The sequence below is a fragment of the Vibrio sp. 11986-1-5 genome (assembly GCF_963878025.1).
GTDB lineage: Bacteria > Pseudomonadota > Gammaproteobacteria > Enterobacterales > Vibrionaceae > Vibrio > Vibrio injensis.
This window is the reverse complement of the sequence record NZ_CAWNVW010000003.1, coordinates 1-57671: the sequence shown is the minus strand read 5'-3', so window position 1 is coordinate 57671 and position 57671 is coordinate 1. Positions and strand designations below refer to the sequence as shown.

Annotated in this window: 52 protein-coding genes and 1 pseudogene; 33 read left to right on the top strand and 20 right to left on the bottom strand. The window is 41.4% G+C overall.

The genetic code is table 11. The annotated features are described in order from the left end of the window. Positions 1 to 21 precede the first annotated feature (21 nt). Both AACS00_RS01405 and mutM read left to right on the top strand, forming a co-directional pair. On the top strand, positions 22 to 513 hold the full coding sequence (locus tag AACS00_RS01405; RefSeq protein WP_110168253.1) for a hypothetical protein: 492 nt from the start codon (positions 22 to 24) through the stop codon (positions 511 to 513). 32 nt (positions 514 to 545) lie between these two features. Next, complete coding sequence (gene mutM, locus AACS00_RS01400; protein WP_110168252.1) at positions 546 to 1355, top strand: bifunctional DNA-formamidopyrimidine glycosylase/DNA-(apurinic or apyrimidinic site) lyase; 810 nt, start codon at positions 546 to 548, stop codon at positions 1353 to 1355. Here mutM and coaD read toward each other — a convergent pair. Then, positions 1352 to 1846: a pantetheine-phosphate adenylyltransferase gene (coaD, locus tag AACS00_RS01395; protein WP_110168251.1), complete on the bottom strand. Its 495-nt coding sequence runs from the start codon at positions 1844 to 1846 to the stop codon at positions 1352 to 1354. The genes mutM and coaD overlap by 4 nt on opposite strands. 110 nt (positions 1847 to 1956) lie before the next feature. Here coaD and AACS00_RS01390 point away from each other — a divergent pair, with 110 nt between their 5' ends. Next, the gene (locus AACS00_RS01390; protein WP_110168250.1) at positions 1957 to 2991 is read left to right on the top strand and encodes a glycosyltransferase family 9 protein; all 1035 of its coding nucleotides are present in this window, start codon (positions 1957 to 1959) and stop codon (positions 2989 to 2991) included. Here AACS00_RS01390 and AACS00_RS01385 read toward each other — a convergent pair. From AACS00_RS01385 to AACS00_RS01375, 3 genes are all read right to left on the bottom strand, one after another. Continuing rightward, the gene (locus tag AACS00_RS01385; protein ID WP_110168249.1) at positions 2960 to 3745 is read right to left on the bottom strand and encodes a glycosyltransferase family 2 protein; all 786 of its coding nucleotides are present in this window, start codon (positions 3743 to 3745) and stop codon (positions 2960 to 2962) included. The two genes, AACS00_RS01390 and AACS00_RS01385, sit on opposite strands and share 32 nt — an antisense overlap. A gap of 103 nt (positions 3746 to 3848) precedes the next feature. Beyond that, on the bottom strand, positions 3849 to 4955 hold the full coding sequence (locus AACS00_RS01380; protein WP_072670289.1) for a glycosyltransferase family 4 protein: 1107 nt from the start codon (positions 4953 to 4955) through the stop codon (positions 3849 to 3851). Positions 4956 to 4990: 35 nt separating this feature from the next. Beyond that, positions 4991 to 6058 carry a glycosyltransferase family 9 protein gene (locus AACS00_RS01375; RefSeq protein ID WP_072670288.1) on the bottom strand — a complete coding sequence of 356 codons (1068 nt, stop codon included), beginning with the start codon at positions 6056 to 6058 and terminating at the stop codon, positions 4991 to 4993. Positions 6059 to 6158: 100 nt separating this feature from the next. Between AACS00_RS01375 and AACS00_RS01370 the strand changes: the two genes are divergently transcribed. Both AACS00_RS01370 and AACS00_RS01365 read left to right on the top strand, forming a co-directional pair. Next, positions 6159 to 6545 (top strand): diacylglycerol kinase, encoded by a 387-nt coding sequence (locus AACS00_RS01370; RefSeq protein WP_110168272.1) that lies wholly within the window; start codon positions 6159 to 6161, stop codon positions 6543 to 6545. 21 nt (positions 6546 to 6566) lie between these two features. Further along, positions 6567 to 7271: a 3-deoxy-D-manno-octulosonic acid kinase gene (locus tag AACS00_RS01365; RefSeq protein WP_110168248.1), complete on the top strand. Its 705-nt coding sequence runs from the start codon at positions 6567 to 6569 to the stop codon at positions 7269 to 7271. Here AACS00_RS01365 and waaA read toward each other — a convergent pair. Genes waaA through AACS00_RS01340 form a run of 5 tightly spaced genes read right to left on the bottom strand, consistent with a single transcriptional unit; the run spans position 7268 to position 12286 of the window. Then, a complete protein-coding gene (waaA, locus tag AACS00_RS01360; protein WP_110168247.1) occupies positions 7268 to 8533 on the bottom strand; it encodes a lipid IV(A) 3-deoxy-D-manno-octulosonic acid transferase in 1266 nt (421 codons plus the stop codon). The genes AACS00_RS01365 and waaA overlap by 4 nt on opposite strands. A 1-nt stretch (position 8534) precedes the next feature. Then, the gene (gene waaF, locus AACS00_RS01355) at positions 8535 to 9584 is read right to left on the bottom strand and encodes a lipopolysaccharide heptosyltransferase II (protein WP_072670285.1); all 1050 of its coding nucleotides are present in this window, start codon (positions 9582 to 9584) and stop codon (positions 8535 to 8537) included. A gap of 10 nt (positions 9585 to 9594) precedes the next feature. Beyond that, positions 9595 to 10338, bottom strand: coding sequence for a glycosyltransferase family 2 protein (locus AACS00_RS01350; RefSeq protein ID WP_110168246.1), 744 nt, complete (start codon positions 10336 to 10338; stop codon positions 9595 to 9597). Next, entirely contained in the window at positions 10338 to 11912 is a 1575-nt protein-coding gene (locus AACS00_RS01345) for a phosphotransferase (RefSeq protein ID WP_110168245.1), read from the bottom strand. Before AACS00_RS01345 ends, AACS00_RS01350 begins: the two co-directional genes overlap by 1 nt. Continuing rightward, positions 11903 to 12286, bottom strand: coding sequence for an HAD hydrolase family protein (locus AACS00_RS01340; RefSeq protein WP_072670364.1), 384 nt, complete (start codon positions 12284 to 12286; stop codon positions 11903 to 11905). The genes AACS00_RS01345 and AACS00_RS01340 overlap by 10 nt, the downstream gene beginning before the upstream one ends. Before the next feature lie 77 nt (positions 12287 to 12363). Between AACS00_RS01340 and AACS00_RS01335 the strand changes: the two genes are divergently transcribed. Together AACS00_RS01335 and AACS00_RS01330 are read left to right on the top strand one after the other, a co-directional pair. Continuing rightward, positions 12364 to 13503 carry a glycosyltransferase gene (locus AACS00_RS01335; RefSeq protein ID WP_258306888.1) on the top strand — a complete coding sequence of 380 codons (1140 nt, stop codon included), beginning with the start codon at positions 12364 to 12366 and terminating at the stop codon, positions 13501 to 13503. After that, positions 13490 to 14488 carry a WavE lipopolysaccharide synthesis family protein gene (locus AACS00_RS01330; RefSeq protein ID WP_110168244.1) on the top strand — a complete coding sequence of 333 codons (999 nt, stop codon included), beginning with the start codon at positions 13490 to 13492 and terminating at the stop codon, positions 14486 to 14488. Before AACS00_RS01335 ends, AACS00_RS01330 begins: the two co-directional genes overlap by 14 nt. 96 nt (positions 14489 to 14584) lie before the next feature. On the opposite strand, the gene AACS00_RS01325 is transcribed toward AACS00_RS01330, so the two are convergent. The 11 genes from AACS00_RS01325 to AACS00_RS01275 form a co-directional block, all read right to left on the bottom strand. After that, on the bottom strand, positions 14585 to 15757 hold the full coding sequence (locus tag AACS00_RS01325; RefSeq protein ID WP_110168243.1) for an O-antigen ligase family protein: 1173 nt from the start codon (positions 15755 to 15757) through the stop codon (positions 14585 to 14587). 9 nt (positions 15758 to 15766) lie between these two features. Next, positions 15767 to 16726 (bottom strand): lauroyl-Kdo(2)-lipid IV(A) myristoyltransferase, encoded by a 960-nt coding sequence (lpxM, locus tag AACS00_RS01320; RefSeq protein WP_110168242.1) that lies wholly within the window; start codon positions 16724 to 16726, stop codon positions 15767 to 15769. A 205-nt stretch (positions 16727 to 16931) separates the two neighbouring features. After that, positions 16932 to 18098, bottom strand: coding sequence for a nucleotide sugar dehydrogenase (locus tag AACS00_RS01315; protein WP_072670121.1), 1167 nt, complete (start codon positions 18096 to 18098; stop codon positions 16932 to 16934). Positions 18099 to 18181: 83 nt separating this feature from the next. Further along, complete coding sequence (locus AACS00_RS01310; protein WP_110168241.1) at positions 18182 to 19951, bottom strand: polysaccharide deacetylase family protein; 1770 nt, start codon at positions 19949 to 19951, stop codon at positions 18182 to 18184. Between the two features lie 24 nt (positions 19952 to 19975). Next, positions 19976 to 21847 carry an LTA synthase family protein gene (locus AACS00_RS01305; protein ID WP_110168240.1) on the bottom strand — a complete coding sequence of 624 codons (1872 nt, stop codon included), beginning with the start codon at positions 21845 to 21847 and terminating at the stop codon, positions 19976 to 19978. Positions 21848 to 21967: 120 nt separating this feature from the next. Further along, entirely contained in the window at positions 21968 to 22909 is a 942-nt protein-coding gene (gene rfaD, locus AACS00_RS01300) for an ADP-glyceromanno-heptose 6-epimerase (RefSeq protein ID WP_110168239.1), read from the bottom strand. A 142-nt stretch (positions 22910 to 23051) separates the two neighbouring features. Beyond that, positions 23052 to 24554, bottom strand: a complete 1503-nt coding sequence (locus AACS00_RS01295) for a hypothetical protein (RefSeq protein WP_110168238.1) — start codon at positions 24552 to 24554, stop codon at positions 23052 to 23054. Between the two features lie 174 nt (positions 24555 to 24728). Then, positions 24729 to 26888, bottom strand: a complete 2160-nt coding sequence (locus tag AACS00_RS01290) for a YjbH domain-containing protein (RefSeq protein ID WP_258306887.1) — start codon at positions 26886 to 26888, stop codon at positions 24729 to 24731. A gap of 5 nt (positions 26889 to 26893) precedes the next feature. Beyond that, complete coding sequence (locus AACS00_RS01285) at positions 26894 to 27718, bottom strand: capsule biosynthesis GfcC D2 domain-containing protein (protein ID WP_110168236.1); 825 nt, start codon at positions 27716 to 27718, stop codon at positions 26894 to 26896. A gap of 3 nt (positions 27719 to 27721) precedes the next feature. After that, on the bottom strand, positions 27722 to 28396 hold the full coding sequence (locus tag AACS00_RS01280; RefSeq protein WP_110168235.1) for a YjbF family lipoprotein: 675 nt from the start codon (positions 28394 to 28396) through the stop codon (positions 27722 to 27724). A gap of 171 nt (positions 28397 to 28567) precedes the next feature. Beyond that, complete coding sequence (locus AACS00_RS01275; RefSeq protein WP_158137635.1) at positions 28568 to 28837, bottom strand: hypothetical protein; 270 nt, start codon at positions 28835 to 28837, stop codon at positions 28568 to 28570. 626 nt (positions 28838 to 29463) lie between these two features. Here AACS00_RS01275 and AACS00_RS01270 point away from each other — a divergent pair. The 26 genes and pseudogenes from AACS00_RS01270 (at position 29464) to AACS00_RS01145 (ending at position 57419) form a co-directional block, all read left to right on the top strand. Further along, positions 29464 to 30597: an ISAs1 family transposase gene (locus AACS00_RS01270; RefSeq protein WP_110168233.1), complete on the top strand. Its 1134-nt coding sequence runs from the start codon at positions 29464 to 29466 to the stop codon at positions 30595 to 30597. A gap of 65 nt (positions 30598 to 30662) precedes the next feature. Further along, positions 30663 to 31184 carry an outer membrane beta-barrel protein gene (locus AACS00_RS01265; protein ID WP_181397641.1) on the top strand — a complete coding sequence of 174 codons (522 nt, stop codon included), beginning with the start codon at positions 30663 to 30665 and terminating at the stop codon, positions 31182 to 31184. Between the two features lie 65 nt (positions 31185 to 31249). Further along, positions 31250 to 33928: an SLBB domain-containing protein gene (locus tag AACS00_RS01260; RefSeq protein ID WP_110168231.1), complete on the top strand. Its 2679-nt coding sequence runs from the start codon at positions 31250 to 31252 to the stop codon at positions 33926 to 33928. 445 nt (positions 33929 to 34373) lie between these two features. Beyond that, the gene (locus AACS00_RS01255; protein ID WP_072670112.1) at positions 34374 to 34721 is read left to right on the top strand and encodes a four helix bundle protein; all 348 of its coding nucleotides are present in this window, start codon (positions 34374 to 34376) and stop codon (positions 34719 to 34721) included. A gap of 158 nt (positions 34722 to 34879) precedes the next feature. Next, positions 34880 to 35890, top strand: coding sequence for a Wzz/FepE/Etk N-terminal domain-containing protein (locus AACS00_RS01250; RefSeq protein ID WP_110168230.1), 1011 nt, complete (start codon positions 34880 to 34882; stop codon positions 35888 to 35890). Positions 35891 to 36046: 156 nt separating this feature from the next. Continuing rightward, a complete protein-coding gene (locus AACS00_RS01245; protein ID WP_110168229.1) occupies positions 36047 to 37666 on the top strand; it encodes an aldolase catalytic domain-containing protein in 1620 nt (539 codons plus the stop codon). Further along, on the top strand, positions 37650 to 38309 hold the full coding sequence (locus AACS00_RS01240) for an HAD family hydrolase (protein WP_110168228.1): 660 nt from the start codon (positions 37650 to 37652) through the stop codon (positions 38307 to 38309). The genes AACS00_RS01245 and AACS00_RS01240 overlap by 17 nt, the downstream gene beginning before the upstream one ends. Before the next feature lie 2 nt (positions 38310 to 38311). Next, on the top strand, positions 38312 to 39058 hold the full coding sequence (locus AACS00_RS01235) for a 3-deoxy-manno-octulosonate cytidylyltransferase (protein WP_110168227.1): 747 nt from the start codon (positions 38312 to 38314) through the stop codon (positions 39056 to 39058). Positions 39059 to 39078: 20 nt separating this feature from the next. After that, positions 39079 to 40275: a hypothetical protein gene (locus AACS00_RS01230; RefSeq protein WP_110168226.1), complete on the top strand. Its 1197-nt coding sequence runs from the start codon at positions 39079 to 39081 to the stop codon at positions 40273 to 40275. Then, complete coding sequence (locus AACS00_RS01225) at positions 40265 to 41557, top strand: hypothetical protein (protein WP_110168225.1); 1293 nt, start codon at positions 40265 to 40267, stop codon at positions 41555 to 41557. The genes AACS00_RS01230 and AACS00_RS01225 overlap by 11 nt, the downstream gene beginning before the upstream one ends. After that, positions 41554 to 42819, top strand: coding sequence for a lipopolysaccharide biosynthesis protein (locus AACS00_RS01220; protein WP_110168224.1), 1266 nt, complete (start codon positions 41554 to 41556; stop codon positions 42817 to 42819). Before AACS00_RS01225 ends, AACS00_RS01220 begins: the two co-directional genes overlap by 4 nt. 31 nt (positions 42820 to 42850) lie before the next feature. Further along, positions 42851 to 43429 carry an acyltransferase gene (locus AACS00_RS01215; protein ID WP_258306886.1) on the top strand — a complete coding sequence of 193 codons (579 nt, stop codon included), beginning with the start codon at positions 42851 to 42853 and terminating at the stop codon, positions 43427 to 43429. Beyond that, complete coding sequence (locus AACS00_RS01210; protein WP_110168222.1) at positions 43419 to 44393, top strand: hypothetical protein; 975 nt, start codon at positions 43419 to 43421, stop codon at positions 44391 to 44393. The genes AACS00_RS01215 and AACS00_RS01210 overlap by 11 nt, the downstream gene beginning before the upstream one ends. Then, the gene (locus tag AACS00_RS01205; RefSeq protein WP_110168221.1) at positions 44380 to 45246 is read left to right on the top strand and encodes a glycosyltransferase family 2 protein; all 867 of its coding nucleotides are present in this window, start codon (positions 44380 to 44382) and stop codon (positions 45244 to 45246) included. The genes AACS00_RS01210 and AACS00_RS01205 overlap by 14 nt, the downstream gene beginning before the upstream one ends. Continuing rightward, on the top strand, positions 45243 to 46304 hold the full coding sequence (gene rfbB / locus AACS00_RS01200; RefSeq protein WP_110168220.1) for a dTDP-glucose 4,6-dehydratase: 1062 nt from the start codon (positions 45243 to 45245) through the stop codon (positions 46302 to 46304). Before AACS00_RS01205 ends, rfbB begins: the two co-directional genes overlap by 4 nt. Before the next feature lie 32 nt (positions 46305 to 46336). Beyond that, positions 46337 to 47224 carry a glucose-1-phosphate thymidylyltransferase RfbA gene (gene rfbA, locus AACS00_RS01195; protein WP_219968439.1) on the top strand — a complete coding sequence of 296 codons (888 nt, stop codon included), beginning with the start codon at positions 46337 to 46339 and terminating at the stop codon, positions 47222 to 47224. Positions 47225 to 47237: 13 nt separating this feature from the next. Beyond that, positions 47238 to 47780 (top strand): dTDP-4-dehydrorhamnose 3,5-epimerase, encoded by a 543-nt coding sequence (gene rfbC / locus AACS00_RS01190; protein ID WP_110168218.1) that lies wholly within the window; start codon positions 47238 to 47240, stop codon positions 47778 to 47780. Between the two features lie 7 nt (positions 47781 to 47787). Continuing rightward, positions 47788 to 48534, top strand: coding sequence for an NAD-dependent epimerase/dehydratase family protein (locus AACS00_RS01185; protein ID WP_110168217.1), 747 nt, complete (start codon positions 47788 to 47790; stop codon positions 48532 to 48534). 1 nt (position 48535) lies between these two features. Next, a complete protein-coding gene (rfbD, locus tag AACS00_RS01180; RefSeq protein ID WP_110168216.1) occupies positions 48536 to 49420 on the top strand; it encodes a dTDP-4-dehydrorhamnose reductase in 885 nt (294 codons plus the stop codon). 79 nt (positions 49421 to 49499) lie between these two features. Then, the gene (locus AACS00_RS01175) at positions 49500 to 50135 is read left to right on the top strand and encodes a hypothetical protein (RefSeq protein WP_110168215.1); all 636 of its coding nucleotides are present in this window, start codon (positions 49500 to 49502) and stop codon (positions 50133 to 50135) included. Then, positions 50122 to 50898: a hypothetical protein gene (locus AACS00_RS01170; protein ID WP_110168214.1), complete on the top strand. Its 777-nt coding sequence runs from the start codon at positions 50122 to 50124 to the stop codon at positions 50896 to 50898. Before AACS00_RS01175 ends, AACS00_RS01170 begins: the two co-directional genes overlap by 14 nt. Before the next feature lie 515 nt (positions 50899 to 51413). Further along, positions 51414 to 52553 (top strand): annotated as a pseudogene (locus AACS00_RS01165) (ISAs1 family transposase). Positions 52554 to 52646: 93 nt separating this feature from the next. Beyond that, complete coding sequence (locus AACS00_RS01160) at positions 52647 to 53456, top strand: glycosyltransferase (protein WP_110168213.1); 810 nt, start codon at positions 52647 to 52649, stop codon at positions 53454 to 53456. Positions 53457 to 53496: 40 nt separating this feature from the next. After that, entirely contained in the window at positions 53497 to 54627 is a 1131-nt protein-coding gene (locus tag AACS00_RS01155; RefSeq protein ID WP_375152963.1) for a sugar transferase, read from the top strand. A 262-nt stretch (positions 54628 to 54889) separates the two neighbouring features. Continuing rightward, positions 54890 to 55894 carry an NAD-dependent epimerase gene (locus AACS00_RS01150; protein ID WP_072670097.1) on the top strand — a complete coding sequence of 335 codons (1005 nt, stop codon included), beginning with the start codon at positions 54890 to 54892 and terminating at the stop codon, positions 55892 to 55894. A 196-nt stretch (positions 55895 to 56090) separates the two neighbouring features. Beyond that, positions 56091 to 57419, top strand: a complete 1329-nt coding sequence (locus AACS00_RS01145) for an MBL fold metallo-hydrolase RNA specificity domain-containing protein (protein ID WP_110168211.1) — start codon at positions 56091 to 56093, stop codon at positions 57417 to 57419. Positions 57420 to 57671 lie beyond the last annotated feature (252 nt).

The window sequence follows — 57671 nt, the reverse complement described above, 5'->3', positions numbered from 1 at the left end:
TCATCAGCTAAGGAATGCTGCATGCGTATTGCCCCTCATCGTCGTCGGCGATGGAACAATATCCTGATTATCTTGGTACTGCTGTTTATTGGGGTGTTAAACTTACCGCCATTACTTAAATCTTATCTGATGTCTAACAACAGTGAAGAGCAAATTTACCCAAGTTTATTTATTCCGAATGCACCATTACAGGCCGTTTATACACGAGCGTTTGAGCTGACGCTAGATCAAGGTGAGTGGCAAGTAACTTCTTCGATTGATGCAACACCTGAACAGCTAGTGCAGCGCTGGCAAGCTTTAGTCGGTACTGAGGTTGATGAACAAACCGTACGTTCATTGCAACCGAGCTTGATAGGACCACAAACCATCGAAGTCTGGTATCAAGATCTGGAAGAGCCACAACGGATCACTTATTATCAAGCACCGCAGTTTTGGCTATTTAAAAACTGGCAAGATAAGTGGATTGCTATCTCAGTGGAAGCCGATTATCTTTTCCCTTCATCCAGTCATTAAGATCTTAATTCGTAAACCATCTTGGAGCTATGATGCCTGAATTACCCGAGGTTGAAGTTAGTCGTTTAGGCATTTCGCCGCATTTAGTGGGTCAAACCATCGCTGCAGTGACTTGGCGCTGTGAAAAGTTGCGTTGGCCTATTCCCCATCAGTTAATTCAGCTCGAAGGTCAGAAGATTGTTGCCATTTCACGCCGCGCCAAATATCTATTTATCGAAACCAAGGCAGGCAGTGCGATTATTCATCTCGGTATGTCGGGAGCCCTGAGAGTATTAGACGCAGATTTCCCAGCAGGTAAGCACGATCACGTTGATCTTGTTCTTGCGAATGGCAAGTTACTGCGCTATCACGATCCTCGCCGCTTTGGCGCTTGGCTCTATATTGCTTCCGGAGAGCGTCACCCCTTACTTGAACATATGGGGCCTGAACCATTGACCGACGCGTTTAATGCCGAGACGATTGCTAAACGCGCGCATAATAAACGCTTAGCGATAAAAGCGTTTATTATGGATAATAAAAACGTGGTTGGGGTGGGCAATATCTACGCTAATGAATCGCTGTTTAAAGCCAAAATCCACCCTTTAAGACCAGCGCACAGCTTATCGAACCTTGAATGGCAATGCTTGGTTAGCGAGATTAAAGCCGTACTCGCGACGGCCATTGAGCAAGGTGGCACAACCTTGAAAGATTTCTCGCAAGCCGATGGCAAGTCCGGCTATTTTGCCCAAGAGCTGCAAGTGTATGGCAAAGGCGGTAAACCTTGTCCCATTTGTGCAGAATCGATCACTGAGCAAAAGATCGCTCAGCGCAACACCTTTTTTTGCGATGCTTGTCAGCGCTAAATTTGTTTTTTATTGTGCAAAGCGTGCGCGACAACGGCAGGAACAAAGCCATCAACATTGCCACCATGAATTGCCACTTCACGGACAATGGTCGATGAAATAAACGCGTATTCTTCTGCTGGGGTTAAAAACACACTTTCTAACCCCGGCATTAAGCGGCGATACATATTGGTTAGGCCAAATTCATATTCAAAATCTACTGTGGTTCTAAGGCCACGGATCAACACGTTAGCTTGTTCGGCGCGGGCAAAATCGACCATTAAACCGCTAAAGCCTTTACTGGTGACATTGGGTAAATGCTGAGTCACCGCTTGGGTAAATGCGACCCGTTCATCCAGAGTAAACATGGTGTTTTTACTGGGACTTGCTGCTACCGCAATAATCACTTCATCGAACATACTGGCGGCACGTTCAACAATATCTAAGTGTCCATTGGTGATCGGATCAAAAGTACCGGGATAAATAACCCTAGAAATGCGTTTTTGGCTCACGACAGTGACTCACAACTGATTAACTTAGTGTGATAGTAGCAAAAATACTCTCAATAACCTATTCAACTCGGTATGATAGAGCGGCTAACGAGCTGGTGAGAAAAAGAATCATGAAAAAAATATTGGTAATTCGTAACGATAAAATTGGCGACTTTATGCTGGCTTGGCCAAGCTTTGCAATGTTAAAAAACGCCATGCCCGATTGTCAGATTACGGCATTGGTCCCGCACTATACAGAGGCACTGGCTAAACTGTGTCCATGGATTGATGAGGTATTGATTGATCCAACGAAAAATGGCTCCCCTGAGCAAAAAAAACAGTGTTTACGAGCGATAAAAGCGCACAATTTTGATGCTTCGATCAATCTATTCTCAACCACTTATAACGCTCTTTTAGTCTGGAAAGCGGGCATACCCTATCGTCTTGCTCCAGCGACCAAATTGGCGCAGATTTTTTATAATAAACGGATTAAGCAGCAGCGTTCTCAATCTGCAAAACCAGAATATCAATATAATCTCGATCTGATCCGAGCTTTTTTGCAGGACATTGGCCAGCCGATCATTGAACCTCAAGCTCCTTATTTGCAATTTGAACCAGCATTGATAGCGAACCAGAAACAGAAACTTGCGGAGCAGTTGAACTTGAACATTAATCAGCCGTGGCTATTTGTTCATGCTGGCAGCGGTGGTTCAGCGAATAACCTCTCTCTCTCGCAATACGCCCAGTTATTACTAGGTATTCAAGGCGAGAAAGAGATAGTTCTGACGGCTGGACCGGGAGAGGAAGCGAAAGCGGCGGAGTTAAAAGCTTTATTAGAGCGACAAGGCGCCACTTCCGCGTTGTATGATAAAAATGACGGGCTGGTGGATTTTACTCGCTCAATCGCCTGCGCGGATCTGTTTATTGCTGGCTCAACCGGACCACTGCATATCGCTGCTACTTTGGATGTACCAACAGTAGGTTTTTTTCCCGCCAAACGTTCATCAACCCCATTACGTTGGCTGCCTTTAAATTCATCAGGCCGCCATATTGCGTTTACTCCACCACCAGCAGAATCAAAACAGGATCAAGCCGATATGAGCCGAATCGAGATCGATCAGGTGCTCGTCGAGCTTAATCCTTGGGCGGCTCAGTTTGGGTTCTAACCCATAAATCGGCGTATTTAACAAAGGTTGAATGTGCCGATAATAACGACAGCAAGAAACCTTGCTTACCGTCTAAAAAGCCAGCTTTAATAACGTACATTTTAAGAAAGCAGCCCAGTGCATGTAAAATACCTTGGCTGATGCTGCTTTTTTTACCGCGCTTTTGCCGTTGTTCCGCCCATGCTCTCGCATAACCAGCAGATTTTACTAAGTAATGGTGAATATCATTATAGGTGTAATGAATCGCATCGCCTTGCAGGGATTTTACTTGCATGTCCGGTTGAATTATGACCTTTTCATGTACTAGTGATTCATCGTAGTGCGTCAATGCGGTTGGGTACAAGCGTACAACCCTATCGGGATACCAGCCGCAGTGACGAATATATCGCCCAAAAACCCAGCTTAGACGACAAATACTGTAGAGTGTTTGGTTTTCATTGGCTTGCACTGCCTGTTGAATCGAGCGTTTTAACTCTGGGGTAATGCGCTCATCGGCATCTAGCCACAGTACATAATCGGCCGTTACATATTGTTGAGCTAAGCGGCGTTGAGGGCCAAAACCTTGCCAATCACGATTAACAAAAAATTTATCGGTGAAACGGCGAGCAATCTGTTCAGTGTCATCGGTACTGCCTGAATCAAGGATCACAATTTCATCGACCCAATCAGCAACGGTTTCTAGGCACGCTTGCAAATGCTTAGCTTCATTTTTTACAATCAGTGCTACTGCGAGTGTTGGCATTGAATCTGCCATAGTAGTTATCCCCAAAAATAAGTGGATGAGTTTATGTCATTCACAAGCTCAAAGTTTTTAATTACGAATATAGGATCTGTTGCCTTTTCGCGATTCAATATTATCAGCTCGAAAGGTCAACAGACCCTAATAACCGCTGAAAAAAGTCTAGGTGTTGTTTAGCGCTTTCTTGGCAAGAAAAGTCATTAATCATCCGCTGTTGAGCACGTTGTCCCATCAATTGACGTAGCTCAGGTGATTGGTAGAGTAAACGAATTTTTTCGGCAATCGCTGTGGGGTCTTGTACTGGGACAATAAAGCCACTTTCACCATCAACCAATAATTCTTTCCCTCCCCCCGTCGTGGTTGCCACAGAAGGGATACCCATCGCCATGGCTTCAATGATCGTTTTAGGTAGTCCTTCTCCGCTGATTGAGGGTTGGATTTGTACAGCGCTCGCGGCGAGTAATTCTGGGACATCTTTACGGTAACCAAGAAAATGAATACGTTCTTGCATACCACTGTATTTGGCTAATAATAAGTTTTGCTCGGTCTGCATATCTCGGCCAACCAAGAGAAGGTGTAAATTACCCAAATCAGCCAGTTGTTTGGTGCTATCGAGTAAAATATGCACGCCTTTACTTAATCTAGCATTGGCAATGCAAATGACACAAAACGCATCATCAGGGAGGCCTAAGCTGCTTAAGTTTATAGGTTGCGCTTGATACCAAGCAATATCATGACCTTTATAAATCGTCACCACATTTTGCTTGTTTTTCCACACTCGCGATTTGACATCATTAGCCACCGCCTCAGCAACGCAGACCACTCCGTTGACGCGTGGATGTAGGTGAGTGAGATAAGCGGTGGGGTCATGGCGATATAATCCACCGACGGTACCTCGATAAGTAACCAATTTCGTGTGTTTAAAACCGATACAAGCAAACGCAGCATTAGGAATGGTTCTTGAATTCATTGCGTAGACAATATCATAGTGATATTTAGCTAATTCAGTGCGTAAGGTTTGAATTGCTTTCCAGCAAATTTTCTTACTTGGGTAACAATCGATAACTTTGATACCGTTTTCTTTAAAACGAGGAAGATATTCTGAATCTCCTTGAGTCATAACCGTCACATCGTGACCAAGTTTGGCGATCTCGATAAACATTTCCGCTTCAGGACGGACACTATTCCACGCATCATGATAAGAGCTAAAAATTAGAATTCGCATTAAAAAGCACCTTAAGGGTTATGGTTGAATTGCCGTTAGTGGCGCTTATCTTTTTGAGTGCGCTGGGATGACATCATGCGCTCAAAAGCTTTGATCACTTCTGCTAGCGAGATCTGTTGCATCAAATCTGCGCCTTTGGCTCGCGTGCTCCAAGCCAACTCATGAAGTGGTTTTCCTTGTTGCTCAGTGACGTTTTTTTCATATACGCTCACCACATCGTCAATATTAAAATAAGGCCCGGTACGTTTAGGGTTACTATGCGCATACAAACCAAGTACTGGTGTGCCTTGCGTTGTGGCGATATGGGCTGGCCCTGAGTCTGGAGCAAGTACTAACTTAGCCTCACCCAGTATAGCGGTTAATTGTTTTAAGCTGGTTTCGCCTACCAGATTGATGACAGGTTGAGTCATTAATCCTGAAATTGTTGTTGCTAACTGAACTTCTCGTGGGGCAGGTGACCCACACAACACCACTTGATAACCTTGAGTGGTAACATAATCGGCAAATTGTGCATAACGCTCGGCTAACCAATTTCGCTCATCTTTACTGGCTGCAGGACAAATCACCACGCTTGGCTTATCGTGTAATTGTTGACGAGCAAAGGCTCGTTCTGGCTCACCAATCGGCATTGACCATGTTGGTGCTGTGCGAGGTACACCGAGATACTCAATAAAGGCCAAAAAGCTGTCTAAGACGTGAGTAGATTGATGATCGGCAATTTTTCGATTTGTGAATAACCACTGGCCTTCTTTGGCACGTCGGCGATGAAAGCCCACTTTGTATTGAGCATGAATCCCTAACGTCAGTAAGCTGGCTCGCAGCGCAAGCTGCATATGGATGAGGGCATCAAATCGCCGGCCTTTTAATTGTTGCCAAACCGCTTTCATACCAGCGAAACCCGCTTTTTTATCGAAGATGATCAGTTCGACATGGTCTAAGCCTTGTAATAACTGTGCTTCAACTTTGCCAATGATCCAAGTTACTTTGGTGTCTGGCCAGTGTTTTTGCAAAGCTTGAACAGCGGCGACGGCATGGCAGACATCACCTATCGCTGAAAGGCGTAAAAAACAGACAGACTGAGGCGGCGAAGAAAACAGAGGCATAGAAAAAGCTCACTTATTAATGAGCCTAAATTATGCAGAGTCCACCGATAAATGTAAAATAAGCCTTTTCAAATCCACCATAAAATAAGAGAGATTCATGATGCAACCTCCCTTTATCGGAAAATCTAGCGCGACAGGATTACGCCGAATCATCAATGCGGCCGGTTATTCATGGCAAGGGTTAAAAGCCGCTTTTCAACATGAAGCGGCTATTCGCCAAGAGTTGCTATTGCTAGTGATTGCTGGCGTTACTTTATGCCTGCTGGATTTGCCTGCATTGGAACGATTATTGATGTTCTCTAGCGTAGTATTAGTGCTGATCGTGGAATTGCTTAACTCAGCGATTGAGGCGGTGGTGGATAGAGTCGGTTCTGAGCGTCATGAACTGAGTGGGCGTGCGAAAGATATCGGCTCTGCGGCGGTAATGGTGACATTATTACTAGCCGGACTAATATGGACGGTGCTGATCTATACTCATTATTTATAAGTCTATGAAGGATAACTCATAATGATTAAGCAATGCTCGCTTAAGCAGCAAATGATTTGGTATGACGATCAATGGGTTAGTGAACCACTCCACGATCTCTTTGATGTGGCTTATTGGCACGCTGAACAAAAAATCATTGGTAGTGCTAAGGGGCGAGGAACGACGTGGTTTGTTGCTATGCAGCATATAGAGGCGGCGTTGCGTCATTACCATCGTGGTGGATTATTTGGCAAGGTAGTTAGCGATCAATATTGGTTTCAAGGATGGCATAAAACGCGCAGCTATGCTGAGTTCCATCTGTTGGCACATTTACGTCAACAAGGTGTGAATGTCCCCCGCCCAATAGCCGCGCGAGCGGTTAAACGCGGACTGGTTTATCAAGCCGATTTATTGAGTGAAAAAATCACCAATGCCCGTGATCTAGTGGCGGTTTTGCAGGAAACCCCCCTCGATGAGCAACACTATTTTTTGATAGGTCAAGAGATTGCTAAGGTGCATCGCGCGCAAGTTAATCATACCGACCTTAACATCCATAATATTTTAATTGATGATCAAGACAAGGTATGGATTATCGATTTTGATAAATGCCATCAGCAATCTGGTGAAAAGTGGAAAGAAGCGAATTTACAGCGTTTGCTGCGCTCTTTTCATAAAGAGCAGCAGCGATTTGGTATTCACTGGCAAAAGCAGCAATGGCAGTCACTATTAGCGGGCTATGTCTCTTAATTTGTAGAGAAAATAACCGCTACGGTTTTTGCTAGCGCGCCACGATTGGCTGCGACTACTTGCGCGGCTTTTTGCCCCTGCTCACGAGCAGCATCAGGATGACTGAATAGCTCAATCAGGGTGTCAGCAATTTCTTCAGTTGAAGCGCAAAGGCGTACCGCATTCGCTGTTAATAAAGCCTCTGTCACTTCACTGAAATTATAATAACTGGGGCCGTTAAGTATCGGCTTTGCTAACGCTGCTGGCTCTAGTGGATTGTGCCCTCCGACTTTATTGCCCAATAAGCTCCCAGCCATAAAGCAAATATCTGCACTACCAATCAAGGTCAGCATCTCACCCATGGTATCTCCAAGATAAATCTGAGTCTTTACAGTCATTGGCTCTGTTCGTCGACTTAAAGTAAAACCTTCAGCTCTACAAAGTTGTGCGACCGTATCAAAACGTTCTGGATGACGAGGCACAAGGATCAGCAAAGCTTCTGGGTAAATAGTCAATACTTGCCGATGAGCGGCCAAGCAAAGTTCATCTTCACCTTTGTGGGTACTTGCGGCGATCCATATTGGGCGATGTGGACCCAATTGCTGGCGAAGCTGCTGACCGGCTTGGATTACCTCATGATTGATATTGAGATCAAACTTTATTGAGCCCGTGACCATGACTTTTTCTTTTGCAACACCTAACCGTAAAAAGCGTTCTGCGTCACTTGGATACTGGCATAACAGCTTAGTAATATGTGAGGCTAGTTGATCAAAAACCACTTGAAACCGTTGATATCGCCGACAAGATCGTTCAGAAAGACGAGCATTAATTACTGTGATCGGAATTGAGCGCTGAGCAACACAGCGCAGCGTATTCGGCCATAATTCCGTTTCGATGATCAGCAGTTGGCTTGGTTGTACCACGTTTAAAAATCGACGTACACAATAGGAAAAATCCAACGGCATATAGCGATGTTCAACCAGATTGCCTAATTTAGCAATTTGTTGCGCACCGGTACTGGTGGTGGTGGTAACAATGATCGATTGCTGTGGATTATGTTGTTTAATCGCATGGATAATAGGTGTGGCGGCTATTGATTCACCGACGGATACAGCATGAATCCAAATTGGGCTTTTTGAGCCATTGAGTTTTGGGGTTCGACCAAAATGTTCTGGCCATCGAGAGCCAAAAGGCGGTTTACCCGGTTTGCGTTTATACAACGAGCGAAGCATAAAAGGCGCTGCGAGTAATAGCAGTGTACTGTATAGCCAGCGAATCAGCACGTTATAGCTCCACGCTTGACGACTCAAAAGTCTGCAAGGCCATGATCACTTGTTGTGGGGCTAACTCAGTTAGGCACTTTAAATGACCGTAAGGGCATTCACGTTTAAAGCAAGGACGACACTCTATGTCTGTATGGACAATAGCACTTTTCTCAGCCAAAGGAGGCGTGTAATGCGGGGAGGTTGAGCCATAAACACCGATAACCTGACAGCCGGCAGCGCCAGCCACGTGCATTAATCCTGAGTCGTTACTGATTACGGTTTGGCAGCAAGAGAGTAAATCAACGGCTTCGATTAAGCTGGTTTTTCCAGCCAAATCAGCCAAGTGAGTTCTAAGCGTTTCAGGCACCTGATCAATAATGGCTTGAGTCGTCACGCGGTCTTTTGCTGAACCAAATAACCATACCTGCTTACCTTGCTGTAGCAAATAGGTGGCAACTTGGGCGTAATGAGTGGTTGGCCATTGTTTGGCGGGGCCAAATTCGGCGCCAGGGCAAAGGCCAACGGTATCACCTTGGGATAAAGAAAACTTTCTAGCGGTAGTTTGCTGTTGCTCTGGTGTAATGGTCAATTTAGGCTTTGGTAGCTTATCTAAGCCCCCTAAAGCATCAGAGCCAGTCATGGTTGATTTGTCGTAAGCCAGTGCCACATAGCGCTCAGTCATATATTGGAACTGTTTTTTGTTACTCCGAATATCGTTTAAAAGACCATAGCGCATCTCTCCCTTCCAGCCTGTACGTACAGGGATACGCGCAAACCAAGCGATCAGAGCTGATTTAGCAGAATTAGGTAGAACGTAGGCGTGATCATATTGACCACGTAGGGATAGGCCAAGTGCTCGACGAGCAAAAAAATTAAATTCGCCATGCCCAAAAGGCAATTCTAATGCGCGATGGACTTCCGGCATTCTCTCCAATATGGGTTTACACCAAGCGGGAGCCATGACATCAATCAAAGCATCAGGATACTGCTTTTTAAGGGTGATATATAAACATTGCGACATCACCATATCGCCCACCCAAGATGGGCCAATGATAAGAATACGATTCATAAGTAGCGTGTTAACCTTTGAAAGCAGAAGGCTCTTGCTTTAAGAAAGCATAATATTCATCAGGAACACCACAAAAAATAACTTCATCGCGTTCGATTAAGTGATAATGGATCTGTTTACCTTGCTGAATTAAGTAATTGTACAACGGAGCCACATAAAGCTCGCCTTTTTCCCACAACTCTGGTGGTAAAGCGAGGTAATGCTGATAAGCATCGCGATAGTCTTGCAGTGACGCGAAGTAATAGAGCCCTGTGCAACAAAGTTGTGATATGGGTCTTTTTTCTGCAGTCTCGATCACTCGTGTTGTGTTTGCTGATTGTGGCCGGACAAATGACCAATTGTCACCTTGGCCATCAAAGACTTCAAGATAGCCATCCCAGTGAGCGAGTTCGCTAGGGAAAACAAACCCAGGTCTAAAGGTATCGATATTAAAAATGGTGAGTGATTGTTCTTGATCACCCTCATCCTCAATACCGATAAAGACTGTTTCTGCTTGGCCCCGAGTTTCTTGGGTCAACAACTTGGCACTAAAGGAGCGGATGCCCAATGTTTGTGCCTGTTGATTGACAAATTCGACGGTATTATCGACATCTCGGACAATAAATAAAAAATGTTCACTTTGAAAGTAGTGCTGGAAACTGCTCACGGCGTGCTCAAAAAGGCTCTTGCCATGAGCATCTAGCATATATTTGGGTTTATCAAATCCGGCTTTAAAAAAGCGAGAGCTGAGTCCGGCCATCGGGATCACAATCATTACTTTGCCTCTAACATGCAGTTATAAAGTCGAAACGCATTGGCTAATAAAGCGTTTTGTCGAGAAAGATCATCACTATGTAGGGGGAGCATAGATAAAAACAGTTGAATTTGCATCGCGTAGAGTGCCTTAGCCGTCAACTGGTAGTCGGCACAGAGTGTGTCCAAAAAGAGTTGCTGTACGTCAGAGAGGTGATCAGTATCGGCCAGTGAAAACTCAATCGTGTATTTATTGATATCAACGCGATAATACCCAGCAATGATCCAATCGTACAAACCAATCACTGAATGACAAACCTTAGCAATATCATACTCGATATGCCCATAAATAGTGGGTTGATTATCTGCCGTCATGCCTCGAGGGTCGATGACTTTAATACGATTTTTACGAAAGTCATACAAAATATTACTAAAGCAAAAATCACCATGCATGACGGTCGCCACTTGACTCGTTGGTAAATGCTGCAAAGACGCCTCATGTAACGCCTTAAGACTTAAGTGTGGGTGTTGATTATAAGTCCAAGGATGTGTCCAATCGAATTGTCGTTCTTGACAGAACTGCATCAATCTTTGCTCGGTTTTGCTAGCAAACAGCGTTTCTAACGAATCGGTAACGGCATGTTCAGGTGCGGTCATTGAGTAACAAGCAGAAAGAAAAGTACGCATTTGCAGCAAAATTTGTCGCCATGTCATTTCTGGTAGGCGGGCAAAAACAAACAATTCATTTAACGCATTGTGATATAGATATTCTAAACGATATGCCACTTTGCCGTTCTTGGTATATTCACCGAGAAACTGCGGAGAAAAATGTTTTAATTCATTTGGGATGTGTTGAAACCAAAGCGATTCCGCCACAATTTTATGCTCTTTAACGCTGCTTTTCTCTATCCAGTCAGGGGTGATTGTCAGTTCATTGAACGCCCTTTGCGTTGTATATTCAGCTTTGGAGCGATAGTAAGTATTTACATGGCCGAAATCGAGCCAATCATTAGATTGACTGACTTGAATGCCGAGAGTTTTGTGGTAAACGTTTAATGCTTGTAAGAAGTTCCAATGGGTTTGACTTAAACAACGCATTAATGTGCGTGGTGATGAAAAATTGAAAAAACCACTAACCACTTGGCTTTGACTCGTCAAATTGCTGTCTTCTGTTGCCAACCATTGAGAATTGTTTTCATCAATGGTTGCCCAGTTATAACCACTATCCACCTGAGCAATCGTAATCACATCCTTTTGTGTTGGAGGTGTGAGTAGTGTATCACCGTAGAGGATGCTCAGATCCGTATCAAAAGATTGAGAGGTTAAGGCTAAAGCTGCCATTAACGATTCACCCAAAGAGAGATCGTCCGGTAATGCTAATAGTTCAACGTTATGTTCGGTTAACCATTGTTTATCGAATGCTTCTACCTGATAGGACTGAGGAATAGAAAGATAAATTGGTTTTCCTTTAGGAACCAAAGCGATTTGGTGCTGGAAAAGTCGTCGATTTCCTAAAGGTAAGAAGGCGGGAGGAATCATCCCAAATTCAGCACGAAGATCTTGCCCTACATAAGCGCCAGACATAATTAGGAACATGAGTGACGTTCCTTTTCGAGTAAGTCATTAATGGCATCTAAACTTAAAGTAGCAAACTCAGAAGGACGAATAGCGCGATCATCAATATAAAAACCCGCTTGTCCACACCACGGCTTACCGACCAGAATTTCATCATACGGAACTTGGTGCTTGTCGAGCCATTCGGTAATAATTGGCAAGGTATGGATATTGATTTTGCCGACATTACCCTCATAAGTGCGCATATTTCGTGCGGTGGAAATGGTGATACTAAACCCGAGAGCTTGGTATTCGCGTAAGCGTTCAATCACTGCTAAATTAGGAGAAACATGACGATAATCAGAGGTATCTGCGGTAGTGATAGTGCCATCGAGATCAACAATCAGCCTTTTCATATCAAACGTCGTGGTGGTTATAAAGGCATTTATGGTAGCATTCGTGATGAGTTTTTTGTAGTCATAGAGATCGAGCAATGACAAAAATGAAAATTGCTTTTGTGATAGCGGGCAATTATAACACCAGCCTTTACAGCGTCACTCAAGCCACCGTCCAGTATTTGAGAGGCAGAGGACATCAAGTCGATCTGATTTTTCTTGAATGGTTTGCTGACGATCTCAGAGATAATGATCAATACATAGATATCAAAGGAATGAGTAGCAATAGCTTACGCTCGTTCAAAGGAATACCTTTTCGTCTACTGAAAAATCTGCTCAGCAGGCATATTTATCACTACTTTTTAAGTCGCTATTTTTGCCGGCAAGTTGAACCGCTATTTGCTGGTTACGATAGTATTTTCGTTCATAGTGTCCTCTGTATTCCTTTGCATGCGTTATGCTTACCATTTTATGGTGTATTACACAGTTGTAAGGCCGATAATTTTCTTGGACGGCGTTCTCGTTTAACCCGAAAGCTGTATCAAAAAATCTATCAAAAAGTGTACAGCGGTAAACGGTTACTCTGCGTATCTGAGTCAGCTAAACAAGATATGCTGAATAATATGCAAGCAACCCCGAAAAGTATCGAGACGATCTTTAATGGTTTTAACTTTGATGAGCTGATTGATAAAGCCAATCAAGGTCAGACCGAAAAGGTTCCCGAGCATTTTATTATGGCAGCAGGGCGACCAGATAGAACTAAGCGGTTTGATATTTTACTGCGCGCTTATGCCAAAACCCAACAAACCTTGCCGCTGGTCATTTTTGGCGAAGGGCGAAAACTCAAAGACTTACAACAATTAGCGATCCAATTAGGCATTAAAGATAAGGTCATTTTCTGGGGCTTTTGTGATAATTTGTTGCCCTATTTTAAACAGGCAAGCCTGTATGTATTAAGTTCAGATGTTGAAGCTTTACCAACGGTCGTCATTGAGAGCCTGATGCTAGGAACGCCTGTGGTAGCAACCGATGCCGGTGGTGTTAGAGAGCTTCTCGGTGAACGTCTACAGGAATGGATTGTACCGCGCCAAGATATTGATCAATTAGCTGAAAAAATTGATGCGATTTTAGCCAATCCGCCAACTGTTGGTATTGAAGACATTCATTTTCTTGATTATCGAGAAGTGGGTAAAAAGTATGAACAACTGAGTGAGAAAATGCGTGATGGATTTTCGTGATATTACCGTCGTTGTACAAGGTCCAGTACAAACTTTTCAAGACCGTCCCCAAGAACCAAACATAACGCATAAGTGCTTACAATCGGTAAGAGAGTATCTCCCAGGGGCAACAATTATATTGTCTACTTGGCCAAATCAAGATCTTACCGGTTTGGATTATGACCAACTAGTCATTTCTGAAGACCCAGGAGCTAACGTTCGTCATTACACCATCGAAGGAAAACCGCAACCTTATAACAACAATAGGCAAATTGTGTCATCAAAAGCGGGCCTACAACAAGTCGTGACCCCTTATGCGGTGAAATTAAGAAGCGATAATTATTTAACGGGTAATCATTTTGTTGAGCTACAACAGCAATATCGAAAGCGCTCTCAAGAGTACGCTTTTTTTAAAGAGCATGTGGTAGTGAGTGATGTTTTTACTCGGCGTTATGCCAAAGGGTTTCCGGTTGCTTTTCATATTAGTGATTTTTTCTATTATGGACGAACGGAAGATGTGCTGGCTTTATGGGATATTGCCCTATTTGAAGACTTTCAACCCACCGAATCGGTGCCGATTAATAACGGCTTTCCTGATTTTGTGATTGATTGTACTCAGGCTTTATTTTTAGCAGCGATTCAAAAATTTGATTCAAGTCTTGCTCTAAATAGCTTGCTCGATAACAATCAAGAGACATTATTAAAATCAGAAAAAGTGGTTGCTAATAATTTAATCGTTGCCTCACCACGTCGGATTGGATTGGGACTGTGTCAAAAGTTTTTAGGCACAGCAAGGGTATCAAGACGTAGTGGGAAGGTTGCCCATGTGCAGTTCTTTGAGTGGCAAAAATGGTATCAACGTCATTGTGATCCTAGTATGGTAATAGAGAATTACACGATGAAAGCCATAAAATTATTTTTGATGCGTTGTTTTTATATTTTTCCTAATCGATCTCAAACAAAAATTAAAATGTTGAAAAGAAAATTGGGGAATATTTTTAGGTAAGATTTTATATGTGACTAACTATAGGTTTTGAGTGAGAAATATATTTACAATCCAAAAATTCCTCTCATTTTTTTATGAGAGGAATTTTTTAATTGTTTATATTTGACTGGTTTTTCTTATGCTTGATAAGGCTGCCATTAAAAGTATATAAATATAAATGGTTTGGCTGTGATTTAATGGAACATCTGTTAAGCCTGCAATAAAATATAAAGATGAGATACCAATTATTAACGCAGTGTAGTTACTTTTATAATAGATGCTAGTGATAATCGGTGATATATATAATAAGATAATAAAGAAAACACCAATCAATCCGTATTTAACCATAAAGTCAATTAACTGATTGTGATAATGCTGAGGTTGGAATACCACCAGATCATTCTCTATTTTTCCCGTTTCATGTAGTTTACTCAAAATAAATTGATGTTGTCCACCTACACCAAACAACAAGTTTTCCTGTGCAATAAAATAGGATACCTTCCACATTTGCAGTCTCAAACCAATCGATGTGTTTAGATTGCCTCTTTGTATTTCATGGATTTCACTAATCGTCTCTTGTGCCCTGTCTAAGACTGGCTCTTTAAATAGGTATAAGATACTAATACAACTAATAAAAATAATTGAAATATACTGCCATAATTTTTTTGATCTTGAAAATTGATATATAATCATAGTGAACGTCGCTACTGCTAATGCAAGCCAAACACCTCTAGATAAACTTAAAATGATAGATGTAATTGATAATATTATAATGATTGTGGCTATAAATGTTTGCTTTTTGTTGTAATTACTGATGACGAAATAAATACCAATTAGGAATAGTACAGAGCAAAAAGTTGCATAGGGTATAACATTAACTAACCCTGCTGAACGTGAGTGATCTAGATAAAAAGATTGATACACACTATTAAAAAATAGACATCCAGCTCCAAGTGTTGCTAAAAAAAGTAAGTTTTTATTTGATAGTGGTGGCATGAAAAACATAACTAAAACCGCAGAGATAAAAGTCCGCACTAAACTTGGACTTCCATCTTGTATTGAATACGAAATAGAAAGATAAATAGCTAATAGAGCGGATATCCATAATACGGGATTTTCAATGTTCTCTTTTAGGTTTTTAATATTATAGAAAACAATCGATGTTATAATAGATAGGAGACAGAAAATAACCATTTTCTTATCACCACTAGGAATGAAATTGATACCCGCCATTAAAAATATATAGGGTGAAAAGATTATACATTGAATAAATTTTTCTTTTATTCTCATAATTTAAACCTATGGGTTATAAGGATTAATCTCTGAATCAGGACGAGTCTTTAATAGACGCAAAATCCACATATATTGCTCAGGACACTCAGTGACATACGCTTCAATACACTCATTCATCATTCGCGCATCTTGTTGTTCATCACCTGTTGGAAAAGGCAAGGGGGGATAAAAATCCAGTTCATAACCCCCTGTGTCGGTGTTAAACATCGCGAACAGAGGTACAACTTTTGCTTTACTCAACGTGGTTAAACGTCCTAATCCTGCCATAGTCGCTTTTTGGGTGGCAAAAAAATCGACAAACACACTATGCTCGCGACCTAAATCTTCATCGGGTAAGTAATAGCCTAAATAACCATCTTTACGAATAGCATGGATAAAACGCTTTATACCTGCCTCTCGTTGATTTATACGCCCACCATACTGTACACGTTGTCTATGCATCAACCAGTCAGAAAGCAGATTTTGTTGTTGTTTGATAATAGCCGTTATCGGTAAACCCTGGGAGGCTAAAAAAATTGCAGGAACATCAATAGACCAAGTATGTGGTAATAAAAGAATAACGTTATCTCCACTCTTGAGTACATGATCGAGATGTTCAAACCCTCTGACAGTCGTCTGCTTTTCGAGCCATTGTTTACTTCTTAATGTAATTGAAGGAAAACTCATCAAAAACATCGTAGAAGTGACGTACATTTTGCTCAGAATAGCTTCTCGTTCAGACTCAGTTTTATCTGGAAAGCACATCGCCAAATTCACTCTGGCGCGGTTATTGGCTTTACTTTTCACGTTAACGGCTAAACGAGCAAGTCCACGTGCTATCGCACGTTTCAAGCCAGTAGGTAGAAAACTAATCAGGCAAGCGATAATAATCGCGAGCCACGTACCCCAGTAACGAGGGTGAAAAAAACGCCATTGAAACTTGGGGTTATAGGCGTATTGATCAAAGTCATTGCGTGGTAAAGACATAAACTACCCAGTATAAAAGCGAGAATATTGTTTGAATTATCAGCGAAGTATAGCAGCTTCCTACAGAGCGTAATAGAAACAATCTGACAAAGTTATAGGTAATACCCTCTATAACGTTACAATAGAAAAGGTACCGTGATGGCCGTGACGCGAGCATGCGCCACGACTATGCAAGAGTAGGAGTAAGGTTAAATTCTATTCAAGATTAATCACTGCCGAACAGATCACGGGTATACACTTTGCTAGCGCAATCTTTGAGATCATCCGTCATCCGGTTCGAGACAATCACATCAGCCTCTTGTTTAAAGGCGTTTAATTGGTTGATGACTCGTGAGTGGAAGAAATGACTCTCTTTGAGCACTGGTTCATAGACAATCACTTCAATTCCTTTGGCTTTTAAGCGTTTCATGATCCCTTGAATACTTGAAGCGCGGAAATTATCCGATCCCGTTTTCATGATCAGCCGATAGATACCAACCACCTTTGGATTACGTTTTAGTATTGAATCGGCAATAAAATCTTTGCGAGTACGGTTTGCATCGACAATCGCACCAATAATATTATTCGGTACTGCTTGATAGTTAGCTAATAGTTGTTTGGTATCTTTGGGAAGGCAATAGCCGCCATAGCCAAACGAAGGATTGTTGTAGTGGTTACCAATTCGCGGATCCAATCCAACTCCTTCAATAATTTGTCGGCTATCTAAGCCATGCACTTCCGCATAAGTATCGAGTTCATTAAAATAAGCTACTCGCATCGCAAGATAGGTATTGGAGAACAATTTTACCGCTTCGGCTTCGGTGGAGTTGGTCAACAATACAGGAATCTGATCTTTGATCGCTCCTGCCAATAATAGATTGGCAAACACCTGTGCTCGCTCACTCTGTTCACCGACAATAATACGAGAAGGATACAAATTATCGTATAAGGCTTTTCCTTCACGCAAAAATTCAGGTGAAAAGAGAATATTCTCACATTGGAACTGCTGTTTAGCTTGTTCTGTATAACCAACCGGAACGGTAGATTTAATGACCATCACCGCATTAGGATTGATCGCCATTACATCACGAATAACCGCTTCAACAGAGGTGGTATTAAAGTAATTGGTTGTGGGATCATAATCTGTTGGCGTGGCAATAATCACAAAATCAGCGTCCTGATAAGCTTCGACTTTATCAAGAGTGGCAACAAAATTAAGATTTTTGTTACGCAGAAAATCCTCAATTTCGTGGTCAACAATCGGCGATTGCTTTTGGTTAAGCATGGCGACTTTTTCTTTAATGATATCAACGGCAACCACCTGATTGTGTTGAGCGAGTAACATGGCGTTTGATAAGCCTACATAACCGGTGCCGGCAACTGCTATTTTCATGGTTTAGATCCTGACTAGTCTTATTAATTCAGCTATGGCTCTTTCATGGACTCGGTTCAAAGAGCGATAGCTAATAAAAAGGTTTATGATTTCGCTTTACGGAAAGTGTAGTTACCACGTACTTTTCGCCATAGCCCCAGTACATCGGTTTTCGGGAAAATCGCAATCCGACGAATTTGGTAACGATCTTCATGTATTGCCAATGGACCGCTACTGGTTGCCACTGCAAAGGGATACCCTGCTTGCTTGGCGAGCTGTTTTGATGCTTGGTTATGATCGCCAAAAGGATAAGCAAAAGAGTAGAGTGATTCGCCAATTAAATCCTCTAACTGCTGCTTGTTGACTTCGATTTCTTGTTGTTGTTCTGCATCGGTTAATTGACTTAAGCGAGGGTGAGTTAAGGTGTGCCCGCCAATTTCTACCCAGCCAGAGTCGTGTAAGGCTTTGATTTGTTCAGGAGTCATTAAATCGACACGCTTTTCAGGACGGTTCAGCACTTCGACATCCCAACGGTTAAATGACTCTCCAGTAACCACATACACTACCGCTTTAAATTGGTATTTTTCGAGCAATGGTAGGAGCAGCTGGTAGTTATCTTGGTAGCCATCATCGACAGTCAAAATAATATAACGTTTCTTTGGCTGTAAACGATAAATTAAACCGTTATCCGCCAAATCTTTAAAGGTTAGCGTCTCAAAGCCCATTTTTTTCAGTAGCTTGAAGTGTTTCTCAAGCATATCAATATGTAAATAGGTGCCGTGTATCCCTTTTTCGCTATCATCGCGAATAAAACGATGATACATAATGATTGGCACTTCTCGTTTTAATTTATGGACATAAACGCTTTGATAGACTTGCTCTAAAGACGCGACGATTTCAGTCAGTTCATACGCTGCTTTGACTTGTTCAGTAACGGCGGAGCTGCAATAGCGCTGTGCTACTCCTTGTTCAACCAAATCAGCAATCAGAGAAAAATCGATATCAAGATCTTTCGGGCCAATATCACCAAAATTACTGGCCATTGCGAGCGGTAAATTTTGTTCATCAATCAAGCCGACACAACTCGCTTCACCAATAGCGAGTGTTGGTCTACCACACAGTAAAGATTCTATCGCCACCCGGCCAGCGCCAATCACTAAATCAGAACTGGCCATAATCCCAGCGACATTCGTCGTATAACCAGGAAACTCAACCTTGTCTTGTAAAGCACGAAAACGTTCGGTCATGGCAGAGCCAGTGATGACTCTAACGTGATAACGCTGTGTATCGATACATTCGGTCAGTAAGCGATAGCAAAGCTCACCTTTAGGACCAGTTAAGCGGCCGACGATGGTGACCACAGGCTTTATATTATTAGGGGCATCTTGTCGGAAAAACTCCGCGGTCGCGATTCCATTACGATTGACCTGCATCGACTCTAGCTCGACGCCTAAATCGCGATGCAGTTGATCGCGAATCGCTTCACAGACTGGTAGCGCCATATCCCCCATAGCATGAAACTTTTTACGTGAAGCATGAACGGGTTGTCGACCATGGACCGTTGTCACCATAGGCGTTCCGGTGAGTTTACAAGCGACATGGCAACTCCAACTTGATGCTCTTGAATGCGCATGAACCAGTTGAATATTGTGTTTTTTGATAAAATAAATCAGATAAGCAACATGCCAAAAGCGGCGCGGTATACTGCGTTTGTTAAAACGTAATTTAAAAAAATCGCCTTGGTGTGGTTTCGTCAAGGTATCTGAAACATAAAATACCTTATGTCCACGGCGTGTTAACTCATCGCCCACGGTCGTGGCATACACCTCTGCACCTGTCACTTCAAGTTGCGATAAGGCCATTAAAATATGCATAAAAACTCCCAGAGATGCGAATGGTTAAGGTAAAGAATGCATCAGTTGATTGGTATAGTGTTGAGTTTGTCCGTCAAACAACAACTGCTGCGAGATAAAAGTAAAGGTTTGCGCCTGCTTCCAAATAGATTGAAACTCATCATCACAGGGATGCGCTAACAACGTAACCGTATCCTCAGCAACTTTAGCACACTGCTCAAGTGCGCCAGTACGAGCATTAAAGCGGATAAAATTATTCTGCTCAATCCAGCGAATACTCTCACCTTGTACAAATTGAGCGCCACCTTGGTGTTTCTCGGGGGCAAGTAGTGAGAAGCCGCTAAACCAAGGCACTTCACCACCGAGCCAGTCGAAAATGGTTGGCGTGATATCACGTTGAGAAGTCGAAATATCAAGCGTGTTTGCCGCAATAGAACCGTCGGTTGCGTAGATTAAAAAGGGAATAGAATTGGCAGAAAGGTCATGGCTGGAACCTAAAGCGGTATGATCAGACATCAACACCACGAGCGTTGGGCGTTTTACGGTTTGATTCAGTTGAGTAATAAAGCGTTCTAAAGCGCCATCAGCATGATGCAGGACACTGCGCCGAACTTGATCACTATTGTCTTTGCCAAAGACATACAAAGATTCATCAGGAAGATAGGTATCATGCGTAGTGCCTGTATTGATCGTCACCAACCAAGGTTGAGCTTGTTGCTCTAGAGCAGTAATTTTATTAAGGCTGAAACGATAAATGCCATCATCCATATAGCCCCAGTAATTTTGTTCAGCAGAGAAGTCGTAGTCAGTTTTACCGTAAGAGAACTGATAACCGAGCGATTGAGCAAATTGTCCTACTGACCCTTTACCGCTGCCTTGAATAAAATGGGTTTGCCAACCTTGCTCGCGTAAAAGTTGAGGGAGACAAGAGTAAGCTTTGGTTTGCAGTTGGGTTCCGGCAACACTACTGGATACTGGGTTAGGAAAAGAGCAATGGCTGGCAAAAATGCCCTGCACTGTGCGAAATCCGTTGGCGTACATTGCGTGTGCGCTTAAGCTTTGAGCTCGTAACTGATCAAAAAAGGGGGTTGCATCCACCTGACCGGCATAACTTTGCATATCAACACTGGCCCAGCTTTCGAGCAAAACAAACACAATGTTGGCCTGTTTTAAATGTGCTAGTTGAGCTTGAAGTAAAGGCTGTTTATCGTAGTCTAATGTTATTCGCGGTGTGATTTGCTGCGCGGCATTTTTAGCCCCTTTTGCCAAGTGGTACGTAATGCTATAAGGCGCGCTCCAAGCAATAAAAGCTTGTTCGGAATTACCAATTTTATGAGCACTCATTGGGCTTTGTGGTGCATCAGACCAGCCGCCTCGCACCACCGTTATGGTTGCGGCAAGCAAAATCACACTAAATAAGCTTGAGGAGATAAGTCGCTTGCCACTTAAAATCAACGGCTGAAAAGGCAGCTTACTGGCTCCAATAATACTCATCACACTCAAAATACTCGCTGCAATGACCAATAGCGGCGACGTTTGTAGCGCAGTGATTAATAGGGCGAATTCAGAATCTTCAGCAGTAAAAACTTCAAAGGTAATGTGAGTGCCGGTTTGCATGGTATAAATTGCATCGGCCGCGGTGGTCATAATAATCCATACGGCGGCGATTGCCGCCACTAACTTGGGTAGCCAGCGTAATGGTTTATATCCCCCCGTTCCAAGGTGAACCAGTAACACAATCACGACAGACAACGTCACCATGACGAGATCAAGACGAGTTCCCCATAATAACGCCTGCCACCATTGATGGCTGGTCATAGAAATAAGTGCAGTATCAGCAAGAAATAAAGCCACTACTTTGCTGAGTAGAGCTGCAGAAAAGAGCAGTAAACTAAGAGGAATAAATACGCGTGGCATACAAAGGTTACTCGTTAGTGGATGGTGTCATTGTCAAAATTAAGTCGTTAGAGAAAACGTATCAGAGAGCGTTAATCTGTCAGAGATGAGGATCTCAGTCCAAGATCCTCAGCTTGTCACTTAAGCATTGATGATCGCCATGTACTCAGCGACGCCTTCAGCAACGGTTTTGAACGTCACGTCACAACCCGCGGCGCGTAATTTGGTTAAATCCGCCTGCGTATATTCTTGGTAAGCACCTTTTAGATGCTCAGGGAAGGGAATGGTTTCTACTTGCCCTTTACCGTGATGCTTAATGACGGCCTTGGCGACCTCATTGAACGATTCAGCGTTACCGGTACCGCAGTTAAAAATGCCTGATACGCCACTGTCCATAAACCATAAATTGACCGCTGCAACGTCGCTGACATAAACAAAATCGCGTTTAAAGTGTTCGCTACCTGCAAACAGTTTTGGATTTTCCCCGGCATTCATTTGATTATTTAAGTGGAAAGCGACCGAGGCCATTGAACCTTTGTGCTGCTCACGTGGGCCGTAGACGTTAAAGTAACGAAAGCCAGTAATTTGCGAGAGCTTCTCTTTATGCTCGGCAGCGTCTTGCCATAGGCGGCGGACATAGTTATCAAATTGCTGCTTGGAATAACCGTAAACGTTTAATGCACCTTCATATTGTGGCTCTTCAATAAAGGTATCGGTATCGCCATAGGTTGCCGCCGAGGAAGCATAAAGGAATGGGATTTCACGGTCGAGGCAGTAATGCAGTAGCTCTTTAGAGTATTCATAGTTATTGAGCATCACATATTTGCCATCCCACTCGGTCGTCGCAGAGCACGCGCCTTCATGAAATACGGCATCAATTGGACCAAAATCATCCCCAGCCATAATCTGGGTCAGAAAATCATCACGATCCATATAGTCGGCAATTTTCAAGTCGACTAAGTTTTTGAACTTGCGGCCATTTTTTAAATGGTCTACCACTAAAATATCGCTAATGCCGCGTTCATTCAGGGCCTTGATAATATTGCTGCCAATCATGCCAGCACCGCCAGTGACGATGATCATAACCTGTTCTACCTTATGCTAAAAAGTCTCACAAAATAGTAGCAGGAAAGGGGGAGGTGGGGAAGGTTTAGGAATCTAGGACCTAGGTTCATAGGCCCTAGATCCTAGATTCTAGATTCTAGATTCTAGATCTCTATTTCTTTTATTCTTCTAACCATACCCACGTATAAGGTTGGCGCTTCAGCAAGTCTTGTTGATCTTGCTGGGCAGCGATATTTTTTAGGAGTGGTATACCATCGACTCTAGGATTGGTATTTTGAGTAAAACCATCAGCCATATCAAATAGGTCTTGGTTTTGATATAAAAAAGCATCTTTGACGCCTGATTGTGTCGTTTGCATAAATGAAGTTGATGCACTTAATAAATCATTAAATTGACCATCGATATTCGTACGTCCAAATTCCATCAAAGGCAGTTCATTCTGAGATGGAGTATAAAATACTTGTCTAACAAACTGGTCTCCAGAGTTTAGCTTTGCACGAATGAATATACGTTGAATGGTATTATTAGGTAAATGATTACTGGTGATCTGAAGGCATTGTTTTTGACTATCAGTTTGACAACTAATTAATCTTGGTACTTCTGGAGATGGGAAGTTCACGAGAATATTATCGGCGTGTAAACTTGTCCCTTTATTGGTTGTTCCTTGCGCGACATGCTGAACCCCCCAAACATTTACTTGTCCGCCGATAGTTTGTTTACCTTTTATATTCAGATAATAATTCGTATCAACTATATCATCGGAGTAACTAAACTGGCCAGTTTGAGTGGTTGAGAGTGGCTGCCATAAATAAGCATAAGGCGCATTAAACTGCCGGCCATCAACAAATAAATTGGCTGAATCTAGAGTTAAGTCGTTAGGTGTATTCCAAGGAGCATTGGTATTTGTTACTGTGATTAGCTCTAATGGTGTAGCAGCGGAACCTCTTTGTGTGAAAGGCGTAAATTTAAACCCGATGAGTTGGTTAAGCTCAGAGCCGTCTTCATTCGTTGCATACTGTATTGCTAATAAAGGACGTTGTTGGGAAGAAAAGTTGATCGCAGTATTTCCAAGATTATTTTGTTTGTACTGTGCAGTTAAATTATCTAAGTTTTGATAGACAGTATTAAAACCCGAATAGAAATGAAGTGTTGTACCTAAGATAGGGTTGATATATCCAGTTTCTATCTTAGAGTTAGGATTGGCACTGCTTGGAGTTAAACAATTACTAGTTGCCGATCCTTTGGCATAGATATTTAACGATTCTGGTAATAGCTCTTTAGCGAAAGTCGTTACGTGATTAATACCTGTACGGTTAAATTCGGCAAAGCTGACATAGCCATTGTTAGGTACTTCATTCTGTTTGAAACTGAATGAAGTCGTAGAAAAATTATTGTATTTTTTGTTCACACTACCATCTGGATTGTGCAAGATGATCTCATAACCGCTATCGGGGCGTGAATTAAAAGCAATTACCTTTTGAGACTCTTCAGAGTTATACCCAAAAATCTGGCAATTTGTTTCATTACTTTGAACTTTTAAGCCTAAAAAATTCACGTTGAAATTTTTTACCGGTGGTGTTGTGTTGCCCGAATTGCCGCTTTCTCCACCGCCACAGCCGAATAGGGTAAGGGCGATAATGCTGGTTATAATTTGTTTTTGCATCGTATGAAGTCTCTGAATGTCGCCGATTGACGTTGCTGAATACTACTGAAAAACAAAGCAAAAATCGGGCCATAAAAAGGTCTTAGGGCCTAGGACCTAGGCCCTAGGAAAAACAAACCCTAGAACTTATAGTCTCCTAGAACCTAGAACCTAGAACCTAGAACCTAGAACCTTCTATCGACTCACCGGCTTTTCATACCACGGGCTTCTTGCATCTGTCATACCAAATAAACCATGTTGGCGAGAGAGCATTTGCCCACCATCACGTTGAATTGGCATCCAACTGATCGCCGCGCGGTTGGTATTATGTTTCGCTGTCATCATCTCTAGTGGGACTGAGATGTAAAAGCCTTTAGTAAAACCACCTTCACCAAATTCATCAGCAGAGAGGTCGGTTTTCGCGGCAAAAGCGCCAACAATCACGCCACTGGCAAACTGTTTTGAAAACTCGACAGTCACGCCAATATCTTCTGCCAAATAACGTCCAGCGCTGACTTTTAATAGGCTGTTATCCAGTAATGACCAAAATTGCGGCTGCCAATACAGCGTGGCATGGCCAGTAGTGGTGCCGGTTTGTACTCGATAATGGCTGTTTAGGGTTTTATCAAACTGGGATTCATCATGGTAAATGCCAAAGGCGGATCCCGCTTCACGCTGCGCGACGTAGTTAATATCAACCCCAAATGCCCAGTTATCATTGAGTGGCCGATAGAGCCATTCGGCTCCGACACCGGCAAACATACTCTCTAAATAACCACCATAGAACTGGTTATACACACCGTGGCCTAAGTGATCAAAGTAAGTTAACTGAGCATGGTTAACTCGAATCGTATCTTCTAAATACTCTCGGCTGAGGGTGCGAACTCGTTTTAAATCGGTACCATCTGGCGGTACGGTATAGTTAAATTTGTCGTAGTTATCGTAAATATTGCCATACAAACTACCAGACAGTAGCCAGTGATCATCTAAGCGCCAACTGGCATCGGCGCGTACGCCAATCGCATACAGATAAAAACTTTCAGAGCCACCAAACGATTGTTGCAATACTGGCGCGAGTCCAAAGTCCCACGCTTTATCTTGATGCGTATGTTGTTCACCGATAATCGGTGACGGCTCTTGCAATGTGCTGGCATCGCGAATATGGCTACCAATATAGGCTTGGTTCAGAACCTGATGAGCTTGCTCACGGTTAATGACGACTTCGGTTAATGGCTGTTGATTACGCGTTTCAATGATCCGCACTTCATCGGTATCAATACCGCTATTGAGCACAACGCGCGCGACTCGTTCATGGGCTTCTTGTCGATCTCGATAGCGCTTTTGTTCCCCCGTCACTGTCACCGCATCATCACTTTGGTAGAGCCGAACCGATTGATAACCCGCGACTTGAGCCACTTCTTCGGTCAAGGCTTGCCATTCTTCGTTGCTGAGCTGCGCGCGAGGTGCATTCGGTTGATAAGCGGGTTTAGGCTCATCAAGCCACAATGGTTTAATGTAAGAGAAATTGCTGTGCAGCCTAACTCCTAGATTAACCGTATTACCTCGTTCATAACTAAGGCGCACACTAGCCCAATCGGTCATCGCATAATTAAGCCCAAAATTCCATGGCGTTGATTGGGTCATTGAGTTTTTACCCCTTTCGACCGGAAAATCACTGCGATAATCATTGCCATCGTATTCAATTTTTAAGGTCAATGGCTGATAAGGGGTTTGATATTCAATGCCGCCAAACAGAGCCATACAACCGCTAAACATACGATCGATATTAAAATCGCCGCCACCGGTTTTAAAGCTGGTATCTCGTCCACAGTCAGCCGATAACGATTTATCACCGTGTAGATTGGCTCGGTTACCGACATATCCCCAGCCAATACCAAGGGTAACATCAAGAGGTCCCCAGCGTTTACTGGCCGCAAGATATTCACCATCAAACAGTCCTGTGCCTGCAAAGTCTTGAAAACCAACGGAAACTTGAGGTAGCCAGTAGCTCTCTTCCAGCAGGCGTACCTTCATATCAAACGATTTATCGGTGTATTTGGTATTGCCGCTAAAAGAGGGGTCGTCGCTATACAACAGATCGTGCGCTTGAGCGTAACGAGCGGTGGTTTCTAACCATGGAAAAAGCTGAACAGAAACGGTATAAAAATCATAGACATCATTATGGTTAAAACCAACGCTAAATTCTCCTTCCGGCTGCATGCGCGCGCTGGGCATTTGCATTAATCCAGTGCCACCAAAGTTCGATTGAGTGTACTGATGCGCGGTGGCGGGGAGGGTCAACAACAAGACACTGGTGTAGCTTAAATATTTAAAGAAACCGTTAGTTAACATCATTATGGTTACTCAGTGGGCAAAAGGTGGCGAAGCAATTCAACCACTTGCTGATTGGTTTGATCTAACTCTGAGCGTGACAGAGAAGCGAGCAGGCTGCGTGTAAAGGGAACGTAGATAATTGCACCAGGTTGAATGGGCAGAGACTGCGATTGCCAATAACCAACAGGGTGAGATTGCACATCGCCGTTTGGCTGAATCACCACCAAGGTACTTAATCTTGGGTTTATCCACTGTGCCTGCTGGGCATAATCTTTGGCACCGAAATTGGCTTGCCATTCAAAACGGGTAGGCTCGTTAACCGCTCCCCATACTGAGACACTCGTTTGGTCGCTGAGCAGTGGTAAATGAAGGGCAAAATGTCCCTTCAATAATGGGTTGTGCCGATCAACAACACGAATCACATCCGGATCAAGAGGGATAAACTCACGCTGAGCAAATTCACTGCGTCGCAATTGGTTACGTAACTGCTCCCAAGCTCGGGCTTGATCCGCCGAGATATTGTCTTGTTGCAGGGCCAATTGTTTTAATACTTGCGCTTTATGAGTAAAAGAAGCATGGAGCGAAAATAGGGTTGCACGCGGCCAATCGACCTGTAAGGTACTTAAGGTGGGGTGTTGGGCGTGCAGTGCCTCCATCATCATCGCCTCTAAACGTACTGGGCCTTCGGCAACCAAATTAAGCATCGGTGGAGCGGTTGAAATTGCCACTTGTGCGCTAAAGGTTGAATCATTACTACGAGAGCCTGAAATAGGATAAGAAACCGATGTGCTTGCCAAGCTAGATTGACTGACCAGAAGCCAGAATGGCACGAACAATAACGCAAAGCGCATGGTTTATTCTCCTGCAAAAGGTTTAGCAATGGATAAGGCCAGTTGAGACCCGTTTGGTCCCAAACGCTGTTCACTGGCAATCACTTTGCCGCTCGTTGGATCGAGCCAATAGTGATTGGTATAGCGTTGCTTGGTTAGTGGTAATGAAACTTGCTCCTCGACCCAAATCAGTAATTGAGTGCCATTCGGCAAGGCTTTTTCTTGTTGCGGATGAATAATAAACGTCGAAACCGCAGGTTGCTGATGGCGCTGAGTATCTTGCCAACTTAATTGATAACGCCAAGTTTTCGGTGTGCTATCGAGCAACAGATTTTGACTCAGCGGATCGGGTTCATTGGCGTAGAGGTGCTGAATATTACCGACCACCAAATTAACCGTTTTGGTAATGCGTCCCGCTTCAGTAACAATGAGCTCTTGCTGAGCGGAAATCCATTTTAAAGCCAGTGCATCATGTTGACCCGGTTCATCCCAAGCTAACACTAACAGAGCATGAGGCGCGTTATCTAAGCTAGCAAATAAAGACGCATAAGGTAGCGTTTGGGCGTAATCCACGGTAGCACGTTCATCACTGACCCCAAACAGTGCCACTGAGAGTGTTTCTGAAATATGTTGAGTTTGCGGCGCACAGCCGCCAAGCGCAAGCGTAACAATAAGCAAGCCGTGATGGGCTAAGCGCATATCACAATCCTTAATACAGGCAAGTCGACAGAGAATAACGGTAATGTGGTGAGTTAATCAACAATATCAGAGGGATACTTACACAATTTATACACCATCACTAATATCTTGGTAGAGATAATAAAAACAAAGCCGCACAGGGCGGCTTTGTTTACTGATAACACATCACAATTATTGCTGTGCAGTAACCGTTGTGGTTGTCACTGTATCGTTATCGCTTGCTGCAACAGCGGCTACGGCTACGGCTGCTGCCATTACTGCAGCCGCGGTGCTCGCTGCCACGCCGCCAGCTGCTGCGCCAGCGCCTGCAGCGCCTGCAGAACCTGCGCCTGCAGTAGCTGTAGTACCAGTTGTGCTACCCGCAGTACCTACTGTTTCAGCTGCAATTGCACCTTGTGCCATTGCAAATGTTGCCAGCAAAACCATTGCTGTTTTTTTCATAACTATACTCCCTAGGGTTTTTCTTATTTACATCGATGTATGAAATGTCTGACACTTCATACCTATTGTAAGAGGAAAAATTCAACAATGTAAATATCTAATGCAAGTTATTGCCTAAATACAGAGTAACTGATGGTCTGCTTTTTATGCAACTGATTAGCTTGTTTTAGAGAGACCTCATCAAATGTTTTTATCATAGTTGAAGAGTCTTTACGATTAAAATTTAAAGGTTATGTCAATTATCCAAACATTGACTTAAAGCATAACGTTTCGAATGTTGCTAGCGCATTACTATGTGTGCATAATCTCCGGTTAATATAAGCAAGCGGTTCATCATTAACAAAGATTCGTTTGCTTTTAATCGGCTTATGCGTTGTATTACGTAGGGCGGTAGCGTGCCTAATGTTGTGATGGCTTCTGTAGCGGAGTAAGCTAACTACATGATAAGGATGGCAGGGAAACCGCATGAAGATCGTTGATATATAAGGGCTGCGGAGATGCTAAAAATTAGCTTTGAACCTATCAGTCATCCCAACTATTGAATGTAACGACATGAAATTAAAGATCGTCTTGTAGATCATTTTCGTTGTTTTGTAATAGCTCCTAGACAATATAGGAGCCTAAATATGAGCGAGTTAACCAACCCATTTATGCACTTTCAAATCATTAAAGATTATCGACAGGAAAACAAAATAGCACACAAATTATCAGATATTATTTTGCTGACAATTTGTGGTGTTTTGTCAGGCCATGATGGCTGGGATGGGATTATCGATTTTGGCAATGCTCGCTTAGATTTCCTCAAACGCTATGGTCACTTTGAAGCGGGAATTCCTTCTGCAGATACGCTGTCTCGTGTGATGGGCATGATTAATCCGGCAGCGTTACAAAGAAGCTTTATCGCTTGGATGAAGGAGTGCCATACACTGACAGATGGAGATGTCATCGCTATCGACGGCAAAACATTGCGTGGCTCTTATGACCGCTCGAAGGGTAAAGGAACGATCCACATGGTGAATGCTTTTGCTACAGCGAACGGAATGAGTATCGGCCAACAGAAGGTTGATAGTAAAAGTAATGAAATTACCGCGATCCCCAAGCTACTTGACTTGTTAGAGGTAAAAGGCTGCTTGATTACTATTGATGCCATGGGATGCCAAAAGAAAATAGCGCAGAAGATTCTCGATAAAGAAGCGGATTATTTGTTAGCCGTTAAAGGGAATCAGGGAATGCTTGAGCAAGCTTTTGATGATTATTTTCGAATGGAGATGCTTCAAGACTTTGACGGCAGTTCTTATAGTACTCAAGAAAAAAGTCACGGAAGAACGGAAACGAGAGTGGCTTTAGTGAACCGTGATTTATCGGTTTTAGGTGATATTGAGCATGAATGGCCCGAGCTAAAATCCATGGGTATTGTTGCTTCAATTCGGCAAGAATCGGCGGTCGCCACAGAGCAAGATGTGAGAATTCGATACTACATCAGCTCTAAAGACTTAGAAGCTCAAACATTACTGGAAGCGACGCGTTCTCATTGGGGTGTAGAAGTGATGCATTGGTCGCTTGATACCGCCTTTTGTGAGGACAATTCTCGTATAAGAGCAGATGATCGAGCAGAGGCTTTAGCCAGGATCAGGCAGATGTGTTTGAACCTATTAAAGAGTGAAACCACCTTTAAAGGTGGGATTAAACGCAAACGAATGAACTGCGCAATGGATGAAAACTACTTAAGTAAGGTTCTCGAAAGCCTTACAGGGCGGTGATGTTCATGCGGTTTCCGTGATAAGGATGGTTTTTCACTACTATGCTCAATAAAATGAAACTTAATATGAACTCAGTGATTCAAGTAACCAAAAAACCACTTATTGGTGCCTTTTGTTTAACCCTCAATCTAGTGGCTTTCTCGGCACAAGCTGATGGCTATGCCGGAGTGAGCGCAGCGTATAGCGATAGTGAATACCAAGCTTCTACGGGGTGGTTAGAGTCATCCCCCGCACTTGCTCAAATTCAGTTTGGGTATTTTTTTTCCGACTATGTCGCCATTGAAGGTCGCTATGCCACTAGTGTTAAACGCAGTGATGATTTAGCGATTGATGGCCTAGCCAGTGCATTAATTAAAGCCAATATGCCAGTCACCGATCGGCTCGCCTTATACGCTTTGGCAGGTTATTCGTATGTTCGAGCGGATTATCAGCATCAAACGACTAATGATAGCGGCGCGACTTTTGGCGTCGGGTTGCATTATGCGCTCAGTGGAAAAACAGCGATTACTGGCGAGTTTGTAAATTATCTTGCTGGCGATGATCTACGCTTAACCGCTTTACAATTTGGTATGCAGTTTAAGTTCTAGGCCCTAGGCCCTAGGATCTTAGACTTAAAACGCACCACTTTCCCATTCAACTATCGGAAAACACCATGTTTCACGGACGCTCTATCTTCTTTTCTTCGCTGTTGTTAGCCCTTTTTGCTTTTTCGTCTAATGCTCAAAGTCCAACACCTGAGCAGTTGCGCATGTTTCAAAACTTGCCTGCCGATCAACAGCAAGCCTTAGCTCGGCAATATGGGATAACCTTACCAAGTATGAATAATAGTGGGACTAGCCAACCACTTCCTACCGCCGATATTCGTACTCCTCGTCCCGATAAGGCCGAGTTAGACTCGTTTAATAAACAGGACCAAGAGAAAGAGCCTGAACTAAAACGTTTTGGATTAGATCTTTTTGCGGCTTCCCCAACGACCTTTGCACCAGTCAGTGATGTCCCTGTACCTAGCGATTATCGGGTGGGGCCGAATGATGAAATCATTGTTCAATTATTTGGCAAAGATAACAGCACCCACCGTTTACGGGTTAATCGTGAAGGCGTGATTAATTTTCCTTCTCTTGGTCCTATTTCAGTGGCGGGTTTATCGTTTAGTGAAGTTCGTTCCAGCCTAATGCAGCGGGTACAAGAGCAGATGATTGGTGTGCGCAGCGATATCACCTTAGGTGAACTGCGCAGCATGCAAATCTTTGTCATGGGCGATGCTTATAAACCTGGCGCTTATACCGTCAGCGCATTGACGACCATCTCGCAGGCCATTTACTACAGTGGTGGCTTTAGTGAAAGTGGAGCTTTGCGTAATGTTCAGTTAAAGCGAAATGGCCAAGTGGTGCGCACGCTTGATTTATACGACCTGCTGTTAAAAGGCGATAGTCGCAATGATGAACGCTTAATGCCGGGTGATGTGGTTTGGATAGCGCCTGTACAAGCAACCATCAGCATTCAAGGTGAAGTGCAGCGCCCAGCTATTTATGAGATCAAACCCGGTGAAACCTATCAAGATATTTTGACGCTATCTGGCGGAGTGACTGCTCATGCTTATTTAGAAAGAGCGACTATTAAGCGAGCGAGTTCTCACGGCACTCGTGATGTTCATTCATTGGACTTAACAAAGCCAAAAGCACTCCAACAACCCGTGCGTAATGGCGATGATATTACCGTCGCTAAGCGTAGTGAATTATTACAAAATTATGTGCAATTACTGGGTGATGTGGCTCATGCGGGTTATGCAGAGTGGCGTGATAATTTACGCATCAGCGATCTTTTCCATTCTGCCGATAGTGCGTTTAATGCTACCGCCGATTTAAATTATGCGTTGGTTATCCGTGAAGTTAATTTGCAGCGTGATGTGGTGGTCTATCAGTTTAGCTTAGCGAATGCCTTACTTAATCCAAACAGCGCAGACAATTTATCATTACAACCACGAGATCAAGTACTGGTATTTAACCGCTTAAGTGCTGAGGATTTAGAAGAGTTGCTGACACCAAAAGAAGATAGCCGTGAGATTGAACAAACTCAGGCGAAAAGTTTAGAGCAAGCTCAGGCATTGGCCCGTTCCGAAGCAGAGAGAGAGCAACAGCGCTTGTCTCTTCTGCCAAGTGGAACTAACGAATTTGATAAAAGAAAAGCCGATGAGCCTATTTTCTTCCAAGGCCAAATGATTACTCAAGAGCAAGCTAAAGCATTACAAGAAAACTCGCGACAGTTTTTACTTGCTTCTTTGCTTGTTCGTTTACAACAGCAATCCAGTTATGGTCAGCCAGCGATGATTGCCGAAGTGTTTGGTGAAGTAAAATACCCTGGGCGTTATCCTATTTCTCAGCATAATACCGTGCAAGGGTTGCTCGCCGCTGCGGGCGGATTAAGCGCCGATGCTTTTAGTGCCAATGCAGAATTAGCACGCATAGAATCATTCGGTAATACGGTACGTACGGAGATCAAAAATATTGATCTCAGCGCTGTGATACAAGGTGACCGCCAAGCTAATCGAGAGATAAAGCCGCGAGACCGATTAAATGTGTTTGAGCAACCAGGTATTAAGCAACAAAATACCGTGGTACTGCAAGGCGAAGTGAAGTTCCCTGGTACTTACACGTTACGTCGTGGAGAAACATTAGCCCAACTTCTAGAAAGAGCGGGAGGCTTAACCGAGTTTGCTCATCCACAAGGAGCGATTTTTACTCGCGAAGCCTTACGTTTGCAGGAACAAAAACTACTGACTCAATACGCGGCAGATATGCGTCGTGAAGTAGCGAAAAAGAGTTTTAATGTTGATAGCCGAGTTTCCAGTGTTATTAGTGACCCTGATAAGACCTTAGCGTTTATCGAAGAAGCAACCAATAGTCGCGCATTAGGGCGTATGGTTGTGCAATTGGATCAAATTATTGATGGTAATAAAAGCGCCAATTTTATGTTGGAAGATGGCGATTTCTTATTTATTCCAATGTATCGCAATACCATTTCGGTGATGGGTGAAGTGCAAGTGGGGATCACTTATCTTCTTGACCCAAGTTTGACAGTGAAAGATTACATTAATCGCGCTGGTGGTATGAAAAAGCAAGCTGATGATGACCGTATCTTTGTGGTGCGAGCTGATGGTTCTGTCTTTAAACCCAACACCGGTTTTTGGTTTGGACGCCGCGGTGAAAGCCTCAGACCAGGTGATACGATTGTCGTTCCAGTGGATACCGATTACCGCGATGCGCTTAACGTCTGGACCGCTGCGACGCAAATCCTTTATCAAACTGGTGTAGCGGTGAATGCGTTGAAATAATAGAAACTAGAGCGTTGCTAGCGCAACTTACTAGAGCGGCCTAACGGCCTGCTAGAATCTATAACTGCCTTTACGCTTTTATAGAATCTAGTTTCTCGCAGTCGCACAGCGACGCTCCAGCAGGGCGCAGCCCGCTCTAAATCTAGAAACGAGAGTGTTGCTATCGCAACTTGTTAGAGCGGCCTAACGGCCTACTAGAATCTATAATGGCCTTTACACCTTTTATAGAATCTAGTTTCTCGCAGTCGCACAGCGACACTCTAGCAGGGCGCAGGCCGCTCTAAATCTAGAAACGAGAGTGTTGCTATCGCAACTTGTTAGAGCGGCCTAACGGCCTGCTAGAATCTATAACTGCCTTTACGCTTTTATAGAATCTAGCTTTTCGCAGTCGCGCAGCGACGCTCTAGCAGGGCGCAGCCCGTTCTATATCTCATAAGGATCACCCATGCGCTTTGAGCAACTGGATGTTTGGAAAAGAGCATCACGACTCTCATGTCAAATATATAAAATGACAGAGTCAGTCAGTAATTGGGGATTTAAAGACCAAATCACTCGTTCTGGACTTTCAGTTCCTTCTAATATTGCAGAGGGTGAAGAGCGCGAAACTCTAAAAGATCAAATTCGCTTTTTGTACTATGCCAAAGGTTCACTTGGTGAGTTAGTCACTCAACTTTATATCGGTATTGAGATTGGCTACTTAGATAAAGACCCGGCCTTAGGTATGGTCCAAGAAGCAAAAGAATTAGCCAAAATTTTGGGCGCAATAATTAAACAAAAGCAAAGAAAGATGTAAGGACGAGAACAGCTAGAGACGAGAGCGGCCTAACGGTCTGTTAGAGTCTATAACTGCTTTTACGCTTTTATAGAATCCAGTTTCTCGCAGTCGCACAGCGACGCTCTAGCAGGGCGAAGCCCGCTCTTTCTTCACTAGACCCTAAACCTGAAGAACCTATGAACACACAAATAACCCAAAACAATCCGCCATACCAATCAGACGCGCAATTCGCGCCGCTGCCGCGGCACGATGAAGAAATCGATTTACGTGAACTCTTCATCGCCCTCTGGAAAGGCAAATGGATCATCATCGCCACTACTTTTGTATTTGCGGTTGGCTCGGTCTTATTTGCTCTTAGTCAGCCAAATATTTATAAAGCCGATACGCTATTAGCTCCTGCTGAAAGCAGTGGCGGTGGTGGTTTAGCGAAAATGGCTGGGCAACTGGGGGGCTTAGCTGCTTTAGCGGGGGTGAACCTTGGCAGTGGTGAAAGCAGTCAAACTGAGCTTGCTGCTCAAGTGATTAAGTCTCGCCGTTTTATTGAACATTTTATTGAAAAGTACGATATTTTGGTCCCGCTAATGGCGGCTAAAGGGTGGGATTTAACCAGCAATCAATTGATTATTGACGATACGGTATACGATGAGCAAACCCAAACGTGGTTGCGTGAACCGAAAGGGCTACGTGGTGCAAAACCAACCGCTCAAGAAGCGCATGAAACGTTTATTAAAGATATACTCACCGTCTCTACCGATAAAACCAGCGGTTTATATACCGTTAGTGTTTCACACTACTCCCCTTTTATTGCTCAACAGTGGGCTACATGGTTAGTGGAAGAAATTAACCAAGTGATGCGTGAGCGCACGATTGCCGAAACCACTCAAAACCTTAATTACTTGCAAGAGCAGCTACAAAGAACCTCTGTGGCGGATATGCAAGCCACCTTTTATAAACTAATAGAAGAACAAACTAAAAGCCTGATGTTGGCTGAAGTGCAAGATGAGTTTGTGTTTAAAGTCGTTGACCCAGCCGTGGTGCCAGAGCTAAAAGACAAACCGAAACGAGCACTAATCGTTGTGCTAGGCGCCTTGCTCGGCGGTATGCTTGGCGTAGCGATGGTGTTGGTGCGCTTTGCGTTTAGGAAAGAAGATACTGAGGACCTAGGAAAATCAGATCTTAGGGTCTAGGCTTTTTCGTTACCTATTGGACCAGTTTGGCAAAATGGGTGAAATCAAACAATTACAATGAGATGACTAAGTCTGGGTGTCTCATTTTGAATGAAAAGTGTCTCAGAAGGTGAAAATGCCTGAGATAAAATGAAAATTTAAACAGAGAGAAGCGGTATGAACTTTTCCATTTTAGACTGTACTTTACGTGACGGTGGCTACTACAATAACTGGGATTTTGACCCAGAAGTTGTAACCCAATACCTAAACAGCGTAGCAAGTGCGAACATCGACTACGTTGAGCTAGGTTTGCGTAACTTCGCTAAATCAGGCTTTCTAGGCGCATTCGCTTACACGACGGAAGATTTCATCAACACATTGAACCTACCTGAAGGACCAACGTATGGCGTGATGATTGATGCCAAGACTATCCTTGAATCTGGTATGCCAATTGAAGAAGCAATTGATGCGCTATTCGTGCCAGCAGCTCACAGTAAAGTTGACTTAGTCCGTGTTGCTGCACACTTCAATGAAGTGGAATTTTCAGCACCTATCGTTGCTCACCTAAAAAAACTGGGCTACATCGTAGGCTTCAACCTTATGCAAGCTGGCGGTAAGCCTGATGACGTAATTGCAGATAAAGCCCGTCAAGCAGTCAGTTGGGAAGGTCTCGATGTCCTTTACTTTGCGGATTCACTAGGCAATATGGATGGGCAAGAGGTCCAACGTATCGTAAACGCGCTTCGTACTCATTGGACGGGTCCTATGGGTATCCACACTCACAACAACATGGGCAAAGGCTTAGATAATACACTTTCAGCAATGGAAGCTGGTGTTTCCTGGCTAGATACAACCGTGACTGGTATGGGACGCGGTGCAGGTAATACTCAAACTGAAAGTCTGCTAGCTTACCTAGATAAAGGTGACTTTAAATACCAACCAAAACCAATCTATGAATTGGTTATTCGGCACTTTGAGGCGATGCAAAAAGAATATGGTTGGGGCAGTAACTTATTGTACTTCTTAGGCGCTCAAAATGATGTGCACCCTACTTACATTCAGAATTTGTTGTCTAGTACCCACTACGGCACTGACGAAATCATTGGTGCGATTGACTACCTTAGTAAGCTAGAAGGTACAACATCGTACAATGGTGCAGTACTTGATACGGCACTAAGCTTCTCTGACAGTAAGGCAGAAGTGACTGGAAGCCAAGACGCACAAGGTCTCTTTGATGGTAAAGATGTCCTCATTATTGCTAATGCTCCAAATACAGAGAAGTACGCATCAGCGATTGAGATGTACATTAAGAACACTCAACCGGTTGTTATCTCAATCAATACAACAGCGCATATTGCCTCTGAGTTAGTGGATTACTACGTAATTTCTCACAACTCAAAGTTCTTTTCTGAGTCAAAACTCTACAAAGGGTTGGATAAACCAATCATTCTGCCCAAATGTCGCTTTACCGCTTCTGAATTATCAGAGCTTGAAGGGGGGGCCTTAATTGATTACGGACTCAAAGTTGTAAAAGAGACGTTTGCAACTCAGGGTACTTACACGACTATTCCCTATGACATCACAACGGCTTACGTTCTTGGTGCTTTACTGGAATCAAGCGTGAATACGATTTCAGTGGTTGGTTTTGATGGCTATGCTCAAGATGACGTTCGTCAACAAGAGATGGTAGACATATTAAACCTTTACCATGCTCATGAGAAAAGCCTAGAAATTACCTCTTTGACTCCAACTAGCTACCCGATTGCTAAAGGCTCTGTTTATGCCCCTGTTAAGTGAATACAAGGTATACATTTTTGATTGTGATGGCGTCATTTTAGATTCCAATCAATTGAAAATCGAAGCTATGAAAAATGCGCTGGAGGCGCATTTTTCAGCTCAAGATCTTATTGCGGAGTGTGTTGATTACTTCCGCCATAACTTTGGGAAATCTCGTTTTCACCACGTTACTCACTTTCTAGATAGCATCCTAACGATTGAAGAAGAAAAAAGAAGTGAGCTAGAGCTACGGGTTTTAGCAGACTTTTCTAAACAGTGCCGTACTTTATACTTAACGGCGCAGCTGACGCCCGGCTTTATGTCGTTTCTTGAGCAGTGCAAAGGTAAACGATATGTCGCAAGTGGCTCGGAGCAAAGTGAACTCAGAGATGTTTTTGTTCAGAGAGGTCTCGATACTCACTTTGATGGTGTGTTTGGCTCACCCACGCCAAAAGCTGAGCTTATCCGCAATATTCTTAAGCAAGAGAACAACACAAATGCCGTCATGTTTGGTGATGCAGAATCCGATATGTTGTCAGCCCAACAGAACCACATCGACTTTGTGTTTTACGCGCCTTATTCCAATGTAAAAGAGAAGATGATTGAGCAATGTCACTTGAAACAACACTTGATTATCGATGACTTTTCAACTGTGAGGTTCTAATTATGAGCAATAAGAAAACCTTTGCTGTCGTTATTCCAGCACGTTACGAATCAAGTCGATTCCCAGGTAAACCATTAGTCGATATTTGTGGTAAGCCAATGATACAGCACGTCTGGGAGCGTTGCTGCTTCGCTGCGGGACAAGAAAAAGTATACGTGGCAACCGATGATGTTCGTATCCAAAGTGCCGTTGAAGCCTTTGGTGGTCAGGTTGTGATGACAAGCTCGGAATGCTTAACGGGCACCGACAGACTGGCAGAAGCCAACTCACAGCTTAACTGTGATTTCATCGTTAATGTCCAAGGTGACGAGCCACTAATCAATCCAGATGATATCAATACGGTGATTCAGGCTTTCTTGAAGAGTGGTAATGTGACAAATGCTATGTGTGCCATTACTTCAGAGCAAGAGTTTCGCTCTTTTACTGTGCCGAAAGTTACTTTCAGCCAATCTGGTAAGTTACTTTACATGAGTCGAGCAGGCATCCCTCAGACTAAAACGGGTGAATATCAATTTGGTTATAAGCAAGTGTGTATCTACGCTTTCTCAAAAGAGCAGCTAGCTTTCTTCTACAGCAACAAAGCGAAGACTCGCCATGAGCAAGTAGAAGACATTGAGATACTGCGCTTTTTGGAATCAGATTATGTTGTAGATATGGTTGAAGTTGAAGCCGGTTCTCTTGCCGTTGATGTGCCTGGTGACTTGAGTAAAGTTATAGATGTGATTAGTGCTTTCGATCACACAGTGTAGCCCTAGAACAATTGTGATTTATGACAAAGACTAAAGATATAATTAATGTCCGTTTGGTTAATACGTTATCAGCAATAGTTTTCTTATTTCTTCTTATTTGTTTAACAAGACAAGTACCAATTACTTTCTTATCCGATTTTATTGCACCATTACTATTGTTAACTTGTCTCTTGACTTTAATTAAGGGAGTTTATCGAGAATCTATTAGGCCATTTTTGGTGTTTTTTATTTTTCTATTGATTGCATCAATATATTCTATTTATAAAGGTAATGAAACTTCATTAAATTTACGGTTTTTTGTAATTATTCTCTTATTAAACCTTATACCGATACTAAAATTTGATGGAAAGTTTTTGATAAAGGCATTTAACTTGGTGTTTTTTATTCAAGCCCTGACGGTGATAGGAGTCGGTGTAACCTTACCTATTATGTTTGATATTGACAATTACTTACCTGTAAGGCATTGGGTTTTGAATAATGGGTGGGGGGATATATATACCTATAATGGATTATTATATAAAGTTCAGATAGTAGGTAATGCTCTTTTGCCATTTGCTTTTTTTGTCAACTTTTATCTTCATAAAAAAGGTGATAGTAGACTGATTTATCTAATAGTTTATTTTACTGCGATAGTATTCTGCGGAAATCTAGCTTTCTATCTTTTTTTTGCAATCTTTGTTTTTTTTCATTACCTAATAGAAAGTCAACTTAGATTTAAGCTCTCAGTTAGGAATTTTATTTTTTCAATGCTACTTGGTGTAGTTCTCACGATATTTATTGGTTATGCTGTTGACACAATAGTTATGAAATCAACAGGAGATGTAAGCTCAATAGGAACGAGGTTTGATCAAGCTAGTGTATTATTAGGAGACATGTCCGGAAGTCTCAATTTATTGCTATTTGGAAATGGTTTAGGGCATACACTATCCATTAAAACCATGTCTAGAGATTACACTGGTGATATTTATTTTGAACTTCAATTTCTATATATCCTAAATCAAATTGGGTTCATTGGAATGATTGTTTTTATATACGCGCATCTTAAAATAATATCACCTTTACTTAGTAATATTAAGATATTATTAATATACTTATGCTACATAGGCTATGCTATGATAAACCCATATATGTTCGACTCAAATCATGGAATTGCATTAATAATTCTAATGTCTTTAGCTAGTATTAATTCATTTGGTAAAACAAGTAATGAAAATTAATGAGTTTATGATTGCGTTTCAAGCCATGGAGATGAAAAATGAGCTCTTTGACGTACAGTATAATGGCGAAAATGTATGGGATATAGTTAGATATAATGTATTTCAAGCACTTCAGAAACAATATGAACCTATTGCAACTAAAAATTCCATTAAAAAAACCATCAAGTCTTCACTTTCTTTAGTTTTAAAACTTATATTCTTAACCAGAATAAAGTTTAAAAAGAATGATGTTCTTTTTTGTAAAACTTCGAGGACATTAAGTAATAGAAATTATGTCGATGAATATAGTAAACCCATATTAGATCGCATTGACAAGAAGCGTGTAGCTGAAATTGAGTTATATCATTTAGCAAATTCAAACGCTAATGCGCGGTTTTTATTTAATTACTCGTTAAAGAAATACCTCCCAGAAACCATAGTTGAAAGTTTTTTAAAAGCTATAAATGAAAGCTTTCACTCACTATGCCAAGAGGAAGTTATTATATCGGCCATGCAAGAGGCTTACTCAAAATATCTTTCTGAAAGAAGATTCTATGACTTGCTTTTTAAGTGTAGTGGTATAAAGAAAGTTTTCTTAGTTCAAAATGGTATTCAAAAAGGATTGATAAGTGCGGCTAAGTCTAGAGGTGTTAAAGTTACCGAACTTCAGCATGGTTATGTCGGCTTTACTCACCCAGTCTATTCATATCCAGCACTCACAAATTCGCATAGTGTCTATCTTCCTAAAGAGTTTTGGGTTTTCTCTGAATTTTGGACTAAAGAAATCAATATGCCTGGTACGCAATTTAAGGTAATAGGGCATGAGTTGAAAGATGTAACACTAGCAAGTAACGATACTATATTATTTATTAGTAGAAATAATCACCACGAAGTATTAAAAGATTATTTATATCTTTTAGATCAGGAAGTTGGCAGGAAGATTATTTACAAATTGCACCCTAATCAGTTTTTTGATTCTGACTTGATAAAAAATGAGTTCTCTGACTGTAAAAACGTAAAAGTTGTAACAGATGAGGTCACTTTGAGTGACTGTATAAAAGAATCATCTGACATAGTCTGTATTCAATCAACAGTTGTTTATGAGGCACTTCAATCCAATCGAAAAGTCATTTGTATTAAAGAGTGTGATTTTATACAGTCCTCAACGTTAGAAAAAATTGGAAATTATTATGTTGTAGAAGATGAAAAAAGTATGATTGACATTATAAATAACAATAAAACACAAGAGCTTAAAGTTCAATTTTTTGATGTTATTAACAATGAGTTAGTGTCAGAAATATGAACTTATTAAAATCATTATCTATTTATACAATATCATCATTACTAAGTAGAGCGGTACCATTTTTCTTATTACCAGTCATGACTAAGTATTTATCTCCGGATGAATATGGTCAAGTCTCTGTATACATCGTGCTCATGACATTTTTGTCCACTATTATGTATTGGGGAAGCCATGTACACATTGGGATAGAGTACTTTAAAGTTGAGGAAAAAGAGTATTCTAAATTATTAGGTAGTTTATCTCTCATTCCTGTATTTATGCTCATTATCAGTTTTTTGCTTATTTATGCTCTTGGAAAGATAATAACTTTAGATTCTATATCTCATAGCTTATTGCTAACGATCCCCCTATCTGCCTTTTTGGGGTATTTATATCGTATAATGACAGTATATTTTAGAGTTTCAAATCAGCAAATTAAATACGCTATTACTGAAGTTGGTAGCTCTATACTTCAAGTGTTCTTTAGTATTTTATTTGTTGTGTTGCTATCTTACAATGTCGAGGGTAGAGTATCGGCGATTATATTGTCTGCTCTAATTGTTGCAATATCATTGGCTATTTACATCAAGAAAAATAGTTTGTTAATATTTAAATTTGATATTAATTTTTATTATGATTATGCAAAGACAGGTTTGGCGTTTGTATTTAATGAGTTAGGGAATCAAGTTATACGAATCGGTGACAAGCTGTTAATCTTATTTTTTTTCGGTGCGAGCTTTGTTGGTCCTTATTCTGTTGCAGCTCAGGTCGCCAGTATCGCATTGATACTAAACTCTGTATTTATTCAAGCTTGGCAACCACATGTTTTTAAAATACTGTCTGGAAATGTTTCTACAAACTTAAGAAAACTATACCTTGCAACGATAGTAGTCGCATTTGCCTTCTTGATTATTTATCTTCTACTGGGATGTGTTAGTTATTTTATATATGACTGGTTTATTGATGAGCGCTATCATTCGTCTTTACCTGTTGTAAAATGGTTGCTAGCCGGTTTTTATTTTACATTCTTGTATGGTTTGTTTGTAGACTACATTTTTTTCTCTAAAGATACCAAGAAGATATCTACAATAACTTTGTTCAATTTGGTCACATTTGTTTCTCTATCCATTTTGCTTATGAGATTGTATGGAGAGTTCGGCGTTGCATACGCATTTTTTATTTCATCACTCTTCTCTGTATTTTTTTCTGCGTTCGCTTCATCAAAGTGTGCGTATTCCTTCTTTAAACTAAGAATTAATAATGGTATTGATGATGCTCGCTAAATTGTCAAACTTTATATCTGAAAGAGTTCAAATGGTAAAAGTGACCTTTTATTATCGATTCTTTTTTAAGGACTTCGGTAAAGGATCAAAAATAATAAAGCCTATTAAAGTATCATGTCGTTCTGCTCGTATTGGCCACAACGTATATATTGCACATCATGCAAGAATAGAAGAGATTAAAACTCATCATAACCAGAAATTTGAACCAAATATCATTATAGATGATAATGTTACAATTGAACAAAGACTTCATATTGTAGCATGTAATCTGGTGAAAATTGGTAAGCATAGTTGTATTTCATACGATGTAATGATTACGGATGTAGACCACAGTTACAAAGAGATTAACAAAGCAATACAACTACAACCATTAATTACTCATTCTACTATTATCGGAGAGCGGTGTTTTATTGGTGCTGGAGTGAAGATAAATGCAGGAACTACACTCGGTGAGCAATGTATTGTTGGAGCTAACTCTGTAGTTAGGGGAAAGTTTCCAGATTATTCGGTAATAGTGGGAGCTCCTGCTCGTATAATTAAGCGCTATTGCTTTGAAATGAATGAGTGGCGAAAAACAGATAAATACGGGCAATTTATAGATGAAAATTAGTTCCTACCTAAAAGGAAAAAAAATCTTATTCATAGGAATTGGATTTTATGACTATGATCAAGCAATAATTCAAGAGCTTGAAAGAAATGGTGCTGAAGTAAGATATATTATCGAAGGATTTACTAATCGTAAACTTAGAATAAAAAATAAACTATTACCAAGTTTCAATGTTTCAGTTCACCAACAGAATTTAATATGCGATTTGCCTTCTGGATTCTTTAATATTGTATTCGTTATCAAAGGTGCCTTTTTATCTGAAGACAATATGGCTTTACTCAAGGAAAGCCAGAATAAGGCTCGTTTTATATTATACCAATGGGATTCAATAAGTCGAGTTCCAAATGTACACAAAATACTATCATACTTTGATGATATACATTCTTTTGACCGTGAGGATTGTAATGTTTACGGTTTTAAGTTCAGACCATTATTCTTTCGGGATGAAGTAGCTATCAAAAAGCAGGATACTAAAAAGTATGATCTTAGCTTTGTCGGGTGGTGTCATGATGGTCGAATTGATGTAGTTTACTCCATTTTAAAAAAATATAACTGGCTGAATTTTAAACCCTATTTATATGCAACGCCAAGAGAGTGGATAACATTAATATTAAGTGGGTATAAAGAACACATATCAAGCAAACAAATGAAGTTTGATGATTATGTAACTCTTTCGGCTCAATCTAAATGCGTGCTAGATATACCACATAGGCAACAAACTGGTCTAACCATCAGGACGATAGAGACGATTGGTCTTGGTGTAAAGCTCATGACAACAAACAAAGATATTGTGAACTATGACTTTTATAATCCAAATAATATTCTAGTGCTGGACAGAGAATCTCCTTGTTTGCAAGAAACCTTCTTTGAGAAAGAGTATGTGCCAGTAGCAATGGATACAGTGAAAAAATATTCACTATCTGGTTGGGTGAGTGCTATTTTCGGTGAGAGAAATGATTTCACATAAAAATATATCTGCAGTTATCATTACATATAATCCTAATATCAACATATTGAATTCACTCATACAGTCACTTTTGATGCAAGTTCAGGATATTATCGTTGTTGATAATTCCAGTGCAGAACTTGACTTGAAGAACAAAATTGTACATTCAAGTGAGATTATTTATTTATCAGATGGAACTAACAAAGGGATCGCTACAGCCCAAAACATCGGAATTTCTCATGCCATAGATATGGGAAGAGATGCAGTTTGGATCTTTGATCAAGATTCTGAACTGGGTGAATTGTCGTTGGTCACTATGGTTGATGAACTAAATACTTTTGATGGTAAAGCCGCTTGTATAGGGCCTTCCATAGTTAATTCGTTTAATGATCAGGTTGAGTTACCTATTAAGAAAGTCAAAAACCCTAACGGTACTTTTTGTGTAGATCAAATTATAGCAAGTGGCAGTTTAACCCCTACCAGTGTATTTGAAGATATTGGTGTTATGGAAGACGAATTGTTTATTGATGTTGTTGACTTTGAATGGTGCTGGCGCGCTAGAAGTTTTGACTACTCTGTTCTAATCTCTACACAAAAAATGGTTCACTCCGTTGGTGATGGTGATGAAACCTGCTTGGGTGGCCTTTTAACACTTAAAGTATCGTCACCTTTTAGATTGTATTATCAAGTTAGAAATTATCTAATACTACTGAGAAGGTCGTATGTGCCAATTCGTTGGAAAATAAGGCACTCAGCTTTCTTTGTGTTCAAATATTTTTACTTTGGTTTTGGTAGAGCCCAGTCCAAAGATTATAGAACTAACATTACTTCCGGATTTCGAGACGGACTCAAGATAGGCTTTAGGAGAAAATAATGATATTGGTAACTGGTGGTGCTGGCTTTATAGGAAGTGCAGTTGTGCGTCATATTATCGAAAATACAAATGACAGCGTCGTCAACGTTGATTTTCTTACCTATGCCGGTAATACAGATTCTTTATCGTCAATCTCTGAATCTAAACGCTATCACTTTGAACAAGTTGATATTTGTGATGCTGTAGCTGTAGCCGCATTATTTGAAAAATATCGACCTTCAGCAGTCATGCATCTTGCCGCTGAATCTCATGTAGACCGTTCAATTGAAGGACCTGGTGCGTTCATTCAAACAAACGTCGTTGGTACATATGTCTTACTAGAAGCTTCCCGAACTTATTGGAATACACTAGATGGAGAAGAGAAAGATACTTTCCGTTTCCATCATATTTCTACAGACGAAGTGTATGGTGATTTAGAAGGTAAAGATGACTTATTCACTGAAGCGACACCTTATGCTCCGAGTTCTCCTTACTCTGCGTCAAAAGCATCCTCAGATCATCTCGTTCGTGCCTGGTTAAGAACTTACGGCTTACCAACGATAGTCACTAATTGTTCAAATAACTATGGTCCTTTCCATTTTCCAGAGAAATTGATCCCACATGTAATTTTGAATGCGTTGGATGGTAAGGCACTCCCTGTCTACGGTGATGGTTCGCAAATTAGAGATTGGTTGTTTGTAGAAGATCATGCCCGTGCACTATACACAGTGGTAAAAACTGGGCAGGTTGGTGAAACATATAACATTGGCGGCCACAATGAGAAGAAAAATATTGAAGTGGTTAAAGCGATATGTTCACTATTGGAAGAGTTAGCGCCCAATAAGCCAGAAGGCGTAATCAACTACGAAGACCTTATAACTTTCGTGAAAGATCGCCCAGGTCATGATGTTCGCTACGCTATCGACTCTTCTAAAATTGAACGAGAGTTAGGTTGGGTTCCACAAGAGTCTTTTGAATCTGGCATTCGCAAAACGGTAGAGTGGTATTTAAATAATCGTCAATGGTGGGAACGTGTTTTAAATGGTGACTACCGTTTAGAGCGCCTAGGTGAAGAATAATATCCAAAATTAATAATGAGTAAATGAACGTCATGGAATATAAAGGTATCATTTTAGCGGGAGGCAGTGGCTCTCGCTTACACCCAATTACACTAGGTACTTCTAAACAATTACTGCCTATTTATGATAAGCCAATGATCTATTACCCTCTTTCAGTATTAATGTTAGCCGGGATAAAAGATATTTTAATAATCTCTACACCTGAGGATTTACCTAACTTTGAAAGAATGTTAGGAGATGGAAGTCGCTATGGTATATCGTTGAAGTATGCTGAGCAACCATCGCCAGACGGCTTAGCGCAGGCATTTATCATTGGTGAAGAATTCATTGGAAACTCTAACGTTGCGCTGTGTTTAGGGGACAACATCTTCTACGGGCAACACTTTAGTAACAAGCTATTAGCGGCAGCGAAGAAGGATAAAGGAGCAACCGTATTTGGCTACCACGTTTCTGACCCTGAACGTTTCGGGGTAGTAGAGTTCGATAAAGAAGGAAAGGCTCTTAGTATCGAAGAGAAACCAAAAGCGCCAAAATCGAATTATGCGGTAACAGGCTTATACTTTTACGATAACGACGTAATCAATATTGCCAAATCAATTGTTCCATCTCCTCGTGGTGAGTTAGAGATTACCGATGTTAACAATGCGTACTTACGGCGTGGTGACTTAGGAGTAGAACTCTTAGGTCGAGGGTTTGCTTGGCTGGATACTGGGACTCATGATTCTCTGTTAGAAGCAGGGACATTTGTGCAAACGGTTGAGCATCGCCAAGGCTTAAAAATTGCCTGCTTAGAGGAAATTGCTTTTAACAATGGTTGGTTATCAGACAAGCTGTTATCTGTTCAAGCTGATGCATTAGCTAAAACAGGTTATGGCCAATATCTCATGCAGATACTCAGTGAAAGCAAGAAAACCATCTGAAGTGGAGCTTAAGATGAAAGTTGTTAATACAAATATCATAGATGTAAAGATTATCGAGCCTCGAGTTTTTGGCGATGAGCGTGGCTTCTTCCTAGAAACGTTTCAACAAGAACGTTATCAGAGCATGTTAGATATTGATTTTAAATTTGTGCAAGACAACCACTCTCGCTCAGTGAAAGGTGTTTTGCGTGGTTTGCATTTTCAAAAATCGAAACCTCAAGGAAAATTGGTAAGAGTTGTACGGGGTAGAGTATTTGATGTGACTGTAGATATTCGACCTGATTCACCAACCTTCGGTCAGTGGGCTGGCGTTGAACTGTCTGAAGAGAATAAGTGCCAATTTTGGGTACCTCCTGGTTTAGCTCATGGCTTTTTAGTTCTCTCTGACATAGCAGATTTTGAATACAAGTGTACGGATTACTACGACCCAACCGATGAAGGCTCATTGATTTGGAATGATGTCGATGTTGCTATTGAATGGCCACAGATCGATGTAGAAATCCAATTGTCAGAAAAGGATAAAAACGCGTCTACATTAAAAGATTTATTTAAATAGGTAATATATGAAAAGTGTACTGGTAACTGGCTCAAAAGGGTTTCTTGGTAAAACATTGATATCCAAGCTCAAGCGTGACGGTAAAGTGAACGTATTAGAATTTGATAGAAGTTCGTCTTTAGATTCATTGAGTGATGCTTTAGAGCAAGCCGACTTTATTGCTCACTTTGCCGGAGAAGTTCGCCCTAGTTGTTCTGATGAGGAGTTTGTTACCAGTAATGCTGGCTTGACAGAGTTACTGATTGAAAGGTTGGAAAAGTCAAAAAAGAAAACTCCTATTTTATTTACGTCTACAATCCATGCTATTAATCCTAAGAATGCATATGGTGAAAGTAAAAAAGCGGCAGAACTCATTTTAGCAGAATACGCCCACCGCAATGAAGCGTTAGTTTGGTTATATCGTCTACCACACGTCTTCGGTCCAGGCTGCAAGCCCAACTATAACTCAGTGATCTCCACTTGGATTTACAATAGCATTCATGATCTAGAAATTAATGTATTTGACAGAAGCATTGTCATGAATTATTGCTACGCGCCGGATTTAGCAGAAGAATTTTCAGCATTGGTTGGTACAGAAGCTGAACGTGTTGGTATTGAAGATATACAACCTAACAAAGTATACCCAACAACGTTAGGTGACGTAGTTGATTCAATTAGCGCTATTAAAAATGGTTGTTTTGATGTCACTGATGAGTTCGGTCAACATTTGTTGACAACTTACAATAGCTATCTCCCAAACGGTAAAAGGCTTTGATATGAAAATTCTAGTTACTGGTGCAAAAGGACAATTAGGCTGTTCTATACAAAGCATCAGCAACCGTTATGATGCATCTCTAATGCTAACAGATTCTGAACAGTTGGATATTACTTGCTTGGAGTCTGTTAGAGAAGTTATTGAGCAGTCTAAACCTGATGTTATCGTAAATACGGCTGCCTATACAGCAGTAGATAAGGCTGAAGAAGAAGAGACTCTTGCTACAAAAGTTAATGCAGATGGGCCGTATAATTTAGCTATAATAGCTGCTAAGTACGACATTCCTCTTATTCATGTTTCAACTGATTATGTTTTTGATGGCTCAGAAACAAAACCATATCTCCCAGATGCTCAGACGAATCCACAAGGTATATATGGAAAGACAAAGTTAATGGGGGAGCAAGCTGTCAGAAGTAACCTCAGTAAACATGTTATTATTCGTACTGCTTGGGTCTTCAGCGAATATGGTAATAATTTCGTTAAAACCATCCTAGATCTATCGAAGCGATACGAAGAAATAAGCATTATTGCAGATCAGTATGGAAGCCCTACATATGCTGGTGACTTGGCAGAATGTATTTTGGAAATTGCTATGAGAATGAATAGTAAAGATGATATACGTTGGGGGACTTACCATTACTGTGGTGATATGGCAACAAGCTGGCATGGTTTCGCTAGGGCTATCATTGCTGACGCACTAGAGTATGGATTTATCAGGCAGGCACCAACTATCCATGCGATTAAGAGTTCCGACTATACGTTTAAAACGCCACGTCCAGAGTTCTCTGTGCTTGATTGCGATTCGACAGAGGTTTACTGGAATGTTAAACAAAGTAGATGGCGAGACCGCTTAGCAAAAACGATTGAAAAGTTAGCTGTCCAATAAATATTTCTTTTATTCTGATAAATTGACAAGAATGCAGTATAAAGACGCTGCATTTTGATTTTAATAAAGTACTGATTTTATGACTACCAAAATATTGCTTGTAGATGTTTGTGATACATTATATCCAGTAAATACGACAGTTGATTTTATTAATTATATTCTCAATAAAAAGGGAGCCAAGCCATCTTGGATTCATAAAAACAAAATAGTTAAGATTTCTAATGCCATATTGTATAAAGTCTTTTATATCGATTTAGTTCGAGTCGCCCTAGTTAGGCAACTGAAAGGCATGACCAAAGTAGAGCTAAACTCATTGGCAAGAGAGTATATTGAACAGCTGCCACTTAACAACGAAATTGACAGTTTTATAAAATCATATGTCAATCAGGGTTATGAAGTTCAATTTCATTCCGCTTCTCTGGAGCCTATTGTATCGGCTGTTAATGATAAATTTAATGGCTCTGGCTTTTCATCAACAACTTTGCAATTCGATCGTTTCGAAGTATTTAATGGCAGAATTCTTTTCGATAACCTAGGTAGAAAGAAAGAAGTTATTAAAGAGATAGCCCAACAATACCATGAAGTTGTTTTTGTAACTGATAATAAAAATGATAGTGATTGCATAGAACTATGTGATGATTTTTTTGCTGTTATTCCAAAAGGGAAATCCTCAGGTTTTTGGAAAACAAAAGGTGTCAAAATTGTTAGACTATAAGTTTTTTTATACTCCATTCTTGTATTCCATTCATACTCGATTTAAAAGTATCGAGAAGCTCGTTTCTTGGGTTTTGATCTATATCGTACCTGTTCTATTATTGATTTTGATACCAAATGACTTTGAATCAGAACTTGTGTTTCTATCTTTTATATATCTGACCGGTGTCTATGCTGCTTATGAGATGGGATATATATGGAATGATGCTGAAACGATTAAGAATGAGAAAAAACCTACGTTAAGGTTGAGTGGGGAGGAGCTTCGCTTCTACGAAGAGAGTAAATGCTCGATCTATTTTGGAAGAAGTTTGTTAATCACTATATTAGGGGGAGGTATATATTTCTTTAATAAAGAAATATCAATGTACTACCTTGCTAATATAGTAATTATCTTGGCATTATATGCGGTCTATAATAATGTCCGCAGTTTAGCTAACTTGCCTTTACACTTTATGCTAGTGCTCTTTCGTTATGTGTTACCTATTATTGTTTTATCACAAGCCTCTTGGGCTACAGCTGCTTGGCTAATCTTAGTCTTCCCATTAATTAACTTGATCGAGCGATGTTCTGAAAAAAGATTTAATTTAGAGTTCTTTTCTAAGTTTTATCTTGCTAATAAAGGACGAGGCCGATATATTTATTATTTTATTGTCAGTGTTCTATGTGTTTTATTTAGCGCGCCAACCTATATATCTATTGTAGTATTGTATATGTTACTTTATAGACTGTTGTCTTTTGAAGTGCTCGCTTTTGTAAGAAAATGATAAATAAGAATACAGCTTTAGTTTCAACTGTTGTGATAACTAAAGCTGTATGTATTTTTACCGAAGCTTGTAAGAGTAGACTTTACTTAATAGATGATCTGGCCTTAATCTAGATAAGGCTCTTACTGAGAAGTAAACAGCGGTTTTGGGACCCTTCGCGAGCTTTAAATTATACATTTTTCGCATCATTCTTAGTTCGCTTAACGCATAGGACCAACCACGACGTTGCTCGAGCATACCATTTCCCACGCGAGCGTTATGGGGATGGTGAGCCCGTCAGCGATGCAAAAGGTATTCATCAGTTGGATGAAAGATTGTCATCAAATCACAGATGACGAAGCAGGGAAATCGCATGAATATGCCCATTTTTAAAGGGTTTGTGGCATAGTAAGTTCACCGTTTTCTTGTTCTAATGGATAACAGCGTCACACAGCAAACAATCAGTCGATGATCAATTTGACGATCATTTTCAGTGTTTTCTAATACCTTCATAGACAAAATGGAGGTCAAAAACGATGAGTAACCAGCACCCATTTATGCATTTCGATGTCATCCCAGATTATCGCCAACAAGGCAAAGTCGAACACAAGTTAACGGATATCATTTTGTTAACAATCTGTGCGGTACTTTCCGGTCAGGATGATTGGAAAGCCATTCATCTTTACGGCACAAGGTGGCTAGATTTCCTCAAACGCTCTAGTGATTTTAATCATGGTGTTCCTTCCGCTATTACCATAGCTAGAGTAATGGGCATGATTAATGCGACACGCTTACAAAAGTGTTTTATCGAGTGGATGAAATCATGCTGTGAACTCACTGACGGTGAAGTGATAGCGATAGACGGTAAAACCGTTCGAGGGTTTTATGATAATTCCCGTGGGCTTGGTGCGATTCATATGGTTAATGCGTTTGCTACAGAAAATGGCGTGTGCCTTGGACAGCATAAAGTTTACGAGAAATCCAATGAGATAACCGCCATTCCTGAATTGCTTCAACTGCTTGATATATCAGGTTGTTTAGTGACCATTGATGCGATGGGTTGCCAAAAGAAAATCGCACAAAAAATCCTTGAAAACAAAGCAGATTACTTGCTGGCAGTAAAAGGAAATCAAGGTCGTCTTGAGCAAGCTTTTAATCATTATTTCAATATGAGCATGCTGCAAAAACATGACGGTGATTCTTACAGTACTCAAGAAACATCGCGAGGCCGAAAAGAAATACGATTAGCCTTAGTGAACGAAGATTTAAGTGTTTTGGGTGATCTTGAATTTGATTGGCCGGGGCTTAAAACGATGGGAATTGTGGTCTCTATTCGTCAAGAATCAGCAGTGGCTCAAGAATCGGATGTAACGGTTTGATATTATATTAGTTCGAAAGCGCTCAGTGCTAAAGAATTGTTAAATGCTTCACGCTCGCACTGGTTAGTTGAGTCGATGCATTGGATGTTGGATACAGAATTTGGTGAAGATGCTTGCCGTAAACGAGCGGAAGAACGAGCAGAGAATTTCGCAAGGATCAGACAGATGTGCTTAAACATGCTAAAAAGTGAAACGACGCTGAAAGCGAGCATTAAACACAAACGAGCGATGTGCGCGATGGATCCAGAGTATCTTTTGAAGGTTTTGGGAAGCCTTTATTTACGGGAATGTTCATGATTTTTCCGTGTTATTACTTTGAAATTATTCTAATTATTCATTTAATAAGCTTGGGAAACTTACAGCTTATTTTTATAATTTGAGAAATCAATAATGAAATTTTCTGTTCTAATGTCTATTTATTTTAAAGAAAATCCTGCTTGGTTTAACCGTGCTATGCAGAGTATTTGGGACGAACAAACGGTGAAGCCTAATGAAATTATTCTAGTTCAAGATGGCCATTTAACGTCAGAGCTTGATAATATGATTTCTATTTGGAAAAATAAGTTAGGTGATATATTAAAATGTATACCTTTAGAAAACAATGTCGGTTTGGGGGATGCACTTAACATTGGTTTACAATATTGTTCTAATGAACTTGTTGCGCGCATGGATACAGACGATATAGCCATGTCAGATCGCTTTGAAAAACAATTAGCAATTTTAAAAAAAGGTGATATTGATATATGTAGTTCTTGGATTACTGAATTTGATGTTAACGAATTGTGCATAACTGGCACAAGATCGTTACCTGAACACCACGAAGCTATAGCTCAATACACTAAATTGAGAAATGCCATAAATCACCCTACAGTAATGTATAAAAAATCTGCTGTTGATAGAGCAGGCGGATATCAAAAAATGATGTGGTTTGAAGATTACTATCTGTGGGTTAGGATGTTACTAACTGGGAGTAAATTTTATAATATTCAAGAGCCATTGGTACATATGCGCGCAGGATTGGCTCAGCTAGAACGACGGAGTGGCATAGCTTATGCTCGAAGTGAATTATCGCTTCTTAAGAAATGTAGGTACCTAGGTTTTTTGACTCGTTTTGAGTTCTACAAAGCTGTTGTTCTAAGGGTGCCTGTACGTTTGATGCCGACATTTTTAATTCGTTTCACTTATAAACTGTTAAGATGATAAATGTCACATGAATATTCCTTAGTTTTTTACTTTTCAGGTGTTTATACTATTTGTAGTATTCCGTCATAGTTACTATAGCTTAGGTTTTTTTTCATCTATAATCGTTACTAGTAACATTAATCAACTGATCATCAATTATTATAGAAACAATATTATGCATGACTCGATACCAACTTCATTACACAAGTATCAGACTACGGAATGTCATATCCCAGATACATCTGATGCCGCTGTTATTAAGGAGCCGACGGTCATAGAGTCAGTTGGGTCCCAAGAGACCATTTATGTCTATTGCCCTGCTGCTGATGTAGCTAAGATAGAGCAGGTGTCTGCTCGTCATCCATCATTGCATATGATTATCAACGACTACTCCTTACGTGAGTTCAAAAATAAAACTTTATGTCATTTTAAGAGCTCTGAATTACAACCAGAACAGCAAAGTTTTTTGATTGCAGCTACGGAGCTTGGGGGATGGGTTGAGCCGCTCGTGAGTTTTTGTGACCGAAAACTCGGTTATACCGAGCTTGAGTTTCTACATAGTGGGTATTTTTTACATCAAAAAGCATTTTCTATTCTAACTAACCGTAAAAACGGCTGGGAGAAGCGGTTTATAGATTTACTCTTTGTGTTTGCATTATCTTTGGTTGCGGTTCCTGTTGGTTTGATCACTGCTTTATTGATTAAACTTGAATCGCCAGGGCCAGTATTTTTCAAGCAAAAGCGTACGGGACAATATAACCGTGAATTTGAAGTGATTAAGTTCCGTTCTATGCGCAATGATGCAGAGAAAAATGGGGCGCAATGGGCAACGCAAAACGATGCACGAGTGACGCGAGTGGGTAAATTTATCCGTAGAACTAGGATTGATGAGTTACCACAATTGATAAATGTTTTAAAAGGCGAGATGTCTATGGTCGGCCCAAGGCCAGAGCGTGAGGTATTTATCGCTGATCTTGAGAAAGCCATTCCTTATTATCGTTTTCGCCATGCTGTAAAACCAGGCGTTACTGGCTTGGCTCAGGTTAAGTATCCTTATGGTGCTTCAATTGAAGATGCGATGTGGAAGCACAAATACGACATTTACTACATTAAGCATCAAAATTGGAAAATGGAAATTAAGATCCTTTTATTGACAGTCAAAACAGTTCTATTCGGTATGGGGCGCTAAGTTATAGCTATTCTATCAACAATTACTGATTGTGACTCGTGTATGATTTACGCTTATTGTAAAAACGCGGTTTTTTCTTGACGACTGAGAGTAGAATCGGTTTTTCTATTCCCTAGAACCTAGAACCTAGAACCTAGAACCTAGAACCTAGAACCTAGAACCTAGAACCTAGAACCTAGAACCTAGAACCTAGAACCTAGAACCTAGAACCTAGAACCTAGAACCTAGAACCTAGAACCTCATTCCTTTTCGAGACTTAAACATGAAATATCTAGTCACTGGAGCAGCGGGCTTTATTGGTAGCGCCACTGTTAAAAAATTAACTGAGCAAGGCCATCAGGTGATTGGCATTGATAATATTAATGATTATTACGATGTTAATCTAAAACATGCCAGACTGGCGCGTATTGAGCACCCGCTATTTCGTTTTATCCAACTAGATATCGCTGATCGTGATGCTATAGCGCAGCTTTTCGAACAAGAGAAGTTTGATCGTGTGATTCATCTCGCTGCTCAAGCTGGGGTGCGTTATTCACTCGAAAACCCTCACGCTTACGCTGATTCAAACTTGGTCGGACATCTTAATATCCTCGAGGGCTGCCGACAAAATAAAGTGGGCCATTTAGTCTACGCTTCATCCAGCTCAGTGTATGGGTTAAATGCTAAAGTCCCCTTCGCTACTTCTGACTCGGTCGATCACCCTGTTTCGTTGTATGCCGCCACTAAAAAATCCAATGAGCTAATGGCACACAGTTATTCTCACCTTTACGATATTCCTACCACTGGCCTGCGATTTTTTACCGTGTATGGTTCTTGGGGGCGTCCTGATATGGCTCCATTTATCTTTACTCAAAAGATTTTAGCGGGTGAAAGTATCGATATTAATAACCACGGTGATATGTGGCGCGATTTTACCCATGTCGATGATATTATTGAAGGTGTAGTGCGCATTGCTGATGTATTACCGAATCGCACCCCATCATGGACCGTTGAATCTGGTACGCCAGCCACTAGCTCTGCACCTTACGCGATTTATAATATCGGTCATGGTTCTCCGATTAATTTAATGGAATTCGTGAAAGCCATTGAAGATGAACTGGGGATTGAAGCTAAGAAAAATTTCCGAGGTATGCAGCCGGGCGATGTGTATCAAACTTATGCTGACACTGAAGATCTGTTCGTTGCCACTGGCTATCGCCCTCGTATCGGTGTGAAGGAAGGAGTTGCGGAATTTATCACTTGGTATCGCGAGTTTTATCAAGTTTAGTTTTTTAGCTGGGGCGAGAGTTTAGAATCTAAGTTTTGCTGTTCTTTAAAATCGAGATTCTAGGATCTAGCCCCTACAATATCTCACTCCCCTCCCTTTCCTGCCAACTGCCTCGAATTTTCCCTCCCCCTTCCACCTTGCTTTTTATTTGCTGTGCTAGTGTGCACTTATTGAGTCTGTGAATAAGGCAAAGGATATGCAAATACTTCATCATGGCGGTAAACATACTGTCACCGGTTCTTGTCATGAACTTCGTGCTGACGGTATGGCGGTATTAATCGATTGTGGATTGTTCCAAGGTAAAGATGCAACAGACGTTGAGTTGGATTTTCCCATTGAGCATATCGATGCACTGATTGTGACTCATGCCCATATTGATCATATTGGCCGCGTGCCGTGGTTGCTTGCTGCGGGTTTTATGGGGCCGATTTATTGTACGCCAGCCAGTGCAGAGCTGATCCCATTAATGTTAGAAGATGGGCTTAAATTGCAATTGGGCCTGAATCGCGGGCAAATTCAGCAAGTTTTACAAGCCATAAAACAACGGTTACGTCCTCTTTGTTATGGCGAGTGGTTAACGGTCGAGTGCCATCGTCCGGAGCCCGTTACTCTTGAACTTCGTTTTCAACCAGCAGGGCATATTTTAGGTTCCGCTTATGTTGAGCTTCGTTTAGCTAACGGTGAAGTGGTGGTGTTTTCAGGCGATTTAGGGCCAAGCAATACGCCATTACTGCCTGATCCGCAATCGCCTCAGCGGGCGGATTATCTAGTAATAGAGACGACTTATGGCAACCGAAACCATGATGATGTGGTAGGTCGTGCTGAGAAGTTACGCGAAATCATCCAACGTTCATTAGAAAATGGCGGCACGATTCTAATTCCCGCCTTCAGTGTTGGTCGTACGCAAGAATTACTGTTTGATATTGAACGTTTGATTTTTGAGCATAAAATTGATGCCGATCTGCCGATTATTCTTGATTCCCCAATGGCTCAACAAGTTACTCAGTCTTACCGTCGTTTTAAAACCCTATGGGGAGAGGAGGCAAAGCAGCGTTTAGAGATGCATCGTCATCCTTTAGCTTTCGAGCAGTGCGTACAAATTAGTGATTATCGTACTCATCAGGCGTTAGTGAATCGTTTAGCCTCAACCGGTGCTCCCGCGATTGTGGTTGCCGCATCAGGAATGTGCCAAGGTGGACGAATTGTTGAATATTTAAAAGCGTTGCTGGGAGATGAGCGTACCGATGTGATTTTTGCAGGGTTTCAAGCGGAGGGCACCCTAGGTCGAACCATTGCTCAAGGCGATAAATCGATTTGTATTGATGGGGAAGAGATTGATGTTAAAGCCAATGTTCATGTGATGTCGGGCTATTCCGCTCATGCGGATCAATCTGAATTACTGGCATTTATTAAAGGCATCGACCAGCCACCAAAGGAAATACATTTGATTCACGGTGAACCACAAGCACAGAGTGCATTCAGAGCGTTATTGAAGAAAGAGAATATTAATATTACCGTGATATAACGAATATGGCTTGAGCAAGATCTTGCCCGGGCGAGCAAAAAGTTGCCCAGCTGGGCAAGATCTTGCTCAGCTTAAATTGGGTGCCTTTTAACTAATTGAAATTGTTGGTATTTATTTCTGGCATGCTCCTTGCTTTGTTGGTGTTGCATATTGCGACGATGTGCGTCGCGTTTATTCACACAATAAGGAATTTGCAATGCCAACTCCATGTTATATCTCTATCGAAGGCGAAACTCAGGGTCTTATCACAGC

Bases quoted from the DNA above. Each gene is read 5' to 3' on its own strand.
- rfbD (WP_110168216.1), top strand. From the start codon at position 48,536: ATGAAAATTCTAGTTACTGGTGCAAAAGGACAATTAGGCTGTTCTATA.
- rfbA (WP_219968439.1), top strand. From the start codon at position 46,337: ATGGAATATAAAGGTATCATTTTAGCGGGAGGCAGTGGCTCTCGCTTA.
- rfbC (WP_110168218.1), top strand. From the start codon at position 47,238: ATGAAAGTTGTTAATACAAATATCATAGATGTAAAGATTATCGAGCCT.
- AACS00_RS01270 (WP_110168233.1), top strand. From the start codon at position 29,464: ATGAGCGAGTTAACCAACCCATTTATGCACTTTCAAATCATTAAAGAT.
- waaF (WP_072670285.1), bottom strand. From the start codon at position 9,584: ATGAATCGTATTCTTATCATTGGCCCATCTTGGGTGGGCGATATGGTG.
- AACS00_RS01375 (WP_072670288.1), bottom strand. From the start codon at position 6,058: ATGCCTCTGTTTTCTTCGCCGCCTCAGTCTGTCTGTTTTTTACGCCTT.
- AACS00_RS01220 (WP_110168224.1), top strand. From the start codon at position 41,554: ATGAACTTATTAAAATCATTATCTATTTATACAATATCATCATTACTA.
- AACS00_RS01245 (WP_110168229.1), top strand. From the start codon at position 36,047: ATGAACTTTTCCATTTTAGACTGTACTTTACGTGACGGTGGCTACTAC.
- AACS00_RS01265 (WP_181397641.1), top strand. From the start codon at position 30,663: ATGAACTCAGTGATTCAAGTAACCAAAAAACCACTTATTGGTGCCTTT.
- AACS00_RS01325 (WP_110168243.1), bottom strand. From the start codon at position 15,757: ATGAGAATAAAAGAAAAATTTATTCAATGTATAATCTTTTCACCCTAT.
- AACS00_RS01185 (WP_110168217.1), top strand. From the start codon at position 47,788: ATGAAAAGTGTACTGGTAACTGGCTCAAAAGGGTTTCTTGGTAAAACA.
- AACS00_RS01290 (WP_258306887.1), bottom strand. From the start codon at position 26,888: ATGATGTTAACTAACGGTTTCTTTAAATATTTAAGCTACACCAGTGTC.
- AACS00_RS01215 (WP_258306886.1), top strand. From the start codon at position 42,851: ATGGTAAAAGTGACCTTTTATTATCGATTCTTTTTTAAGGACTTCGGT.
- mutM (WP_110168252.1), top strand. From the start codon at position 546: ATGCCTGAATTACCCGAGGTTGAAGTTAGTCGTTTAGGCATTTCGCCG.
- lpxM (WP_110168242.1), bottom strand. From the start codon at position 16,726: ATGTCTTTACCACGCAATGACTTTGATCAATACGCCTATAACCCCAAG.
- AACS00_RS01225 (WP_110168225.1), top strand. From the start codon at position 40,265: ATGAAAATTAATGAGTTTATGATTGCGTTTCAAGCCATGGAGATGAAA.
- AACS00_RS01230 (WP_110168226.1), top strand. From the start codon at position 39,079: ATGACAAAGACTAAAGATATAATTAATGTCCGTTTGGTTAATACGTTA.
- AACS00_RS01370 (WP_110168272.1), top strand. From the start codon at position 6,159: ATGCAACCTCCCTTTATCGGAAAATCTAGCGCGACAGGATTACGCCGA.
- AACS00_RS01390 (WP_110168250.1), top strand. From the start codon at position 1,957: ATGAAAAAAATATTGGTAATTCGTAACGATAAAATTGGCGACTTTATG.
- AACS00_RS01250 (WP_110168230.1), top strand. From the start codon at position 34,880: ATGAACACACAAATAACCCAAAACAATCCGCCATACCAATCAGACGCG.
- AACS00_RS01280 (WP_110168235.1), bottom strand. From the start codon at position 28,396: ATGCGCTTAGCCCATCACGGCTTGCTTATTGTTACGCTTGCGCTTGGC.
- AACS00_RS01350 (WP_110168246.1), bottom strand. From the start codon at position 10,338: ATGATTGTGATCCCGATGGCCGGACTCAGCTCTCGCTTTTTTAAAGCC.
- AACS00_RS01345 (WP_110168245.1), bottom strand. From the start codon at position 11,912: ATGTTCCTAATTATGTCTGGCGCTTATGTAGGGCAAGATCTTCGTGCT.
- AACS00_RS01295 (WP_110168238.1), bottom strand. From the start codon at position 24,554: ATGCAAAAACAAATTATAACCAGCATTATCGCCCTTACCCTATTCGGC.
- AACS00_RS01275 (WP_158137635.1), bottom strand. From the start codon at position 28,837: ATGAAAAAAACAGCAATGGTTTTGCTGGCAACATTTGCAATGGCACAA.
- AACS00_RS01330 (WP_110168244.1), top strand. From the start codon at position 13,490: ATGGATTTTCGTGATATTACCGTCGTTGTACAAGGTCCAGTACAAACT.
- AACS00_RS01175 (WP_110168215.1), top strand. From the start codon at position 49,500: ATGACTACCAAAATATTGCTTGTAGATGTTTGTGATACATTATATCCA.
- AACS00_RS01240 (WP_110168228.1), top strand. From the start codon at position 37,650: ATGCCCCTGTTAAGTGAATACAAGGTATACATTTTTGATTGTGATGGC.
- AACS00_RS01305 (WP_110168240.1), bottom strand. From the start codon at position 21,847: ATGCCACGCGTATTTATTCCTCTTAGTTTACTGCTCTTTTCTGCAGCT.
- AACS00_RS01255 (WP_072670112.1), top strand. From the start codon at position 34,374: ATGCGCTTTGAGCAACTGGATGTTTGGAAAAGAGCATCACGACTCTCA.
- AACS00_RS01145 (WP_110168211.1), top strand. From the start codon at position 56,091: ATGCAAATACTTCATCATGGCGGTAAACATACTGTCACCGGTTCTTGT.
- AACS00_RS01385 (WP_110168249.1), bottom strand. From the start codon at position 3,745: ATGGCAGATTCAATGCCAACACTCGCAGTAGCACTGATTGTAAAAAAT.
- AACS00_RS01160 (WP_110168213.1), top strand. From the start codon at position 52,647: ATGAAATTTTCTGTTCTAATGTCTATTTATTTTAAAGAAAATCCTGCT.
- AACS00_RS01405 (WP_110168253.1), top strand. From the start codon at position 22: ATGCGTATTGCCCCTCATCGTCGTCGGCGATGGAACAATATCCTGATT.
- AACS00_RS01310 (WP_110168241.1), bottom strand. From the start codon at position 19,951: ATGCATATTTTAATGGCCTTATCGCAACTTGAAGTGACAGGTGCAGAG.
- AACS00_RS01150 (WP_072670097.1), top strand. From the start codon at position 54,890: ATGAAATATCTAGTCACTGGAGCAGCGGGCTTTATTGGTAGCGCCACT.
- AACS00_RS01285 (WP_110168236.1), bottom strand. From the start codon at position 27,718: ATGCGCTTTGCGTTATTGTTCGTGCCATTCTGGCTTCTGGTCAGTCAA.
- AACS00_RS01380 (WP_072670289.1), bottom strand. From the start codon at position 4,955: ATGCGAATTCTAATTTTTAGCTCTTATCATGATGCGTGGAATAGTGTC.
- AACS00_RS01335 (WP_258306888.1), top strand. From the start codon at position 12,364: ATGACAAAAATGAAAATTGCTTTTGTGATAGCGGGCAATTATAACACC.
- AACS00_RS01205 (WP_110168221.1), top strand. From the start codon at position 44,380: ATGATTTCACATAAAAATATATCTGCAGTTATCATTACATATAATCCT.
- AACS00_RS01210 (WP_110168222.1), top strand. From the start codon at position 43,419: ATGAAAATTAGTTCCTACCTAAAAGGAAAAAAAATCTTATTCATAGGA.
- AACS00_RS01260 (WP_110168231.1), top strand. From the start codon at position 31,250: ATGTTTCACGGACGCTCTATCTTCTTTTCTTCGCTGTTGTTAGCCCTT.
- AACS00_RS01235 (WP_110168227.1), top strand. From the start codon at position 38,312: ATGAGCAATAAGAAAACCTTTGCTGTCGTTATTCCAGCACGTTACGAA.
- AACS00_RS01315 (WP_072670121.1), bottom strand. From the start codon at position 18,098: ATGAAAATAGCAGTTGCCGGCACCGGTTATGTAGGCTTATCAAACGCC.
- AACS00_RS01340 (WP_072670364.1), bottom strand. From the start codon at position 12,286: ATGAAAAGGCTGATTGTTGATCTCGATGGCACTATCACTACCGCAGAT.
- rfaD (WP_110168239.1), bottom strand. From the start codon at position 22,909: ATGATCATCGTCACTGGCGGTGCTGGCATGATTGGCAGCAATATTATC.
- AACS00_RS01365 (WP_110168248.1), top strand. From the start codon at position 6,567: ATGATTAAGCAATGCTCGCTTAAGCAGCAAATGATTTGGTATGACGAT.